Source organism: Geodermatophilus maliterrae (genome assembly GCF_041018925.1).
GTDB classification, from domain to species: domain Bacteria; phylum Actinomycetota; class Actinomycetes; order Mycobacteriales; family Geodermatophilaceae; genus Geodermatophilus; species Geodermatophilus maliterrae.
Map to the genome: position 1 here is coordinate 57,672 of NZ_JBFNXQ010000002.1, position 56,118 is coordinate 113,789.

Sequence of the window (56,118 nt, forward strand, 5' to 3'; positions counted from 1 at the left end):
GACGGCGGTGACGACGCCGCCGGCGTACTCGTCCAGGCCCCACTCGGACTGCTCCCTGGTCGGGTTGCGCCAACTGATCATGAAGACCTGCAGGCCCCGGCTGACCGCGTACTCGACGAGACTGCGTCCCGGCCGGAGGTCGAGGAAGTAGAAGCGGCCGATGGGCGGCGGCACGATCACCAGGGGCCGTTGCCGGACGCGAGGTGTCGACGGCGCGTACTGGATGACCTCGACGACCTCGTCCCGGTGGACGACGGCTCCCGGTGTGATGCCGAGGTCCTCGCCTACGGTGAAGGCGCTGCGGTCCACCTGGCGGGGCAGCCCGCCGTTGCGCACGAGGTCGTGCAGCGCGTTCCGGAGCCCCCGGACGACGCTGACCCCGGCGGTGTCGAACGCCCGCTTGAGCGCAGCCGGGTTGCCCAGCAGGGTGTTGGTGGGCGCCATGGCGCTGGTCAGCGCGTTGAGCACGAACCGCACCTGCTCGACCTCGCGCCAGTCGGCACCGCCGGCCTCGAACTCGTCGACCAGGCGGCCCAGGGACGCCGCCGACGCGAGGTAGGACTGGGCGAGGCGGCGGTACCCGGGGTGCAGCGACCAGGCCGGGTCGGCGAACCGCTTGTCCTTCGGCGAGGGCGCGATCTCGTCGGTGCCCCGGAGGATGCGCAGCGTCTCCCGCCCGAGCCGGACGGCCTCCCGGGCAACGGGCCGGGGCCGGGCGAAGGTCGCGACCAGGCCCTTCGCCATGCCCCGCGGTGAGGGCAGGCCGACGGGCTCCCCGCCCTCGATCGGGGCCGGCGCCGCGGCGTCGTCCGGCGCTGGACGCGGGCGGGGAGTCGTGCGCGGGCGCAGCGGTGTCGTCGTGTCGGTCATGGGGTCCCCCTCTGTGAGGCACGTCACACGGGCGCGACCCTAGCCCGGGCGGACACCGGGTGTCTCCTGTCGCGCCGGCGCGAGCAGGTGGGAACGGTGGAGCCCACGCCGCCCGGGCAGGCGCTCATCGGCACGTCGCGGGCACGTCGACGGCCGAGACGGGTGCGTGGGCGCTCCGGGGTCGGCACGGGGACTAGGGTCGGCTGCGTGCAGCTGCCCGACGGGCTGGTCGCCGTCGTCAAGCGGGACTGCCCGACCTGCGTCCTGGTGGAGCCGGTGCTGCGACGGCTCGGCGCCGCGGTGTGGTGCCAGGACGACGCGGGCTGGTTCGACCACGACGACACCGGCCTCGAGGTCTCCTACCGGCTGGACGTCGAGACGGTCCCCACGCTCCTGCGGGTCGAGGACGGCGCGGAGACGGCGCGGGTGGTGGGCTGGAGCCGGGAGCAGTGGGAGGCACTGACCGGGGTCGCCGGGCTGGGCCCGGGCCTGCCCGAGCACCGGCCCGGCTGCGGGTCGCTGTCGGTGGACCCGTCCCGGGTCGACGCGCTCGAGGCCCGGTACGGGAGCACGCGGCTGGCCAGCCGCCGGGTCGAGCTGGCCGACCTCGAGGACGAGCACGAGGCGCTGTTCGACCGCGGCTGGACCGACGGGCTGCCCGTCGTCCCGCCGACCCCCGAGCGGGTGCTGCGCGTGCTGCGCGGGACGACCCGCGACCCCGGTGAGGTGGTCGCCGTCGTCCCGCCGGACCTCGTGGAGTGCACCGTCGAGAAGGTCGCGGTCAACGCGGTGATGGCCGGCTGCCTGCCCGAGCACCTGCCGGTCGTCCTCGCGGCGCTCGAGGCGGCGTGCGCGGAGGAGTTCGCGCTGCACGGCCTGCTGGCGACCACCTACTTCGCCGGACCGGTCGTCGTCGTCAACGGGCCGGTCGCCGCGCGGATCGGGATGAACAGCGGGGTCAACGCCCTCGGGCAGGGCAACCGCGCCAACGCCACCATCGGCCGGGCCCTGCAGCTCGTCGTGCGCAACGTCGGTGGCGGCCGTCCCGGCGAGGTCGATCGGGCCACCCTGGGCAACCCGGGCAAGTACACCTTCTGCTTCGCCGAGCGCGAGCAGGACAGCCCGTTCCCGCCGCTGGCGGCCGACCGTGGGGTGCCCGGGGACGCGGTGACCGTCTTCGGCGGGTCCGGGGTGCAGCCGGTGGTCGACCAGCTCAGCCGGGATCCCGGGTCGCTGGCCCGGTCGTTCGCCGCCTGCCTGCGCGTCAACGCCCACCCCAAACTGCCGATGGCCTTCGACGCGATGCTCGTCGTCTCCCCGGAGCACGGCCGGGTGTTCCGGGAGGCCGGCTGGGACCGCGCCCGCCTGCTGGCCGAGCTCGACGGCCTGCTCACCCTGCCGGGCGCCGAGCTGGTGCGCGGGGCCGGCGGGATGGCCGAGGGGGTGCCGGCGGCCCCGGCGGGCGCCGGGCTGCCGAAGTTCCGGCCGGGCGGGCTGCTGGTCGTCTCCGCCGGCGGCGACGCCGGGCTGTTCAGTGCCGTCGTCGGTGGTTGGGTGGGCGGCGAGACGGGCAGCGTCCCGGTGACACGGGAGGTGCGCACGTGAGGACGGTCCTCGACCCCACCGGCGAGCGGCAGGCGCCGACCCGGGCGCCGCTGCCGCGCCCGCCGTCGCTGCGGGACCGCACCGTGGGGCTGCTCGACATCAGCAAGGCCCGGGGAGACGTCGTCCTGGACCGGCTCGAGGAGCTGCTCCGCGCGGACGGCGTGACGGTCCGCCGCTACCGCAAGCCGACGTTCGCGCGGGTCGCCCCGGTCGACCTGCGGCACGAGATCACCGAGCAGTGCGAGGTGGTCATCGAGGCACTGGCCGACTAGGGCTCGTGCACGTCGTGCAGTGTGCACGACATCGCCGACCTCGACCGCCGCGGCGTGGTGGGGGTCTTCCTCGCCAGCGAGGCGTTCGCCGACGCCGCCCGGCTGCAGGGTGCGGCGCTCGGCTTCCCGGCGCCGCACGTGCTGGTCCCGCACCCGGTGCAGGACCGCACGGACGCCGAGCTGCGGGTGGTCGCGGAGGAGGCCTACCCGCTCGTGGTGGCCGCGGTGACCGCCACGGCGTAGCGGTCCGTCCGCCGACGTCCGGCGCGGCGCCGGTCCGCCGTGGGGCGCCACCCCCTTGTCACGGGTCCGGAGCCGCTCGACGATGTCCGCCCAGGCAGCGGCCGGATCGAGGACGTCCATGGACCTCCACCACACCGCCGTCCACGGGAGACACCGCCGGAGGAGGGCGCGCCGGCCGCTCCTCGCCGGCCTCACCGTGGCGCTGCTCGCGGTGCTCGCCGTCGTCGCCGTCCTGTGGCAGCGCGAAGCCGGTTCTCCCGTCGACCACGAGGGCCACGAGCCGCTCCCGGCCGCCCGGGGTGGGGCGGAGCCCTCCCCGGAGCCCTCCCCGGAGCCCTCCCCGGAGCCCGCCCCGGCTCCCGCGTCCGCCTCCGCGCCGGCCCCCGCCGCGGCCCCCGGTCCGGGGACGGCGGCGGCCCGGCCGGCGCCGGCGGCCAGCGCGGCGAGTCCGGGGACCGGTCCGGCACTCGCCGTCGGCGCGGCCCCGCACCACGTGGCGGTCGCACCCGACGGCCGGTACGGCTACGTCGCGGACCCCGCCGCCGGTGCGGTGGTGCGCGTGGACACCGCGTCGGGCGAGGTCACGGCGACCATCCCGATCCCGGCGGGACCGCCCAAGATGGTGACGTTCTCCCCGGACGGGAGCCGCGCCCACGTCTCGGCCTACACGGAGGACTACGGCGCCAACGCCGTCGTCACCCTGGACACCGCGACCGACACCGTGACCGGGACCGTCGAGGTGGGCAGGGGCCCGTACGCGGCGGCCACCAGCCCCGACGGGAGGTTCCTCTACCTGCCGTACTACGACGAGGACCACCTCGACGTGCTCGACACGGCCAGCGGGGCGGTGGTGGCCCGGATCCCCGTGGCGCCCTGCCCGCACTGGGTCGCCGTCACCCCCGACGGGCGGTACGCCTACACGACCAACCACTTCTCCGACGTGGTGACGCTGCTGGACCTGGAGACGAACACCGTCGCGACGACCATCCCGGTCGGGGACGGCCCGCACAGCCTCGAGCTGTCCCCCGACGGGACCCGCGTGGCCGTGGTCGACTACATCGGCGGCGACCTCGAGTTCATCGACACGGCGACCAACACGGTGGTCGCCACCGTGCCGGACGTCGGGGACGGGCCGCAGGACGTCACCTACGCCCCCGACGGCCGGCACGTCTACACGGCCAACGTCGACGACGGCACCGTGTCGGTGATGGACGTGGCGTCCGGCGCGGTCACCGCCCGCATCCCGGCCGGCGACAGCCCGACCAGCGTCGCGGTGACCCCGGACGGACGGCGTGCCCTCGTCACCGTCTTCGAGGGCGGCACGGTGCTGGTGCTGGACACCGCCGCGGCATAGTCCCCGGCGTCCCCGCCGCCGCCCTCGTGCGCGGCGTGCGGGTGCCGGTCACCAGCGCAGCGGCTCGATCCGCCGGGAGTGCGCGGTGCGGCAGGCCCGGCAGTTCCCCCAGCTGACCAGGGCCAGCGGCGTCGTGGGGGAGCCGCACTCCGGGCACTCGACGGACTCCTGCGACCGGGTGCGGGCCTCGGTGATCTCGCGGGACCGTTCCTCGTGGATGGTCTCGTCGCCCCTGCAGGGGCACCCGAGATGGACTTCGGCGCAGCGTCCACGGTGTGTGGTGATGGGGCCTCCTCGTGCCGGTGCCGACGTTACCGTCCCCGGTCCCCGTCGACGGCCAGGTCAGGCAGGTATCTGCGGTCAGCGGCCGCGGCGGCTGACCCGGAGGACCATCCCGTCGGCGCCGGCGAGGACGACCAGCGGGCCGCGCCGGAACCAGGTCCGCGTCGGGTCGTCCGGGTGCGGCGACACGTCGTCGGGCGCGTCGAGACAGCGCTGGACGTCGGCGTCGGCGATGCCCGCGCCGGTCGCGGCCTCCCGGGCTCCGCGGGTCATCCGCAGCGCCGGGCCGGCCTGCCGGCCCCGGGACGGGGGCCCGGCCCGGCGGGTGGGGGAGGTGGTGGGCCGGACGTCGGTGGCGGTGTCCTCGTGCTCGTCACCCGTGGACGGGGGCGCGAGGAAGGTCAGAGCGGGTGCGCTCATGCGGGGGTCCAGACTCGAACGGGCGGGAGACCGGGGGCCTCTCCGCGGTGGGGGCGCCTGGTGGCGCCGTCGCCCGGTCGCGCGCGCGTCGCGCTGCCGTCGGGCGGTGGTCGATGGAGCGGGCACCGAGGGGCTCCGCGACCACGACGCTACGCCGTCGTGGTCGCGTCGGCGCGGGAGGCCTCCTCGGCACCAGGAGGCGCGGGAGTCCCGGACCGCGGCCGGTCGACCGTCAGCGGGAGCGTCATCCGTGCGCCGGTGGTCGCGGTGGCGACCGTCGTGACGGGCCCGTGACGACCGGGTGACGCCGCCGCCCGACGCTGGCCCGGACGGCGCCGTCGCGGGGGATCCCGAGGGGACCCGCGCGGCCCAGGGCCTCCGGGCCGGGTCCTCCGGGTCCCGCTGTCCTGGGGCACGGCGACGAGACCGCAGCGAGGAGGACGTGATGTCGGCACCCCGGCGCGACGCCGAGGAGGTGCGGGCGGCCCGGGCCGGCCTGCGCGACACCCTCGGCAGCCGCTTCGCCGAGAAGGCCAGTGACGAGTACTGCCTGGCGGTGGCCCGGGGCACGCGGACCGCCGGTGCCGAGGCGCTCGGTCCCGGTCCCGGACCCGCCGCCGCGGCGACCGTCGTGGAGTTCCGCGACGACGCGCCGGTCCCGTCGCTGCCGCGGCTGACCGAGCGCCCGGGCTGGGCGGAGGAGCGGGCCGCGTTCACGACCCTCGTGGCGGGGGACCCGGCCGGGGCGCCGGTCCGGCTGCGGACGGCCGTGCGGCAGAAGCTCGTGGAGGACGCCCGGGCCGCCGGCTACCGGGGGATGGGCGAGGTGTACCAGGAGATCGAGCGGCTCTCCGGCGGCATGCTGCGCCCGTCGCGCGAGGTGCTGGGCGACCCGCAGATCCCGACCGCGGTCAACCAGGTGTGCTGGCTGAACCGCACCGTGCGCACGTTCGCCCCGCCGGAGGCGCTGGCCGAGGTGGCCGCCGCGGACACCGTGGCGGCCCTCGACGTCCCGCGGCGGCTCCGTGCGGACGCCGACGTCCCCAACCACCGCTGCATCGGCCTGCCCGGCTTCCAGCAGCAGCACCCCGGCCTGACCGGTCGCGGGGTGACGGTCGCCGTCATCGACGGCGAGGTGGCGCTCACGCACCCGGCGCTGGCGCAGCGGGTCGTGCAGCGGCGCAACTACACGCCCGAGCAGTGGGGCAACCCCTCGCCGCACGGGACGGCGGTGGCCGGCATCGTCGGGGCGGCCGACCCGGCGGACGCGGGGATCGCCCCGGAGGTGCTGATCACCAGCTACAAGGTCCTGGCCACCGCCCCCGTCGGCAACGCCGACGACTTCGGCGGCGCGATCGCCATCCAGCAGGCGCTGGAGGACGGCGCGGACGTGGCGAACTGCTCGTGGGGCGCCGGACCGGCCGGGGACGGCACCGGCCGTGAGGCGCGCGCCGCCGACGCCGCCTGGCGGCTGGGCCTCGTCGTGGTCAAGAGCGCCGGCAACCGCGGCCCGGGTGCGGCCACCATGACGACCCCGGCCGACGCCCCCGGCATCCTGGTCGTCGGTGCCACGGCCCTCGACGGCGGCCGGGTCGAGGACTACAGCAGCCGCGGCCCGGCGGGGAGCAAGTCCGGCCCCGACGTGGTCGCACCCGGCGGCGGCGACACCGCGCGGATCCGCTGCTGCCTCCCCGGCGGCGGGTTCGGGGACGCCGGAGCCGGGACGAGCTACGCGGCGCCGCACGTCGCGGGCATCGTCGCGCTCCTCCTGCAGGACGACCCCGACCTGGTCCCCGACCAGGTCCGCGAGCGACTGCGGGCAGACGCCCGACCGCTGCGGGACGCGCCGGTGTCCGCCCAGGGCGCGGGGCTGGTGTGCCTGACCTGACGCCCGGGACGGCGTTCCCCGTCAGTCCGGGAGGCCGGCGTCGGGCTCCAGCGGCCGCGGGAGGTCGATCGCGGCGACCGCGTCGTCCTCCGCCACCCGGACGAGCTCTGCCGCGGGGATGCTGCTGCGCACCGTCTGGTTGATCCACGCGGTCTCGAGCACCTGGCCCCCGACGGCGGCGATCCGCTCGGCCACCCCGGCCAGCTCCCGCTCGAAGCCGGCCTTGACGGCCTCGACGCGGCTGGCCCGGGACCCGGTGGAGGGGACGGCGACCGGCTGCATCTCGACGACGACCTCGAGCGGGCTGCGCCCGTCCACGGCGGCCAGGCGCTCCACCACCCGGGGGCTCAGCTTGCCGGCCGGGTCCGGCGAGGTCGCTTCCGCGACGTCCTCGTCCACGGCGTCCTCCACTCCGCTGCGGAGCACCCGACGCTACCCCGCGGGTCGACCCGGCCGGCCCGGCTCAGCGAGGTCGTCCCCGTGGTCGGCGTGACGACGAGGTCGCGGTGACGTCCGTGTGACGCCGCGGTGACGGTGCCCCACCGAGCCTGGCCCCGGACCACCCGAGCACGACGGAGGGGGAGGCATGCCCGGACCAGCGGGACCGCGCGCCGGAACGGTGGCGGACACGACGGCCGACCCCGTGGGCGGTACCGGCGGGCACCGGGCCGGTGCGCGGTGACCGGGTCGATCGGGCCCAGGCCCGCCCGGCCGCAGGACCGGCCGTTCATCCGCAACAGCATGGTCGCCGACGCCCTCATCGACCCCGAGGAACGGGCGCGCATCGGCTTTCCCGGGAGCGACCAGGAGCCGTTGCCCGTCGTCGTCGAGCTCAACCTCGAACACGCCGGTGGCCTGACCAAGGCCAGCGAGGTGTTCGAGGAGGAGTGGCGCAGTGTCACGGACGCCACCGCGGTGCGGATCGCGGACACGTACTACCGCGGGATGATGTCGGTCGACGACGTCCGTGAGCTCTGCCGGATCGACCTCGAGCACGCGGAGCCCAAGCGGCGGGCGATCTACCGGATCTGGCCGGACTTCCCGGTGGAGCCGCTCATCGACCGCTCGGTCACGACCGTCAAGGGGGACGCGGCGAGCCGGGCCTACGACGCGGCCGGACGCGGCATCACCTGGGCCGTCATCGACTCGGGGATCGACGAGGAGCACCCCCACTTCAGGGACGTCCTGGACGGCGACGTCGCCGAGCTGCACCGGGACTTCACCAAGGAGGTGCCCGACGTCGCCGGCGCCCTGGTCGACGACTTCGGCCACGGCACCCACGTCGCCGGGATCATCTCCGGGGGGCTGCCCCCGGACACCGCCCACGTCGTGGGGGAGTACCAGTTCGACCCCGCGCACCCCCGGACCGGACGGCTGCAGCAGCGCGCGGTGGAGTCGCCGCGGCTGCTGCACGGCGTCGCCCCGCTCACCAAGCTGGTGAGCCTGAAGGTCCTCGACGGCGAGGGGCGCGGCAGCTCGATGAACATCGTGCGGGCGCTGGAGTACGTCCGCAAGGAGCTCAACGGCCAGAGCAAGCTGATGCGGGTCCAGGGGGTGAACCTCAGCGTCGGCTACGAGTTCGACGCCGCCTGGTTCGCCTGCGGGCAGAGCCCGCTGTGCGTCGAGGTCGACCGGCTGGTCCGGTCGGGCGTCGTCGTCGTGGTGGCCGCGGGCAACACCGGCTACGCGGTGCTGAACTCGACCCAGCGCCAGACGAAGGTCGGCGTCCCCATGACGATCAACGACCCCGGCAACGCCCGCCTGGCGATCACCGTCGGCGCCACCCACCGCTACATGCCGCACACCTACGGGGTCTCCTACTTCTCCTCCAAGGGCCCCACCGGCGACGGCCGGTCCAAGCCGGACCTGGTCGCGCCGGGCGAACGGATCACGTCCTGCGCGGCCGGTCGCAACAAGAAGCCGCTGCTCGAGCTCCTCGGTGCACCCCCGGGAGACGCGGCGGCGGGGCGGTGCGCGCTCTACGTCGAGGACAGCGGCACGAGCATGGCCGCGCCGCACGTCTCCGGCGCCATCGCCGCCTTCCTGTCGATCCGCCAGGAGTTCATCGGGCAGCCGGAGGAGGTCAAGCGGATCTTCTGCCAGTCCGCCACGTCCCTGGACCGGGAGACCTACTTCCAGGGCCGGGGGCTGGTCGACATCATGCGCGCGATCCAGTCCGTCTGACCGAAGAGGGGACCGTCATGGCCGACATCGAGGGACTGCCGTACTGGACCGTGCGGTTCGACGCGGACGGCGACCCCGACGGCCGGCTCCGGCAGGAGCTGCTGACCGAGCTGCCCTCCCGCGGGGTGCAGGACCTGTTCGTCTTCTCGCACGGCTGGAACAACTCTCCGCAGGTCGCCGACCTCCTCTACCGCCGGTTCTTCGCGCTGGTGGCCGCCGAGCTGGGGGAGCTGTCCGCACCACGGCCGCGGGTGGGGGTGCTGGGCGTGGTCTGGCCCTCGATGCGCTGGCTCGACGAGGCGATCCCCGACTTCGCGGCAGCGGAGTCCGGTGGCGCCGCATCGGCCGCGCCGGCCGCCGAGGAGGACCCGGTCACGGCGCTGAAGGCGGTGTTCCCCGCCCCGGCGCAGCAGGACGCGCTGGAGCGGATGGCGCACCTGCTCCGCGAGCAGCCGGAGGACACGGCGGCGCTGGTGGAGTTCCAGCGGCTCATGGCGGTCCTCGGCGGCACCGACGCGGACGCCGAGGACGCCGGCGAGGCGGGCCTGGTGCAGGCCGACCCCCTCGACGTCAGCGACGGGATGGCGCGCGCGGTCGAGGCGGTCCCGTCGGCGCAGAGCGAGGGCGGGGCGGCCTCGGTCGGCCTGGCCGGGGCGGCCCTCCCGGACGACGAGGCCGGTGCGGCGGGCCTCCGGGACCTGGTGTCCCGCCGGTGGGAGGGCGCCAAGCAGGCGCTGCGGCAGTTCACCTACTTCCAGATGAAGCGGCGCGCCGGCGTCGTCGGCGAGCGCGGACTCGGCCCGCTGTGCACCGCCGTCCGTGCAGCGGCTCCCGGCGTCCGGCTGCACCTGGTCGGGCACAGCTTCGGGGCCCGGCTGGTCTCCTTCGCGCTCAAGGGGCTCCCCGGCGGGCCGGAGCCGGCGATCGCGTCCCTGACCATGCTGCAGGGGGCGTTCTCGCACTTCGCGTTCGCCGACCGCCTGCCCTTCCGGGACGAGGGCGGGGCGCTCGCCGGCCACGCCGACCGCGTGGCGGGGCCGATCGTCGTCGTCCACTCGGTGCACGACACGGCCGTGGGCGCCCTCTACCCGGCCGCGTCCCTCGCGTCCCGCGACGACGCCGCGGGGATCGAGGACCTGCTCTACCGGTGGGGCGCGATGGGTCACGACGGTGCCCAGGCGGTGGACGCCGCCTCGTCCACGCTCGAGCCCGGAGACCGGCCGGTCGTGGCGGACGGCGCCCGGTTCCTCAACGTCGACGCCGGTGCGGTGGTGCGCCACGGGCCCCCTCCCTCCGGGGCGCACAGCGACGTCTTCCACCGGGAGCTCGCGCGCCTGGTGCTGAGCGCGGCGCGGATCGGCGGGCCACCCGGGGCCGCCGAACCCGTCCGCGTGGAGGCGGGCGAGGCCTGAGCGCCGCTGACGGTGACGAAGCGGTGACGGCGGACGCCGAGCATGACCACCGGGCGTCGTCGACCTCGCCCACTGACGCGGAGCACGGCCCCGGAGGGCAACCGTTGAAGATCGTCATCTCCTACGCCCGCGAGGACCGCGCGGTCGTGGACGAGCTCGTCGAGACACTGCGCCTGCTGGGACACGACCCCTGGACCGATGCCGGCGCGCACTCCGGGGGCCGGTGGTGGGACGAGATCGTCGAACGCATCCAGCAGTGCGACCTGCTGCTCGCCGTGACCTCGCCGGCGTCGCTGGCGTCGAAGGCGTGCACGCTCGAGCGCCAGTACGCGCTCGCGTCGGACAGACTGTTCCTGCCGGTCCTGGTGGCGCAGGTGAACATGCAGGGTCTGCCGTCGGAGTTCGCGCAGATCCACTTCTTCGACTACACGGTCCGGAACTCCTCGTCGACCGGACGGCTCTTCCGGGCGCTCGGCCAGCTGCCGCCACCGCGGCCGCTGCCCCACCCGCCACCACCGCCCCCGCCGCCACCGCTGTCCTACCTGAACCTGATCGCGGACAGGGTCGGCGCGCTGGTCCCGGACCCCTACCTGCAGGACCGCATCGTCACGGACCTGACGACGGGTCTCCGGTCGGCCGACCCGGAGGAGAAGGCGACGGCGGCCGACCTCCTGCGCAGGTTCGTCGAGCACCCGCAGAGCCTGCAGGGCCCGGCCGAGCGCGCGCGCCAGGCGCTGTCGGCAGCTCCCCGGTCGCGGCCGGCACGGCAGGGGTGGCAGGCCGCGCCCTCCCTGCCCGGACCGGTCGCGCGGTCCAGGGTCACCAAGGTCCTCGCGTGGATCGGGGGGGTCACCGTGGTGCTCGTCGGCCTCGGCGCCTGGGGTGCGCTCCGGATGGACGACGCGCCCACCCTGTCGACGGACGTCGTCTCGCAGCGGGTCTACGACGAGCTCGCGGCGCTGGGGTACTTCCCGTCGGCCGTGCAGTGCGGGAGCCTCAGGATGGAGGTCGGCGCGACCACGTACTGCCAGACCGCCGGCGTCACGTTCGCCGGGGTCACGGCGAGGGTCACCGGTGTCCAGGGATCGGACTACGCGTTGGCCCTGGAGTGACCGGCGCCCGCCGGGTCCCGGAGCCCGGGGGAGCGCGCTGGTGCGGGCGGTCGGCTCATGGGTCGGGCGCTGCGGTGTCGCGCCGGGCGCCCACCGCGGGTCCGCTCGCCCCTCGACGACGACCGGGAGTGGGGTCGATGACCCGCATCCTCGGGTCGGAGGTGTCCAGCCCGAGCAGCCGCACCATGTCGGCCGTCCCGCCGGACCCGTCACCACGCCGCCCGTTCCACACGACGATGGCGTGCAGGTGGGGGTCGATCGACCGGGCCACGTCCACCATCCAGGCGTTCGCCCGGGCGAACACGTCGTCGGGCCGGCCGCCGTCGTCACCACCGAGCACGCGCACCTCGGCCGGTCCCGCCACGCGCTCGAATCGGGCCGCCCAGTCCGTCCCCGGGACGTCGACCGACCGCCGGATGAACTCCTCCCGCGGCAGCGCCAGGAAGAGCACGACCCGCGCACCACGGGCCTGCCCCTCCTCGGCGACGATCAGGTCGGCTCCGCGGGCTCCGCCACAGATCACCGTGCTGTCCGGGCCGACCTGCCAGGTCGCCAGGGCGTCCCGCACCTCCGCCGCGACGCGGGGGACCTGGTCGGCGGGGAACCGTGGGCAGGGTCGATCGGGGAGGTCCACCATGTGCCCGGTGGCCAGCACGACACGGGTGGCGGTCATGGCACGAGCGTGGGGCACCGGCCGCTGCAGTGGAAGGACGCTGCTCGGCGTCGGGCCACAGCGCGGTCGACGGGCGCGGTGACGCGGCGGTGACGGCCGTGTGCTGCCATCTGCGCCCAGCGGTGCGACGCGTCCCGTGGCATCGACGACGAGGACGTCCAGACCTCGAGGGGGAGCCGTGCGCGCCTTCGTGATCCGTGGCTTCGGCGTGAAGGCCGGCGTGGACTTCGACCGGGTCCACGAGGACCTGATCGGGCCCGCGGTCGAGGCCGTGGGGCTCGAGGGCGGCACCACCGGCGTGATCGTGGAGGCCGGCAACGTGCGGGACGACGTCATCCACGAGCTGCTCATGGCCGACCTCGTCGTCGCGGACGTCTCCGTCCACAACGCCAACGTCTTCTACGAGCTGGGTGTCCGTCATGCGGTGCGCCACCGCGCCACGGTGCTCATCCGCGCCAGGATCGACGAGATGCCCTTCGACCTCCGGGGCGAGCGCTACCTCTCCTACGACCAGTCGGCCCCCGCGGAGGCGGTACCGCGGCTGGTCCAGGCGCTCCGGGAGACGCTGGCGAACGAGCGCGTCGACAGCCCGGTGTTCGCGTACGTGCCCGGCCTGGCGACCGGTGGCCGCGCCGCCCTGCTCGAGGTGCCCCGGGACCTGGCCGAGGACATCGAGCAGGCGCGTGAGCAGAAGTGGGCCGGTGACCTGCGGCTGATCGCCGAGGAGGTGACCGGGCTCCGCTTCGAGGAGGCGGCCCTGCGTGCCGTCGCCCGGGCCAGCGCGGACGTCGGCGACGACTCGGGGGCCAGGGACGCCTGGGAGCGGATCCGCGCCGCCCACCCGGACGACTTCCAGGTCAACCAGGCGCTCTCCGACACCTACCGCAGACTCGGGGACCTCGTCGCCTCCGACCAGGCGATCGAGCGGGCGCTGGGGGGCGCGGCGCTGGGTACCCGGGACCGGGCCGAGCTGTTCGCGCTGCGCGCCAGCAACAGCAAACGGCGCTGGACCAAGCAGTGGCGGAGTGCGGACGACCCGTCCGCACGCGTGCGGCTGGCCCTCCGGTCCCGGGAGCTGGAGGGCGCGCTGAGGTCCTACATCCGTGGCTTCGAGGAGGACCTGAACCACTCGTACTCCGGCATCAACGCCCTCGCCATGGGGCGGATCGCGCTCGAGCTCGCCGTCCGCGACCGCTCCACCTGGCAGACGCGCTTCGACACCGACGAGGAGGCCGACATCGTCATGCGGAGACTGGGGTCCCAGGTCGCGTCCCTGACCTCCACCGTCCGTGCCTCGTTGGACACCGCACGGGCACGCTGCCACCGCGCGGGGACCACCGACCCCTGGCTGGACATCAGCTTCGCCGACCTCCGGTTCCTCACCAACGACGACCCCGAGCGCGTCAGCGCCGCCTACGAGGCGGCCATGAGCCCGCTCCTGAGCCGCGCCACCGTCCGGTCGATCAAGGAGCAGGCGGAGATCTACCGCGACCTCGGGATCCTCGTCGAGAACGCCGAGGCCACCCTGGCCGTGCTGCCGGAGGCCGGCGTGCAGGAGACCGCGAGGATCCACCCGCTGGTCTTCTCCGGCCACATGATCGACGCTCCCGGTCGCGAGCAGCCGCGCTTCCCGCCGGACGCCGAGGAGGTCGCGGCGCGGGCGATCCGGGAGCAGGTCAGCGAGATCAAGGCCGCCGCCGAGGCCGACCCCGGAGTGGAGCTCCTCGGTGTCGCCGGCGCCTCGGACGGGGGCGACCTGCTCTTCCACGAGGCCTGTCACGAGCTCGGGGTGACGACGCACGTCGTGCTGCCGGTGCCGGAGCTCGTCTACCGCGCCACGGCCCTGTCCCGGCAGGCGTCCCGATGGGCCGAGCGGTACCACACCGCTCTCCGGCGAGCCGCGGAGGTCCGCACCCTCGCCCGGAGTCACACCATGCCCGGCTGGCTCGCGACGCGACCGGACTACGACACCTGGCAGCGGAGCAACCGCTGGGTCCTCCACTACGCCTGGGCGACGACGACGACCGGGCGGGTCACCGTGCTGGCGCTCTGGAACGGCCTGATGGGCGACGGCAAGGGCGGCGTCGCGGACATGGTCGCCACCGGGCTGCAGCGGGGCGCGGAGGTCGTCACGGTGGACACCGTGGGGCTGTTCGGGTTGACAGAGGCCCTCGGGAACCAGCCCGCAGGCGTCGCCGTGGGATCGGGCGCCGCGCCGGACCCCACGCGGGCACGTGTGCCGGAGGGACCCGGCGCCGTCCCCGCTGCGGCCGACCGGGTCGGCCCACTGGGCGGTGCCGTCGGCATCCTGCCGACGGCCGTCGAGGCGAGTCCCCTGCAACCGGACACCGCCGGTGACACCGGTGTCCTGGACGGTTAGGGGCACGCAGGTGGGTGCAGAGACCGGACGCCCCTCCCCGACCGCTGCGGCCGGCCCCACGCCGTCAGCGGATCGTGTCCTCGACCTCGCCTGGCGCCGTCATCGGCAGTGGTCCGTGGCGGCGGACGCGGGGAGGAGGCGGTTGGAGAGGTGGCGGCTGTGCAACCTGGTGCTCCTCGTGCTCGGTGCACTGACAGGGGCACTGGCGTCGCAGACCTGGGCGGCCGGGCTCCTCGCCACGGGGTCGGCGGTGGCCGCGGCCGTCGCCCTGGGCCTCGCGGGACTCCTCCAGGCGCACGCCCTCACCACGGAGCAGACCGCTCGCTGGACCCGTGCCCGGGCCGCGTCGGAGGCCCTGAAGGCGGAGGTCCACCGCTACCTCGTGGGGGTGGCACCCTACGCGCGGGCGGATCGGGCCCAGGTGCTCCAGGCGCACGTGGACGAGGTCCGGACCCGTGCTGCCGCGCTCCTGGTCGACCAGCAGCACGCGCCCGTCGACGACCGCCCGCTGCCCGCGCTGCGCACCGTCCAGGAGTACGTGACCGTCCGCGCCCAGGGGCAGGCGGCCTGGCACCGGGACAGGAGCGCCGAGCACGCCCGGCGGGCCAGGCGCCTGCGCGCCTGGCAGCTGGCCGCGACCGCGGTGGGCGTGGTCCTCGCGGCCGTCACCGGGTTCCTCCCCTCGTGGCGGCTGTCCACCTGGACGGCGGCGGCCACGACCGTCGCCGCCGCTCTCGGCGCGCACCTGGCCGCCACCCGGCACCAGGGCATCGCCGCGGACTACGCCGCCACCGCCGACCAGCTCGAGACACTCGTCGCCGGCTTCGACCAGGCGTCCGCGACACCCGACCAGCAGGCGCAGTTCGTCGCGGACGTCGAGCGGGTCCTCGCGGCACAGAACCACGGCTGGCTGGACCTGCTGAGCCACGAGCCGGCCACGGGCCAGGCGGCGCCCGGGACCTGAGGGTCCGCTCGCCCCCTGCGCTGCCGCACACGGGCCGGGGACGATCCGTGCCCGGCCTCACTCCCGGCGCCTCGTCACCGCCCGCGCGACGAGGAAGGCGACCAGTCCGCCGATCAGCGCGACGGCGAACGCCGACCCGGGATCGGTGGGGACGACGAGGATGAACAGCAGCAGGGCGGTCACCGCCGCGGCGACCGCGGCGGCCGGCACCCTCCTGGGAGGGACCGGGGCAGGGGTCGCCGGGGAGGCCGGGGTGGGCGCGGGCGGGGTGGGAGCCGTGGCGGACCCGGTCGTCGGTGCCCCGCCGACGGGGCCGGGCGACGCCGACACGCCGGTGAACAGCGGGCCGTCCTCGTCCGCCGCGGCCCACCCCTGGGACGTCCCGCTGCCCGGCGGTGGCACGCGCGGGGGCGGAGTCCACCACTCGTCCCGCGCGCCGCCGGGCGACAGCCGGAAGACGGGTGGCGGAGGCGGTTCCGCCCGGCCCCCGCCGACGACCCGTTCGCGGTCGAGCAACGCCTCCAGGGGACCGTCGGCGTCCCAGTCCGGAGCACAGCACCACCGCAGCCGCCCGACGACGTGGGCCACCTCCGGGTCCTCGATGCTGCGGAGCAGGTGCCAGGCCGCCGTCCCGTCGACGCGCGCGAAGTCGTCGGAGGACAGCAGGAGGTTCTCGCCGGTGTGCAGGGTGCGCCAGGCGTCCGGGCGGCGCGACAGCGCGAGCAGGCTCGTGTACACGACCAGGCCCGGGAACGTGTCCATCCAGCGACCCCAGGTGCGGCCGGTGCGCTGGTAGTTCGGCTGGCCGGTCTCCGCCGGGGCGGGCCAGCCGGCGAACGGCGTGATCCAGGATCCGTCGAAGTCCACCAGGCGCAGGGTCGACGACGGCTGGACGAGGACGTTGCCGTGCTGCAGGTCGCCGTGCGCGAAGTCGGCCTCCTGCAGGCGACGCAGCTGCTCGCGCCACCTGCCGGCCAGGGCGTGCAGCGCCCCGACGTCGCCGTTCCGGGCGAGGTCGCCGACGTGCACCTCCAGGGTGCGGCCCTCTATCCACTCCATCTGGACCATGGGCCAGGTCCGCCCTCCGACCTCCACGGCGTCGTCGATCCAGTGCACGCCGGCGACGCAGTCGAGCAGCCCGTGCTCGGCGAAGTGGCGGGCGAGGGCCCCGTAGCGCAGACCGTCCGACGCGTCCTCCCTGATGAAGAAGCGCAACGCCTGGTCCACGCCGTCCACCGTCGCCTTGAACACCACCGCCGCGTTGCCCGAGGCCGGTGAGGGGATCCCCCACACCGGGTGCAGGGCGAACACCGCCCGGCGCAGCGAGGGCGTCCGGAAGGCGTTCTCCGGGTCCTGCACCGCAGCGACGTAGTCCTCGATCGTGGGGTGGGAGCTCATCGGCAGATCACCAGCACTCCGGCTTCGGCAGGGGTGACGTGCGCCCGCAGCAGCGTCACGTCGTCGTTTCTCACGTCGTCGGCTCCGCGCAGCCGGTCGACCAGGTCCCGGAAGACCTGCGGGTGGTCGATCGAGGTGAGTTCCCGCCACCGCGCGTCCCCGTCCCGCGAGGCCCGCACCACCCACTCGGCGAGGGCGTCCGTCGCGAGCAGGAGGTGGTCACCGACCTGCAGTGCGCCGTCCTGCGTCCGGAGGGCGCTGCGCATCCGGGTGCGCTGCGTGGGCTGGGTGGACACCCCCTCCGGCGTCACGCCGAAGTCCTCGACGCCGAGGCCGGGGAACTGGGCGACGATCCGTCCGTCCCGCTCCTGGAACAGCACCGCATCACCGATCGCGGCGGCCACCCAGCGCGGGTCGGGGCCACCGAGGCCGCGCAGCTCGCACCCGAGGAAGGTCGCGAAGGAGCCGGACTCGTGGAACTTGTGCTCCTCGAAGACGCTGGCGAACGCGCGGGGAGCGCCGGCCCAGAGCTGCTGCTGCCGCCCGAACCACGCGTCGAGGCCGGCCGGGTCCAGCGTGGGGGCCCGGCCGTCGGGCGCGAGGAACGAGTCGACGAGCTGCCCCGCCCAGTGGATCGCGTCGTAGGCCTCGGTGGCGCCGTCGACCACCACGAGCCGGGCGGGCCGGCCGGTGCGGGGGTCCCCGGGGTCGTACCCGGTGCAGTCCTCCCACTCCGAGTCCGCCGAGCCGGCCTTGGCGACGGCGAAGGCGACGAGTTCGACCGCCGTGGCGCCGTCAGCCATCGCGCACCTCGTACCGGGTGCCGATCTCGAGGAACTTCACCAGCATCGCGAGGTCGGCGTTGAAGACGAACCCCCGGGCGCCCGGCTCGAGCTCGATGCGCTCCGCCCGGGCGTTGCGGACCATCGTCTCGGGCAGCTCGCTGCTGATCGCGAACAGTTCCGGGGCCGGCTCGGGGAGGTCCCGGACGCGCGCGGGGAAGGCCGTGATCGGCGCCGGGCTGGCGGAGAGGAAGACGTTGAGCAGGACCGTCTGCCCGAGGTCGGTCCGGATCGACGTCAGGCGCGCCGCCCAGCCCGCGAGGTCGACGCCCTGGTACGGGCTGTCGGTGACCAGCCCGTCGGTCATGTTGATGACGATGGGCGGCAGGGACCGCGGGAACGCGCGCGCCCACTCGGCGACGTGCGACCCGGCGAGGGCCATCGCGGCACACATCGGCGTGCGGAAGCCGTGAGCCGGCTCGTACCAGACGGGCATGCGGGAACGCCGGGGCATCACGTCCGCGGACGGGTCCGACCGGACGTCGATCGGGCTGTCGGCCAGCTCGGGCAACGGCACGATGGCCCGCTGTGCGAGCGCTCCCGGGAGCGCGGACTCGACGCCCTCGAGACCCGTCCGCGGGCACAGCCCGTAGCCGTAGACGCCGATGTAGAAGTACGGGCGCAGGGGCTTGCCCGCCTCCTTCGTGGACTTGACGCACAGCTGGAAGAGGACCTTGTTGATGGCCCGGGCTGCGCCCTGCGCCAGGGTCAGGCCCTCGGCGCCCGCCCACGGCTGTCCCATGGAGTCCGACCGGTCGACCAGCAGGACGATGCAGCCCGGTGTCTGGCGGGAGAACACCGGGGCCTGGTTGTACGAGGGGTGCGTGTTGTACGAGGGGTTCACGGGGACCTCCTGCGGGGGACCGGACCGGGGCCGAGCCCGCGCTCGACCTCCGGCGGGCGGACGACGGTCGCCGGCCACGGTGACCCGCGGCTCCACTGCCACGTGTGCGCGCACCGGCGACAGGTGAAGGCGAACACCGCGGCCTGCCGGCGCAGGTCGACGCCGAAGTCGCCGCAGCCGGGGCACTGGACGACCCGGCGGACCGCGCCGGCGGCGCGTGCGGCGCCGGGGACGGGGTGGGTCTCGTAGGCGGGGGGCGACACCGTCCTCGCCGGGGCCGGCTCCGGTGGCGTGAACACCGGCAGCCCGCTCGGCAGGGCCGGGGCGGGTCCCGGTCGTGCGTGCTCCCTCCCCGTCGGGTCGTACCGCCTGTCGGACAGGGGGGCAGACGCGGCAGGGAGCGCCGGGAAGGGACCGACCGGTCGTGGCACGGGCCGGGCTGGGCTGCCGCCCCGTCGGCCGGGGGCACCGCGGTCGGACACCAGCGCTGCGGAGGCCAGCACGCTGAGAACCGTCACCAGCAGGACGAGCAGCAGGAGCAGTCTCGGCCGGGCGAGGTCTCCGTCGAGCACCCGGAGCGCGACGACGGCGGTCAGGCCGCCGGCCAGGCTGGCGCCGGCGACGCGCAGCAGCAGGAGCCAGTCCGCGGCCGTCCGGCCCCCCGTGGTGCTCACGACGGCACCAGCACGAGCTCGAGGGACTGCCCGCGGGTGGCGGTCCGGCAGTGGATCGGCCCGACCGCGGACTCCCAGTCGTCGCCCCTGACCTCGAAGCCCTCGAGCACCTGGACGCACAAGTGCACCTGGTCCTCGCCGTCGTGCCACACCCTCGGGTGCAGTTCGGCGAGGTCCTCGTCGTCCTCCCCGGCAGGGCCCACCACCAGCAGCGACGTCAGGTCGTAGGAGCGCGACGCGGCGGTCGCCGGCGTGTCGGTGCCCGCGGACGTCCGTGACGGCTCGTCGCCCGTCGGCGACGCCGATCCGCCGGGGGAGGTCGGCCCAGCCGGGGACGTCGGTCCGCTGGAGGACTGCGGGGTCCCGCTCGCGGGACGGGGCTGCCCACCCATGGGCGATGACAGGAACTGGCCGAGCGCGAGCACCACGGCGAACGCCAGCCCGAAGGCGACGACCGGTGCGGCGACGAGCCGCTTGCTGGTGGCCATGGGGGTGTCAGCCTCGGGCGTAGTCGACGGCGGCGAGCACGACGATCCCCACCACGGCCGCGACCAGGGTGAGCGCCACCGCCGCCCACACCATCGCGGTGTGAGAGGCGCTGCGGGCCCCGTCGAGGTCGTGGGCGGCGACGCGGCGGCCGACCGTGGCCGAGAAGCGGAGGGCGACCGCCGCGGTCACGGCGGAGACGACGAAGGGCACGACGAAGTAGGTCCCCACGACGACGGTGGCGAGGGCACCGAAGCCGACGGACAGCAGCAACCCGGTGATCCCCAGGGCGCGACGGGTCGGAGGCGCCGTGAGGACGGGGCCGCCGGCCACGGTCGTGGTCGTTCCAGCCGGTCCACCTCGCGCGGTGCCGCCCAGGGGCTGGCCGTGGCCGCCGGGGTCGGCGGGTGCGTCGTGTTCCCCGGGCCGGGTGTGTCCACCAGGCGCATCCGTGGCCGCCGTCTTCGGGGACGGCTGCTCGGCGTGCGAGACCCCGGGGAAGGTGGGCGGCGGGTCGTCCGTCCCGCCGCCCGGTGCGGACTCCCGAGCCTGCCGGGCGGCGGTCCCCGTGCGCAGCTGGCCGAAGACCTCCTCGGTCCGGCGGGTGAAGACGTCCTCCGCCGTCTCGGCCGGGTCGGGTGCGGCGGTGCGGTGGGTCCCAGGTCCCCAGCGGTGGGCGTTGATCTCGGTCACCCGGGTCAGGAAGAGGTCCTCGGGATCCGGACCGCTCCCCGGGTCCGCGTTCAACGGCCGGGCCGCCTCGGACGCGCCGGGCGCCCCGGGCGCCGGACCCGGGCCGGGAGGAGGTTCGGGGCCCGGTCGCGTCCCCGCACCCTCCTGCGCCCCGTGGTCGGGTGCGGGCGCCGGCTCCTCGGCCGACGGGGCTGGGGGATCAGCGTCGGGATGGGGACCTGGTGCCTGCTCGGTCCCCGTGATCAGCGCGGTCTCCTCCTCCACCAGGCGGAGGGCCTCGAGCGTGGCCTGGATCTCGAGGCCTGCCGCCTTCGTCCGCCAGGGCTTGTCGAACAGGAGGCGCAGGATGGCCACGATGTCCTGCCGCACCGACTGCTCGGTCTCCTCGGCGAGTGACCTCCGCAGTTCGGTGATGACGTCCAGCTGGGCCGGTGGGAGCAGCGGACCGGCCTCGATCTGGTGGGTGATCTGGCGGAGGTAGGCGAACGGGATGGGCGGCTCCGGGGGGAGCTGCACCGGCAGGGGTGGGCACCGCTCGGCGGAGCGGTCGGCCGCGGCCAGCACCTCGAACGCCGTCACGGCGTCGTCGACGAGGAACTGCACGAACTGCCTCGTGGCGAGCGGGTTGGCGTGCGGTGTGCTCACCGGCCCCACGAGCACCGGGAGGATCGGCCGGTCGAGCTTCTCCGCGTAGTCCAGTTCCGACAGGCACGCCCGCGACTCGAGGGACCTGTCCGACAGCGCGAACACGAAGACGCTGCACGAGCGGATGCGGTCGAGGATCGTGGGCCACCAGATGTCGCCGCCGTCGAGGTCGTGGTCGTACCAGATCTCCCGCCGGGCGGCCTCGAACGCCCGGGCCATCGTCTTGACGACGTCCTCGTCCCCTCGCGCATAACTCAGGAAGATCGTCATCTGCCCGACCGCCTCGAGCTCCGGTCGTGGACCCCGGCAGTCCGCCGCCTCTGCTCGTGCGGTGGAGCGTCGGGACGGGCCGGGTGATACGCACCGCCGGCACGGACGGCGGTGGGCTCCCTGACCACCCGGTCGGGGAGGGCGCCCCGCCCGGCGCGGCGGTGGGACGTGGCGACCCCCGGCTGCGGGGTGGCGCGCACCGTCCGGGTGGGGCGGGGCACGGCCGCCGCGCGACCCGTGGAGCCTGACCCCGCCATGCCTGACTCCGCCATGTCCGTCCCCTCCCACGCCGCTCCGGCGGACATCGGTGCACGCGGCGGTGAGCCCACCGGTCACCTGCCGATGCCGCGATGGGACCCGACGCCGCATCACGAGACCGTCACCGCCGCGTCACCACCACCCTCGGCGGGGCGACCTCTCGGGTCGGAGGAGGCAGGCACCGGGGGGCCACCGCACCGGGGACGCCGTGCAGGGACGCCTGCGGGGGACGCCGTCCGCCGCCGTGACGAGCAGGTGACGGCCCGGTGATGGCGGCTGCCGACCCTCGTGCCCGGGTCCGCCGTCCGGCCCCGATCCCGCCGGCGGCCGACCACCGACACACCGATCTCCTCGAGAGGGAGCAGCATGCGCACCTACACCGTCCTGCGGGACCTGACCGACGCCAACACGGGCGAGCCCTTCGGGGGAGCGGCGACGCTGGGCACGCCGGACCTCGGCTCCGTGGGGCTGCGGGTCGACGTCGAGCGGCTGGACAAGTCCGACGTCCGGTCGCTCAGCCGCGACCCGGAGGTGCGGGCCATCGCACCGGTCATGCCGACGACGCTCATCCACCCCGTCGGCGAGCCGGAGGACGGGCCCACCGAGGCCGCCGGGACGGCCTGGGGCGTGACCGCCGTCGGCGCGGACCGGTCCGCGCGCACCGGGGCGGGAGTGGTCGTGGCCGTCCTCGACACGGGCATCGACGCGGCACACCCGGCCTTCACCGGCGTGACGTTGACCCAGATGGACTTCTCGGGATCCGGCAACGGCGACAAGCAGGGGCACGGGACGCACTGCGCCGGCACCGTCCTCGGCCGCGACGTGGACGGCACCCGGATCGGCGTCGCCCCGGGCATCGAGCACGCACTCATCGGCAAGGTGCTCGGCGACAACGGCGGCGGCGACTCGGAGATGATCTTCCGCGGCATCCAGTGGGCGCTGGACAACCACGCCCAGGTCATCTCCATGTCCCTGGGCTTCGACTTCCCCGGCCTGGTGAAGGACCTCGTCGGCCGGGGCTGGCCGGCGGACCTGGCCACCTCCGTCGCGCTGGAGGCCTACCGCGCCAACCTGCGCATGTTCGACGCGCTCATGGGCGTGGCCCGGGGCAGGGAGCCGTTCGGCGGCGGGTGCGTGCTCGTCGCGGCCGCGGGCAACGAGAGCCGCCGCGACGTCGACCCCGACTACGAGATCGCCGTGTCCATCCCCGCCGCGGCCGACGGCGTGGTGTCCGTCGGCGCCCTGGGCGAGAGCGCCGGCGGCCTGCGGGTGGCGCCCTTCTCCAACACCTTCCCGCAGGTCAGCGGTCCGGGTGTCGCAGTCCTGTCGGCCAAGCTCGGCGGCGGCCTGACCGCCCTGAGCGGCACGAGCATGGCCACGCCGCACGTGGCGGGCGTGGCCGCGCTGTGGTGGGAGGAGCTGACCCGGTCCGACGTCCCGCTGTCGGCCCGCGCGACCCTCGCCAAGGTCCTGGCCACCGCGACGACCGCCGGCCTGGCTGCGGACGCCGACCCGGCCGACCGCGGCCTGGGCCTCGTCCAGGCTCCCTGACCCACCCGGGGAGACGCCACCACCCGGGTCCGGGAACGGACTCGCCCCGGGGACCCCGCCCGCCGGGGCCCCGGGGCGACCGGGTCGCGCTCAGTGCCGCGGGCGCCGCCCGATCTTCGACCCCAGCCAGGTGAGCGGGTCGTACCTGCGGTCCGCCACCCGCTCCTTGAGCGGGATGATGCCGTTGTCGGTGAGGTGGATGCCCTCCGGGCACACCTCGGTGCAGCACTTGGTGATGTTGCAGTAGCCGAGCCCGAAGTCGTCCTGGGCAGCACCTCGCCGGTCCCGGGAGTCCAGCGGGTGCATGTCGAGCTCGGCCAGCCGGATGAGGAAGCGGGGTCCGGCGAAGACCTCCTTGTTGTCCTCGTGGTCACGGATGACGTGGCAGGTGTCCTGGCAGAGGAAGCACTCGATGCACTTGCGGAACTCCTGCGACCGCTCGACGTCGACCTGCTGCATCCGGTGGTTGCCGTCCTCGTCCCGCGGTCGCGGCGTGAACGCCGGGATCTGTGCGGCCTTCGCGTAGTTGAAGGACACGTCGGTGACCAGGTCGCGGATGACGGGGAACGTCCGCATCGGGGTGACCGTCACCGTCTCGTCCTCGCCGAACGTGCTCATCCGCGTCATGCACATCAGCCGCGGGCGCCCGTTGATCTCCGCGCTGCAGGACCCGCACTTGCCGGCCTTGCAGTTCCAGCGGACGGCGAGGTCCCCGGCCTGGGTGGCCTGCAGCCGGTGGATGACGTCGAGCACCACCTCGCCCTCGTTGACCGCCACGGTGAAGGTCTGCAGGTCGCCCCCGCCGGCGTCCCCGCGCCAGACCCGGAACGTGGCGTCGTACGTCATGCCGGGACCTCCTCGAAGATCTCGGCCAGCTCCTGTGGCATCTGCGGGAGCGGTTGTCGGGTCAGCGCCACCGAGCCGTCAGGCGCGCGTGAGCAGACGAGGTTCGTCCGGGCCCACTCGGCGTCGGTGGCCGGGAAGTCGTCGCGGGTGTGCCCGCCCCGGCTCTCCTCCCGCTCGAGGGCCGCGCGGGCGATGCACTCGCTGACGACCAGCATGTGCGGCAGGTCGAGCGCCAGGTGCCAGCCGGGGTTGTACTGCCGGTGGCCCTCGACCGACAGCCTCGCCACCCGCTCCTTGAGCGCGGCGATCCGCTCGAGGGCCTGCTCCATCTCCGGCGCGGTGCGGATGATGCCGACGAGGTCGTGCATCGTCTGCTGCAGGTCGTGCTGCACGGTGTAGGGGTTCTCGCCGCCCTCCCGCTCGAACGGCGCCAGCGCCGCCCGCCCGGCGTCGGCCAGCGCGTCGTCGTCCAGGGCGATCCGGCCCGTGCGCTCCCGGGCGTGCTCCGCGGCGGCCAGCCCCGCCCGCCGTCCGAACACCAGCAGGTCGGACAGGGAGTTGCCGCCGAGCCGGTTGGACCCGTGCATGCCGCCGGCGACCTCACCCGCCGCGAACAGGCCCGGGACGCGGGCCGCCTCGGTGTCGGGGTCGACCTCCACCCCGCCCATCACGTAGTGGCAGGTGGGCCCGACCTCCATCGCCTCGGCCGTGATGTCGACCTCGGCCAGCTCCCGGAACTGGTGGTACATCGAGGGCAGCCGCTTGCGGATGTACTCCGCCGAGCGGCGCGAGGCGATGTCGAGGAAGACGCCACCGTGCGGGGTGCCGCGCCCGGCCTTCACCTCGCTGTTGATCGCGCGGGCGACCTCGTCGCGGGGCAGCAGCTCGGGCGGACGCCGGTTGTTCCTCTTGTCGTCGTACCAGCGATCGGCTTCCTCCTCGGTCTCCGCGGTCTCCTTGCGGAAGAAGTCGGGGATGTAGTCGAACATGAAGCGGTTGCCCGCGGAGTTCCTCAGGACGCCGCCGTCGCCGCGCACGCTCTCCGTCACGAGGATCCCGCGCACCGACGGCGGCCACACCATCCCGGTCGGGTGGAACTGCACGAACTCCATGTTCACGAGCGTGGCGCCGGCCTGGAGGGCGAGGGAGTGCCCGTCGCCGGTGTACTCCCAGGAGTTCGAGGTGACCTTGTAGGACTTGCCGATGCCGCCGGTCGCCAGCACGACCGACGGCGCCTGCCAGGCCACGAAGCGCCCGGACTCGCGCCAGTACCCGAAGGCGCCCGTGATCCCGTCGGCGTCGGTGAGCAGCCGGGTGACCGTGCACTCCATGTACACGTCGACGCCGAGGGCCACGGTGCGCTGCTGCAGCGTCCGGATCAGCTCGAGGCCGGTGCGGTCGCCGACGTGGGCGAGGCGGGCGTAGCGGTGTCCGCCGAAGTCACGCTGGCTGATCAGGCCGTCCGGGGTGCGGTCGAACAGGGCGCCCCAGTCCTCCAGCTCGCGGACCCGGTCCGGCGCCTCCTGGGCGTGCAGCTGCGCCATCCGCCAGTGGTTGAGCATCTTCCCGCCGCGCATGGTGTCGCGGAAGTGCACCCGCCAGTTGTCCTCGGGGTAGAGGTTGGCCATCGCCGCCGCGATGCCGCCCTCCGCCATGACCGTGTGCGCCTTGCCGAGCAGGGACTTGCACACCACGGCGGTGCGCGCCCCCGACTCGTGGGCCTCGATCGCCGCCCGCAGCCCGGCACCGCCCGCGCCGACGACGACGACGTCGTACTCGTGCCTCTCGAGATCCATCAGAAGAACCTCAGATCGGAGATGGTGTCGGTGGCGAGCAGCAGCACGTAGAAGTCGGCGAACGCGACGCCGAAGAGCGACACCCACGCGTACCTCATGTGGTGGGCGTTCAGCCGCGACGCGAGCGTCCAGAACCGGTAGCGCAGCGGGTGGCGGGAGAAGGAGTTGAGCCGGCCGCCGACGATGTGCCGGCAGGAGTGGCACGACAGCGAGTACAGCCACAGCAGGGCCGCGTTGGCCAGGAGCACCAGCGTGCCCAGACCCATGTGGCCCCAGGCGCCGGTCTCGTCGCGGAAGGCGAGGACGGCGTCGTAGGTGAGGACGACGTTGAAGACCAGGCCCAGGTAGAAGAAGTAGCGGTGCAGGTTCTGCCCGAGCAGCGGCAGCCGTGTCTCACCGGTGTACCGCCGGTGCGGCTCGGCGACCGCACACGCCGGGGGCGAGAGCCAGAACGAGCGGTAGTAGGCCTTCCGGTAGTAGTAGCAGGTCAGCCGGAAGCCGAGCGGCACGACGAGGATGTAGATCGCCGGGGAGATGAAGGCCGGCCCGGTGAACAGCTCCGGGAAGGTGTCGCCCTCGCACGCCGTCGTGATGCACGGCGAGTAGAACGGCGAGATGTAGGGCTCGGCGAAGTAGTGCGCGTCCTGGAACGCCCGGAACGCCGAGTAGACGATGAAGGCCACCAGCGCCACGACGGTCAGCAGTGGCTGGACCCACCAGCGGTCGGTGCGCAGCGTCCGAGCGCCGATGGCCGCACGGCCCGAGGTGTCCGTCCCCGTCCGGCGTCCGGGAGCGGCCGCCCCGGCTCCGCGTGGCGCGGTGGTGGTCACCGCCGCGTGCGGCCCGACCCGCCCAACCCGTCGTCGTCGCCGTCGCCGTAGACGGCCGCGAAGGGCTCGTGCGGTGTGCGGGAGTGTGCGCCGCACAGCAGGTTGAGGTCGTCGCGCAGCCGCCCGACGTCGACCCGCAGCCGGCGCGCGTCGATGGTGTCGCCGAAGTGCCTCGTCACCGGTCCGCACGCCTGCTCGAGGGCATCGACCGCCTCGCGGGCCGCCGCTACGTCCTGTTCCAGGGACATCGCTGCCTCCAGATAGCCACTGACGCCGCCGGGACGGCGAGAAGCGAAGTCGACCACGGACGTGGGGCTGAGGAAAGGGGCTCGGTCCCGGTGTCTGCGGCCGTCCCGGGAGGTTGGGTCAGCCGGGCCGGCCGGGCGGGCGGACACCGGGGGAGGGCGGGGCCGGGGGCCGACGGGGGGCGCCGGGCGCACGACGGGCGGATCCGATCGCCCGGGTGCGTGTCGGCCGCGCCCGGGCCGGGCATGTCCGGCTCGCCCCGATCGTCGATCACCGGCACCGCCGGGGGACACGGAGGTCCGGCCATGCAGTACGAGCCACGTCCGGGAGAGGACGACGTCGAGCGAGACGACGCGCAGGCGCTGTCACGTGCCACGGGTGGCGGTCCCGGCGAGGGGCCGGACGCGGACGGCACGACGGGGACGGGTGACTCCGAGACCTTCGTGGGGCGCGTGGCCGGCCAGGACGTCGGCTACGCGGAGGAGACGGGCGCGGAACGACGGGCGGCCGCGCAGGAGGACTGAACGACCCCCGGTCCCGCCGGCGCCGTCGGGCCGAGGAGACGGATCCGCTCCGACGAGGTCGTCAGACGTCGCTGGACGCCGGGGGAGCCTGGCTCGGCCGGGCGTCCTTGACGAACACGATCCCGTCGGTGCGGGCCACGTGGGCCGGGTCGAGCGGGGCGTACCCGAACCACGGGGACACCCGGGGGGCGGGCCGCACGTCGGCGAGCACGGTGGCCAGCCGGCGGGCGTCGAGGAGGCAACGCTCCTGCGGGAGCGCGTACAGGAGCCCCTCGAGGGTGTCCGGGGGCGGGGCGTCGACACCCTGGTGGCCGATCGTGCCGAGGGCCGTGGCCAGGAAGGCGTACTCCGCTCCCAGTCGGGCGCTGACGATCGCGCCGGCGCTCCACCACTGCACCGGCAGGCCGCCCATCCGCATCGAGCTCTCGTCCCGCTGTAGGTGGGCGTTGTGGGCGTGCACCAGCGTCGGACCCCGTTCGGCGAGGGCGAGCAGGGTGGCGGCCATCATCGAGTCCCGCACGCCGAGCAACCTCGCCAGGCGGCCCGGGGACGAGTCGGCCATCCAGGAGTGGTAGCGCAGCAGGCCGGTGGCGGTGCGCCCGTACGCGCGTGCCCGGTCCCGCTCCTCGCGCGACGAGGAGGCGACCAGGCCGGGCGCCTGCTCGTCGAGCAGCGCCACCAGGTCGTCGGCGATCAGCCGCAGCCGCCCGGCCTCCGGCGTCCGGCCCACGGACCGGGACGGGTCCCGCATGGCGGCGGGCTCGGTCCACCGGTCGTCGGCGCCGAGCAGGCGGTCGAGCGTCTCGGCGGTGCAGGGGAGCAGGTCGGCGTCCACCCGGGCGGCGAGGTGGGCGTGCAGTGCGGTGAGCGCCTGCCGCGGGCTCGCGGCGCCGGTGATCTCCAGCGGGCCGTCGAAGCCGGCGAAGCGCACCCGCTCCGACTCGGGCCGGCCCTCGTTGTACGTGCGCATCCAGCGAACCAGCTCCCGGTTGCCCGGGAGCGCGCCCCACCCGTGGCTGAAGCCGCGCGCCACGACGTCGTCGAGCGTGCCGGTGCCGGAGGTGACGTGCTCGTCCACGACCAGGCCCGCCAGGCAGTCGCTCTCGACCGCGATGGTCCGGTAGCCCTCCTGCTCGACGAGGTGCCGGAAGAGGTCGTTGCGCAGCTCGAGCAGGACCTCCTCGCCGTGGGTCGGCTCGCCCAGGGCGAGCAGCCGCGGCCTGGTCGGGAGCAACCCCATGAGGGCAGCAGCGTCGACGACGGAGGCGGCCTCCGTGATCCCAGCAGTCATGACCTCGACGGTATCGTTGAACCTGCGGTGAAGACTTCGCAGTGGAAAAGGCGGGACAGTGCCGCGAGACCTTCAAGGCGGCCGACAGCTCAGGCCGGTCGACCTGGCCCGAGCGCACGGCCTGTCCACGCAGGCGGTGAGGAACTACGAGGCGGCCGGCATCCTCCCGGCGGCTGACCGGAGCCCGCACGGCTACCGGACCTACACGCCGCGGCACGCGCAGGCCCTGCGCGCGTTCCTCGCCCTCGTGGCCGGACACGGCCACCGGACGGCCACGGCGATCATGCAGGCGGTCAACCGGGACGCCACCGAGGACGCGCTCCGGCTCGTCGACGAGAGCCACGCCCAGCTGCTCGACGACCGCCGCACCCTCCAGGCCGTCGAAGCCGCGCTCCGCGACCTCGAGCCGGTACCGCAGGAACGCGGCGAGGTGTTCGTCGGCCCCCTGGCGAGGAGGCTCGGCGTCCGCCCGGCCACGCTGCGCAAGTGGGAACGCGCCGGCCTGCTCCAGCCGCGTCGGGACCCGCAGACGGGCTACCGGGTCTACACCGCGGCCGACGTGCGCGACGCCCTGCTCGCCCACCAGCTCAGACGGGGCGGCCACCTGCTGGAGCAGGTCGCCCCCGTGATCGCCCAGGTCCGATCCGCCGGGGGCGTCGCACCGCTGGAGTCCCTGCTCCGCGACTGGCGGGCCCGCCTCTCGGCCAGGAGCCGCGCCATGCTCGGTGGCGCCGCCGCACTGGATGCCTACCTCGACTGCCGACCGGGCCCGTCCGGGGACGAGCCGGGCACCTGCGCCGGCGCGTCGACCACCGGCACGCCGGCGACGTCGTCGGGACGAGCCCGGGCACGGCACGACCCCGGGGCCTAGAGGTACTCCGACCTCCGGAGCCAGGTGAAGGCCACCCAACCGGGGAGCACCGGGAGCCAGAACGTCGCGATGCGGTACAGGAAGACGGCCGGGACGGCGATCGTGTGGTCCATCCCGGCGGCGACCAGACCCGCGATGACGGCCGCCTCCAGCGCGCCGAGGCCGCCGGGCGTGGGGGCAGCGGCCGCGACGGCGGCGCCGGCGAGGTAGACCGCGCCGACGGTCGCGAAGCCCAGGGCACCGTCCAGGGCGCGCGTGGAGAGGTAGAGGGAGACGAGGTAGCCGAGCGTGACCAGGGCGGAGCCGCCGAGCAGCAGCGCGAGCTTCCCGGGGCTGCGGAGGGCACGGGCGACGCCGCCGACCGACCGGCGCAGCAGGGGGACCGCCCTGCTGACGACGAGCCGGCGGACGGTCGGGACGGCGAGCGCGGCGGCGGTCAGGGTGAGCACTGCCAGGGCGCCCCAGACGACGACCTCCGGGTTCGGCAACCGGATGGAGCCGAGCACCGACTCGCCGGCCCAGACGGCGAACACCAGCAGCAGGACGACGTGGACGACGAAGCCACTCACGAAGCCGAGCCCGACGCCCGAGGTGGCCACCGCCAGGTCGACGCCGCTCTTCTGCAGGTAGCGGACGTTCAGGGCCATCCCACCGAGGCCGGCCGGCGCCAGCTTCGTGGCGAACGAGGAGGCGAGCTGGGCGACGAACGTGGGCAGCAGGCGCAGCCGGGCGGGAACGGCGCCCACGATGCACAGGGTCGCGCCCACGTAGGTCAGCGCCGACGTCGCCAGGATGAGCGGCGACCAGGCCCAGTCGGCCTCCCGGACGCGGTCGACCATGCCGGGCACGTCACCGAGCTGGGGCAGGAGGAGGTAGGTCACGACGACCAGCACGACGATCGTCAGGAGCGTCCTGGGGCTGATGCGCTCCAGGGCCTCCAGCCTCGGCTCGGGGACCCCGCACCGGGTCGACACCGCAGCGCGGAGCTGCGCGACCAGGTCCTCGCGCCCCTTCAGCGCGTCCCTGGTGGCGCCGCTGAACGTGTTGGGCTGCAGTCGGGGCAGGGAGGCGGCCACCGCCTGGGGTCCGAGCTCGGCGATCGCGGCGTCGACGACGGGGTCGACACCGACCTGCAGTGCCAGCGCGACGAGGAGCTGGGCGACGTCGGCGTCCAGGAGTGCGTCTCCCGCGGCGACCTCGCTGAAGCCGAAGTCGATGAGCCAGGGAGAGCCCGCGCGGTCGAGGAGGACGTTGGCCCGGCGCAGGTCGCGGTGGGCGACGCGGTGCCGGCGCAGGACGGCCACCTGCTGCCAGATGCCGTGCAGCACCGGCGCCGTGATCGCCCCGTCGGGCACCCGGTCGAGGGTGGTGCCGTCGACGAGGTCGTGGGACAGCAGGAAGGAGTCCTTCCCGACCGGGGCGATGGCCCGCAGCCGCGGGGTCCGCGCGCCGACGTCCCGGACCAGGAGCGACACCAGCGCCTCGTGCTCGACGGTGCGGCGCAGCGAGGAGAACGGGCGCTCGTCCCCGACGTTCTTCAGCCGGAGGAACCGGTAGGCGCGGAACAGCAGGTCCGCGGCGCGGTTCTCGGCGCCGACGACCTTGGCGAACACCCGGCTGCCGTCGTCCAGTGTCGCGACGTAGGGGACGGAGCCACGGGCGTCGACCGCTGCCGGCTCCAGGCCGACCGGTGTGAGGCCGCCGCCGGTCAGTGCGGCGGCGACAGCGGCTCGCGTCGGCCGGCTGTCGGGACGGCCGAGCAGCAGGAGCGTGCCGGAACCCGCGGCGGCGCCGAGGACGAGCGCCGCCGCCAGGGTCGCCGGGTAGGCGATCGGCACCAGCAGCCGCAGCGACGTGACCAGCGCCAGCAGCAGGGACCCCGCGCGCCGCCACCGGCGGGACACGAACGGCGCGAGGACCACGAACGAGGCCGCGGCCACGGCGAGGCCGTCCACCGTGAGCGTGCTGTCGACCCCGCCGCGCCGGTCGACCTCCCGCACGAGGACGTCCGTGTCCCTCCCCCGGTCGAGGGACCACGCCACCCCTCGCAGCAGCACCGTCACGAGGACGCCGCTGACGAGCAGGTGACCGAACAGCCGGTAGCGCCGCGTCAGCAGGGGCGTGACCCACGCCGCGGTGATCGACGCGATCACCAGCAGGGTCGACACCCCGGCCAGGATCCGGCCCACGGCCGGGGTCGTGAACGACGACCGCTCGAGGAGGTCCTCGTCCAGCGACAGGACGGCGTCGCGCGACCACTGGGCGAGGACGACCAGCAGGAGGGCGGCGAGCGTGGAGACGACGGTGCGGAGGGCGTCGCTGGGGGAGCGGACGTAGCCGGTGATCTCCTCCTGGGAGTGGTCACCCGGCTGCGGAGCGGCCGCGCCGTCCGCCGTGGCGGTCGTGGTCGGCTCGGTCGCCGCGGCGCCGGACGCGGCCGGGGAGCGGTCACCCGGAGGCGCTGCTCGCACCGTCTCCTCCATGCGGGTCGCCCTCCTCAGGGCCCGGACCTCTCCGGCGACGGGTGGAGCGCGTCCCCGGTGGCCGGAGCCGACCGCGCCCGGACGGTCGGGTGCGCGACCCGACCCACGGACCCCACCACCCCGGGTGCCTCGCTGGGCTGCGCGGGGCGGGAGACCCCGGCAGCGAGGAGGACGTCATCGGCGCCGGCGACCGTCGGCCACCGCCGGAGGAGCTCCGCCTCGTCCGTCGGCCCGCTGCTCGGCCACGCCCCGAGGAGGGGACGAGTGTGGCACCCCGCCGCCGGTCGTGGGACCGACGCGGACGCACGAGGACGTCGGCCACGCCGCTGGGTCCGGGCGGCGACCCCGCCGGCGCCCGGGGGAGCGGGAGTCCCCCGCCGGGACCCCCGCCGGGAGCCACGCCTGTTCGGGCGATCGGTGCGGTCGGTCAGGTGTCCTCGCGCCGGTGCGACGCGGTGCTGCCACCCAGCGGCGGGTTGGCCACCACCGGGTGGTCGCCGGTGGAGCCGACCCGCTCGCGGGCCACGGCGGGCACCCAGGGCCGACATGTTGAGCACGATCTCGAAGGCCTGGCCGGGGTTGAACGCGTTCAGCGCGACGCCGAACAGCGTGACGAGGGCGGTCAGCAGGATGCCGCCGTAGGGCACGCCGTTGCCCGACATCCGCCGGTGAACCGGGGGGCGCTGCCGTTCATCGACATCGAGCGCGGGAGTGCAGGTCAGGGAGTAGACGTCGGTGGCGGGCGTGAGCCGGTGCGCCCGCAGGACCTCGGGCGAGGCGTACGGGACCGAGCCCGCGACGCGGCCGCGCGGAGCCAGGGGAGCGGCCTCGTCGAGGAACTGGGCGATCCCGAAGTCGCCCAGGGCCGCGTCGACGGGGTCGGCGGTCCGCAGCAGCACGTTGGCGGGCTTGACGTCCCGGTGGACGACGTCGAGGCGGTGGGCGTGGTCGAGCGCCTGGGCCACCTGCGTCAGCACGGCGAGGACGCGGGGCAGGTCGGGCTCGCCGTCGTCGGGAGGGCCAGGTCGGTGGCGGTGCCGGCCTCCAGCAGGTCCATCGTCAGCCACAGCGCACCTGCCCGGCCCGGTGCTGCCGGGAGCGTCCCGTGCTCGTGCACCGGGACGACGTGCGGGTGGGCGAGCGTCCGGGCGAGCTCGAACTCCCGGACGAAGCGCCGGGCCGCCTCGGCGCGGCCGGGGCGGGGAGGACCTTCAGCGCGACCTCGGGACCGGTCGTCACGTCCCGCGCCCGGTGGACGGTGCTCAGCCGGCCCCGCCCGAGCACCGCCCCGACCTCGAGCCCGGCGACGTGCGCGCCCGGACCCACGGTCGTGCCCGGCGCCCGGTCGGCGATCCGTGGCTCCTCCACCCGACGCATCCACTCGTCGGTCGACGTCGGACAGCCGTGCCGTTCCCGCCGGCGTCAGGCGGTGCCGTCCGCCTCGGCGGAGTCGACGGCCGCGTCGCGGCTGGGGAAGGGCCCTGCGGTGCGGCCGTCGGCGCGGCAGGTCCACCGGTAGCCCTCGGGGACCTCCTCGATGAGGTAGCCGTCGGGGTCGGCCGGGCCGTGGCCCGGGAGTTCGCGGGGGTCGGTCATGCGAGCACCAGGTTCCTGAAGCGGACCCCTGCGGACGCGCTGCCGAGGTGGACGACGGGCACGGGTCGGTGGGTGGCGTCCGGAACGGTCACGGTCACGCCGTCGGTGTCCGCGCGGGCGAACAGGAGGCTCGAGGGGGTGACGCGGACCCGGAGCGGGACGTAGGCGCCCGCCCGCAGCACCGGTCCCCCCGTCGAGGACGCCAGCGTGGTGGCCACCCCCTCGGTCACCCGACGGACCTCGAGGTCGCCGTCTGCCCGCAGGAGGAGGAGGTAGCCGTGGGCGCCGGGCGACGGGCGGGACGGCCGGTACGGGTGGTCGTCGGTGCTCAGGAGGACCCACCCGCAGCTCGAGCGGCTGTCGGCGCGGACCTCGTCCACGCGGATGTCCAGGTGCAGGGTGAACGCCGCCGGGTCCGGCGGTGCCAGGAAGCCCATGAGCGTGGAGGTGGCGGCGTCGGAGGCGTCGCAGCCCCACGAGGAGTCGTCCGGGTGGAACCGGCCGCGGCCGGTGTCGGGCAGCATCCCGGGCAGCCAGACCTGCCGGGCGAACAGGTCCGACGTGCGCCGCCCCGCGTCCCCCGCGACGTAAACCGGGTCGTCGGAGAAGACCGCGTCCACGCCGTCGGCGAGGAGGGCGTCGCGCTGGTGCCGTCGGTTGACCGTGTGGCAGGCCACCTCGATCCCGGCCGCGTGCGCCCGCGTGCAGACCGCCTCGGTGACGCTGCCCGCCTCCGGGCCGATCCAGCCGATGCCCTCGGCGGCGGCCCGGGCGACGTCGGTGCTGCCCAGCCAGACGACGTCCCACCCCCGGGAGCGCGCCAGCCGGCAGTCGGCGAGCGCGTAGGACTGCAGCAGCACCGACGCCGGGCTGATGCCGCGCCGGTCGAGCGCGTCGATCATCGGGCCCATCGCGTCGCGGCTCTTGGCCTCGGCGCAGAGGAGGACGCGGTTGCCGAACTCGGTGAGCACTTCCTCGAACAGCGGGGGGCGCAGCCCGTCGGGCCAGCCTCCGCCGAGGGTGACCGAGGCGTCGATGTCCAGCTGCTTCCAGGACACCGACGTGTGGTCGGCGACGTTGCCGGTGGAGGTCGTCGTGCGGTCCACGGTCCCGTCGTGCATGACCCCGAGGCCGCCGTCGGCGAGCACGGACACGTCCTGCTCGATGACCGGCAGGCCCTGGCCCACCGCGACCCGGTAGCCCTCCAGCGTGTGCTCGGGGACCTGCAGGGCCCCGCCGCGGTGGGCGATCACGAACGGCCGGCCCAGGTCGGCGAAGGCGACCGCTGCCCCCGGGGTCGGCGTCCGGGCCGGTGCCCCGCCGCGGTGGGCGGTCACCCGCCGGCCCGGGACGGCCCGCGCGGCACCGGGCGGACCGGGCCGGTCAGCCGCGACGGGCGTCCTCGACGACCTCGAACCACTCCGTCCGGCTCGGCTCCTCCTCGAGCCGCTCGAGCGTCGACCGCTGCTCGAGGAACGCGGGGTCGTGGTGCCAGGCCTCCCAGTCCTCCCGGCTCTGCCAGGTGCCGACGAGGACCCGGCTGCGGGGTTCCTCCGTCGGGGTGAGCAGTTGTCCCGAGACCCAGCCCGGCCGGTCGCGCGCCGACTCGAACCGGGCCCGTACCGCCGCGTCCCATTCGTCCTCCCCGCCCGGCCGCAGCCGGGTGGTCGTCACCACGGTCATCATCGACAGCTCCCACGCCGGCCGGTCACCTGATGAGCCAGTCTCGCCCGTCCGCCGTCCCCCTGCACTGCCCGGCAGGATGCCGTCCCATGGCGACCAACCCCCGGATCGGCCCGGTCGAGCGGGCCACCGGCCGCACGTGGGACGACTGGCTGCGGTTCATGGACCACATCGGCGCCGAGCGCCTCGACCACCGGGCGATCGCCCTGCGGGTGTACCAGGAACTGGACGGCACCCTCGAGCAGGTCGGCTGGTGGGCCCAGTCGGTGACGGTGGCCTACGAGCAGCACATCGGCCGCCGGATCCCGGGGCAGCGGCCGGACGGGACCTTCCAGACCAGCGTGAGCCGGGCGACGGGGCTCGGCACGGCCGAGCTCATGGAGCGGTGGCAGGAGTTCGCCGGCCGGGACGAGACCGTACAGGGGGTCGTCGACGACGCCGGCCTGCGGATCAGCGGTACCGACCGGCGGATCACCTGGCGGACGAGGGCCCGGGACGGCTCCTCCGTCGTCGTCACCAGTGAGCCGAAGCGGAACGGGACGGCGACGCTGGTCGTGACCCAGATCGGCCTGGCGACCCTCGAGCGCAACGAGCAGGCGAGGGAGCGGTGGGTGTCGGTCGTCGCCCGCTTCCTGGCCGACGCCCGGGCGCCCTGACCCGGGGCACGTCGTCCAGAGGACGACCGGGCACGTCGGAGGGCGCGGACACGACGGACCGGGCACTGTGGTCCCCGGACGGCGATGGTCGATCATCGGACCACCGCACGGCCGGCGAGCGTGCCGCCCCGTCGACCGACTGCCGGCGACCCGGGGACCACCTCGTGCGGCCGGTCGCCCCGCTCACGAGGAGGACGTCGTTGGACCGGCCCCGAGCCCTGCTGCTGGAGAACATCGACCCGGTGGCGGCCGACCTCCTCCGCTCGGCCGGCTACGAGACCGAGTCGCTGCGCGGAGCCCTGGACGAGGCGGACCTCGTCGCCGCCCTGGACGGCGTCGACCTGCTGGGCATCCGGTCGAAGACCCTGGTGACCGCGGAGGTGCTGCGCCGCAGTCCCGGCCTGGCGGCGGTCGGCGCCTTCTGCATCGGCACCAACCAGATCGACCTCGCCGCCGCCGCCGCGGCCGGCGTCGCGGTGTTCAACGCCCCCTACTCCAACACCCGCAGCGTCGTGGAGATGGCGATCGCGGAGATCATCTGCCTGGCCCGGCGGCTGGTCGACCGGGACCGCGCGCTGCACGCCGGGACCTGGGACAAGTCCGCGGCCGGCAGTCACGAGATACGCGGGCGGACGCTGGGCATCGTCGGCTACGGCAACATCGGCAGCCAGCTGTCCGTGCTGGCCGAGGCACTGGGCATGCGGGTGCTGTTCTACGACCTGGAGGACAAGCTCGCGCTGGGCAACGCGCAGGCCTGCGGCAGCCTCGAGGAGCTGCTCGAGCGCTCGGAGACGGTGACCCTGCACGTCGACGGACGGGCCGGCAACGCCGGGCTCTTCGGCCGCGAGCAGTTCGCCCGCATGCCGCGGCGCAGCCTGTTCCTCAACCTGTCCCGGGGTTTCGTCGTCGACCACGAGGCGCTGCGCGACCACGTGCTGAGCGGCCACGTCGCGGGCGCGGCCGTCGACGTGTTCCCCGACGAGCCGAGGGAGCAGGGGGACGAGTTCGCCTCCGTGCTGCGGGGGCTGCCGAACGTCATCCTCACGCCGCACGTCGGGGGCTCGACCCAGGAGGCCCAGCACGACATCGGGCGGTTCGTGGCCGGCAAGCTCGTCGACTTCACCAGCTCCGGGACGACGACGCTGAGCGTCAACCTGCCCACGGTGGCCCTGCACGGGTCCTCGGCGGCCCGCTTCGCGTTGCTGCACCGCAACGTGCCCGGCGTCCTCGCGCGCGCCGATGCGCTGGTCGGCGAGCACGGCCTCAACGTGGACGGCCAGGTGCTCGCCACCCGCGGCGAGCTGGGGTACGCGGTGACCGACGTCAGCGCGACGCCGCCCCCGGAGCTGCTGGCCGCGCTGGGGGAGCTCCCGGAGACGGTCCGCCTGACGCTGCTGCCGTGCTCGGCCGGCTGACCGCGGGGGAGAGTGGTCCTCGATGACGACCAGCGAGGTCGACCTGCGGGAGCGGTGGTCGGCCGGGCAGCCGTGCCACGGTCTGTGGAGCCTGCTGCCCGGTGCGGTGACCGGCGAGGTCCTGGCCCGCACCGGCGCGGACTTCGTGGTCGTCGACCTGCAGCACGGCGCCACGGCCGAGGCCGAGCTGCCGGGCACCGCGGCGGCGATCACCGCGGCGGGCTCGGTGCCGCTCGTGCGGACGCGCAGCCCGTCCTTCGCCGACGTCGGGCGCCCGCTCGACCTGGGCGCCCGCGGCGTGATCGTGCCCAACGTGCGCGACGCCGACCACGCCCGGGAGGTCGTCACCGCCTGCCGCTACGCCCCGGCCGGGAGCCGGTCGATCGGGCGGCTCTCCGGCGGGGCCGAGCAGCCGCTGGTGGTCGTGATGGTGGAGGCCGCGACCGCGCTCGCCGACCTCGACGCCGTCCTCGCCGTCGAGGGGCTGGACGGGGTCTACGTCGGTCCCGGCGACCTCTCGCTGTCCCTGGAGCTGACCGGCGCGGACCGCCGGGCCGAGCTGCGCGGCGTCCTCTCCTCGATCGTCGCCCGGGCCGGCGCGGCCGGGATGCCGGTCGGTGTGCACGCCTACACCGGCGAGGAGGCCGCCGGCTACGCCGCCGAGGGCGCGACGATCGTCACGGTCGCCGTCGACGCCGTGTCCCTGGGTGAGGTCGTGGCGCACCACCTCGCCGTCGCCCGCGGCCGGTCGGGGCAGGACGGGACCTGACCGGCCGGGTCCGGGCGCGGTGGCCGCGCGCGAAACGGCCGGACGGACCACCATCACTCTGACGGCACACGGGTGCCGACCGATCGAGAGGACGTCACGTGGCGGGTGGACTCGTAGCACTGTTCGACGACGTGGCGTTGCTGGCGCGCGCAGCAGCCGCCTCCATCGACGACGTCGGGGCCGCGGCCGGCCGGGCCGGCGTGAAGGCCGCCGGCGTCGTCGTCGACGACACGGCCGTCACGCCGCAGTACGTGCGCGGCCTGTCCGCCGACCGCGAGCTGCCGATCATCCGGCGCATCGCGATCGGGTCGCTGCGCAACAAGCTGCTCGTCATCCTGCCCGCGATCCTGCTGCTCAGTCAGTTCCTGCCCTGGCTGCTCACCCCGATCCTCATGATCGGCGGCGCCTACCTCTGCTACGAGGGCGCGGAGAAGGTGTGGCACCGGCTGAGCGGCCACCACGACGACCACGCTGCGGGCGAGGAGGCGATGCCGGACGAGAAGACCATCGTGTCCGGAGCCGTCCGCACCGACTTCATCCTGTCGGCGGAGATCATGGTGATCTCGCTGAACGAGGTGGCCAGCGAGCGGTTCTGGTCCCGGGCGATCATCCTCGCGGTCGTCGGGCTGCTCATCACCATCCTGGTGTACGGCGTCGTCGCGCTCATCGTGAAGATGGACGACGCCGGGCTGCGGCTGTCCCAGTCGTCGAAGAAGGGCGTGGCCGCGTTCGGCCGTGGACTGGTCAAGGGCATGCCGCGGCTGCTGACCGCCCTCACCGTGGTCGGGACCGCCGCGATGCTGTGGGTCGGCGGGCACATCCTGCTGGTCGGCAGTGACGAGCTCGGCCTGCACGCCGTGTACGGCGTCGTGCACCACCTGGAGGAGCTGGCGCACGAGGCCACCGGAGCCCTCGGCGGGGTCGTGGGGTGGCTGGTGAACACGTTCGCCAGCGCGCTCGTCGGGCTCGCCGTCGGCGCGCTGATCGTGCTCGTCGTGAACCTCACGGTGCACCGGCGCAAGGCCCACGCCGCGGGCGGGACCGGGTCGCACTAGCCGGCCCGGCACGCGGTGGTGGACGGCGTGCACCTCCCGCAGGACGAGGGCCGGTGAGCACGTTCGACCTCGCCGTCCCGCGGCGGGTGCTGTTCGGCCCGGGCCGCGCGGACGAGCTCGCGGGGCTGCTGCCCGCCCTGGGCCGCAGGGTCGTGCTGTGCACGGGGAGGGACCCGTCGCGCCACCGCTCCCTCCTGGGCGGGGTCGACCCGGTCGCCGTCGTGGCCGTCGCGCACGAGCCGACGGTGGACGAGGTGCGGGCGGCGACCGACACGGCGCGGGCGGCCGGCGCCGACGTCGTCGTCGCGATCGGCGGCGGCAGCGTCCTGGACCTCGGCAAGGCGGTCGCGGTCCTGCTCGGCAACGGCACGGATCCGCTGGACCACCTGGAGGTCGTCGGCCGCGGTGTGCCCGTCGAGCGGCCGGCCGTGCCGTGCGTCGCGGTGCCCACGACGGCGGGCACCGGTGCGGAGGCGACCGCCAACGCCGTGCTCGGCTCACCGGAGCACGGCATCAAGGCCAGCATCCGCAGCCCGCACCTGCTGGCGGCGGTCGCGCTGGTGGACCCGCTGCTCACCCTGACCTGCCCGCCCGCGGTGACGGCGAGCAGCGGTCTCGACGCCCTGACCCAGTGCCTGGAACCGTACGTCTCGCCCCGGGCCAACCCGGCGACCGACGCCGTCGCGGCCGAGGGGCTGCGGCGTGGTGCGCGGGCGCTGCGGCCCGCCTACGAGCACGGCGACGACCGCGTCGCCCGCGAGGAGATGGCGCTGTGCAGCCTGTTCGGCGGCATCGCGCTGGCCAACGCGAAGCTCGGGGCGGTGCACGGCGTCGCCGGCGTCGTCGGCGGGATGGTCGACGCTCCGCACGGCGCGGTGTGCGCGGCGCTGCTGGCGCCGGTGGTCGAGGCGAACCTCCGGGCGCTGCGCGAGCGCGAGCCGGCCTCGCCGGGGCTGCGCCGCTACGCCGACGTCGCCCGGCTGCTGACCGGACGAGAGGACGCCACCGTCGAGGACGCGCCGGTCTGGCTGCGCGAGACGGTCGCCGCGCTCGACGTGCCGTCCCTGGCGGCGGTGGGCCTGCAGCCGGCGCAGTACGCCGAGGTCGCCGGGAAGGCCGCGCGCTCCAGCAGCATGCAGGGCAACCCGGTGCGGCTCACCGAGGAGGAGCTCGTGGCGGTGCTGCACGCGGCATCGTGACCGCGGTGACGCCCGAGCGCGCCGGGCACGAGCGGGCACGAGCGGCCCCCCGTGAGGTGCCTTTGTAGCCCTATTGGCACCCCGGGAGGACGTCAGTCCACCGTCACCTCGTCGCGCACCCGCGCGAAGGCACCCGACGACATCAGGGTGCCCACCGGCGACCCCAGCTGCGGCAGGGCGGCGTAGCGGCCGCGCTGGTCGGGCGGGGCGTGCTCGACGGCGAGGGTGACCGCACCGCCCCACTCCCCGCCTACGGCCACGCCCTGGGCCAGGCGCAGCAGCACCAGCAGGGCCGGCGCGGCGACGCCGATGGCCGCGAAGTCGGGCAGCAGGCCGATCAGCCCGGTTGCCACGCCGATCATGACCACGGTGATCAGCAGGGCGGGACGGCGGCCGATGCGGTCGCCCACCGCGCCGAAGACGACCGCGCCGACCGGGCGGGCGACGAAGCCGACGCCGAAGGTGGCGAAAGCCGCGAGCGTCGCCGCCGCGGGGTCCAGCGTGCTGAAGTAGAGCCGGTTGAAGACCAGGGCGGCGGCGGTGCCGAACAGGAAGTAGTCGTACCACTCCAGGGCCGTGCCGACGAAGGCCGCGAAGGCGACGCGGCGGGCGTCCTGGCCGCTCACGTGCACGGGTGCGTGCGCGAGGGGGGACCTCGTCCCCGCTCCGGGCGACGGGGCGGTGGGTTCGCTCATGCGTGCGCTCCTCGGGGCTGGTCGGGGGCGGGGGAGAGGTCACGGCCCGCGAACAGGCCGGTGTCGTGCACGGGCGTCCCGGCGAGCAGCGTCGCCACGACCCCGATGGCGCCGATCCGGTCGGCGTCGACGCGCAGCGGGTCGTCGGTCAGCACCGCCAGGTCGGCGACCTTGCCCGGGCTGACGCTCCCGCGGGTCCGCTCGTCATGGCTGGCCCATGCCTCGTCGAGGGTGTAGGCGCGCAGCGCCTGGTGGGCGCTCACGCGCTTGTCCGCGCCGATCACCGAGCCGCCGGAGGACAGGCGCTCGACCATCGACTGCATGCCGAGCAGCGGGGCACCGGGGGCGACCGGCCGGTCGGAGCTGCCGGGCACGCGGAGCCCGGCGTCGAGGAAGGACCGGTGGCGGTACAGCCAGTCGGCCCGCCGGGGGCCCACCGCGGCGGCCATCGTGTCGCCGACCGCGTGCAGGAAGCGGGGCTGTGGGACCGGCACCACGCCCAGTTCGGCGAAGCGCGCCAGCTGGTCGGGACGGACCAGGCCGGCGTGCTCGACGCGGTGGCGGACGTCGTGGCGTGGGTGCAGCCGGGCTGCCTCGGCGAACGTGTCCAGCGCCAGCTCGACGGCGTCGTCGCCGATGGCGTGCGCGGCCACCCGCCACCCGGCGCGGTGCGCGTCGACCACGCGGCGGCGCATCTGGTCCGGGTCGTCCTGGAACACCGCCGTCCCGTGGTCGCAGAAGGGCTCGGAGAGGGCGGCCGTCCGGCCGATGAGGGAGCCGTCGAGCCAGATCTTCATGGGGCCCAGCCGCAGCCGGTCGTCCCCGAAGCCGGTGCGCAGCCCGAGGTCCAGCCCCACGTCGATGCCGTCGCGGGGGTGCGCCCGGAGGGGGTGCAGGCTGTCGCTGGCCACCATCAGCTCGACGCGGGTGAGCAGCAGACCCCGCTCCCGGGCGAGGAGGTAGGCGGCGGCCTCGACCGGACTGCGGCCGAGCAGGCCCAGGCCGATGCCGGCCTCGACGACGTGGGTCAGCCCCTCCGCGGCGTACACCGCGCTCGCCCGGCCGAGCGCGGTCGCGACCTCGTCCACCGGATAGGGCTTCACGAGGGTGTCGACGAGCTGCTGCGCGCGCTCCTGCAGCAGGCCGGTGGGCTGCCCGGACCCGTCGCGGACGACGACGCCGCCGTCCGGAGCGTCGGCGCGGCCGTCCAGGACGCCGCAGCGCCGCAGCACCTCGCTGCTGACGACGCTCATGTGGCCCGAGCGGTGCTTGAGCCACACCGACCGTCCCCCGGCCGCCCGGTCCAGCAGGTGCCGGTCGGGGTGGCTGCCGAGGACCGTGTCGTCGTAGCCGGAGCCGACGACCCAGGCGTCGGGGGGCAGGGCGGCCGACCCCGCGGCCACGGCCTCCCCGACCGCGGTCAGGGTGGCCGCGGCGGACAGGTCGATCTCGCCCAGCGACTGCCCGAACCACGCCATGTGGTTGTGCGCGTCCCCGAACCCGGGGACGACGACGGCGCCGTCACCGTCGACGACCGTGCGCGCCGGCAGGTCCGCCACGTCCTCGTCGAGGCCCACGATGCGGCCGCCGAGGACGCCGACGGCGGATGCCGTGGGGCGGGCGTCGTCGACGGTGATCACGCGCACGTCGCGCAGCAGCAGGTCGAGCACGGTCGCTCCCCTCAGGCCAGGTGGTGCAGGCGGGTCAGCGGCAGCTCCGCCGCGCGGTGCACGGGCACCGGACGCCCGTCGACGAGGACGGGCCCGGGTTCCGTCGGCACGGCCACCGCGGGCAGGGCGGTGTTGGCGACCATGTCCGCGCTGGTCAGCCCGCGACTGGCCCGGACGGCGGCATAGCGCACGCCGGCGGGCAGCGACCTGCGGGCGCCGGTGTCGGCGAGGCACTGCTCGGAGACGAAGACCCGCGACAGCCGGCGCGGGGCGGACCCGAGGCCGCCGAAGTAGGGCCGCACCACGCGCGGCTGGGTCAGCCGCGTGGAGCCCGAGCCCGAGCCCGAGGTGCCCCAGGCGACGAAACCGGACTTCAGGACGAGCTCCGGTGCGGTGCCGAAGGTGGCCGGGTGCCACAGCACGACGTCCGCGAGCCGCCCGGCGGCGAGGGAGCCCACCTCGTGGGCCATGCCGTGCGCGATGGCGGGGTTGACCGTGATCTTCGCCAGGTAGCGCAGCACGCGCTCGTTGTTGACGTGACCCGGCCCGGCCTGGCCGGCCAGGTGCGCCTGCACGTGGGCCAGCTGCCAGGTGCGCCGTGCGGTCTCGGCGATCCGGCCCATGCCCATCGAGTCGGAGTTCACGATGCTGATCGCTCCCAGGTCGTGCAGGGCGTTCTCGGCGGCGATGCCGTGCTCGCGCACGCGGCTGCCGGCGATGGAGACGTCGCTGTCGAGTGCCGCGTGGCCGCGGTGGACCGTCAGGGTCATGGGCAGCAGCTCGTCGACGGAGGCGCCGGTCAGCGGCAGCGTCGGGGTGGTCGACGAGGTGAGGACGTGTGGCTCGCTCACCACCTGCAGCAGGTCGGGGTGCCCACCGCCGCCCTCGACGTGGTAGGCGTGCACGGTGCGGCCCCGGGTGGCGTCCAGGGTGTCGGCCAGGGCGCCGGACTCGTTGAGCGTGTCCGTGTGCAGGGCCACGGGCAGGTCGGCGTCCTCGGCCACGGCCAGGCAGGTGTCGACGATGCGCGGGGTCGCTCCCCAGTCCTCGTGGATCTTGAAGCCGCCGGACCCGGCCAGTACGGCTCGTTCGAGCAGCTCGGTGGACGAGGTGGAGCCCCGGGCGAGGAACGCCACGTTCAGCGGGGTGTCCCGCCAGCCCTCGATCAGGGTGTGCAGGTTCGCCGCGGGGTTGGCGCCGACGTCCCAGACGCCGCCGATGCCCATGCCCACCAGCGAGGTCACCCCGGCGGCCAGGGCCGCGGGGGCGACCTCGGGGCTGGACAGGTGCACGTGGGAGTCGACGATGCCGGGGGTGGCGATGAGGCCCTCCCCGGTGATCATCGCCGTGTGGGAGTCCACGACCAGCTCGACGCCGTCGGTGGTGTCGGGGTTGCCGGCCCGGCCGGTGCCGACGACGCGACCGTCCTTGATGCCGATGCTGGTCTTGCGCACCCCGAGCAGGGGGTCGAGGACCACGACGCCGAGGACCACCATGTCCAGCGCGCTGTCCCGGGGCGCGCGGTCGGTCACGAGCAGCCCGTCGCGGGCGGTCTTGCCGCAGCCCCCGAGCAGCTCGTCGCCGGGCTCGGTGTCGTCAGCGTCGATGCGCACCCACAGGTCGGTGTCGCCCAGGCGGAGCAGGTCGCCGGTCGTGGGGCCGTAGAGGCGGGCGTACCGCGCGCGCGGGATGCGGTTCACCGCCGACCCCCTCGGGCCACCACGGGGACTGTGCGAGTGGTGCCCGGGGTGAACTCCAGGCTGACGCCGGCGGGCAGGTCCAGCCGGAAACCCCGGACCGCCTCGCGGTCGAGCTGCAGCGCCGCGTTGACGTCCTCGAGCGGGAAGTGGGAGGAGACCCAGACCGGGCGCTCGCCGCGGTTGGTCACCTCGACCTCGTGCCGCGGACGTCCGGGAGCCAGCTCGACGTCGCCGTCCTGCGCGAGGACGGCGCCCGGCCCGGTCGGGTCGGCGGGGCCGAACGGCTCGTCGACGTGCACCAGGGACGTGCCGTGGGGGAAGAGGGCCTCGACCTGCAGGCTGGGCACGGTGTTCGGCACGCCGGGCAGCACCTGATCGGCCGCCACCACGCTCCGGGCGCGCCGGACGACCTCCTCGAAGGGGACGCCGTCCCACGCCATCTCCAGCACCTCGTCGCAGACCAGTGCGATCGCCTCGGTCGCCCCCAGGCGGGCGCCCCGGGCGAGGCGACGGCGGGCGAGCTCGGCGGCCGTGAACAGCAACAGGCGCTCCTGCTCGCGGGGGGTGACGTGCACCGGCGCCTCCGGAGTCCGTGCGGTCGCTGTGTGTCCGACACCACGCTGCTCCCGTGCCCGCCGCCGGACAATCGCCGAAGTGCAGCGACCTGGGCCCTCCGGATGGGCAGTTGCACAATGAGCGGGTGCCCACGCCCGGCTCGGACCCGGCCGATCGGCTCCCGATGCTGGCCCGGGAGTGCCTGGAGGACGTCGACGAGCTGGCCGAGGCCTACGCCGCGGAGGTCGCCGGCTTCGAGGGGTACGCGGGCCGGGTGGAGCCGCAGGACCTGGCCGAGACGGCCCGCGCCTCGTTCGAGCTGCTCCTGCGGCTGGTCGGGGGCCTGGTGGTGCCCGACCGGCTGCACCGGCTCTCCGCCGAGCTGGGGCGCCGGCGGGCACGCAGCGGTGTGCCGCTGGAGGAGCTGCTGCGCGCGGTGCGGATGGACTTCACGGTGCTGTGGGCCGCCCTGCTCGCCCGGGCCGGCGATGCGGACCTGCCGGCGCTGACGGCCGGGGCCGTGCGGGTGTGGGAGGCCGTGGAGCAGCACACCGTGCAGGCGCACATCGGCTACCTGGACGAGCTGGCGGTCCTGGCGCGGGCCCACGAGCGCGAGCGGTCCCTCCTCGTCGCCCGGCTGCTGTCCTCCGACGGCGCCGACCGGCAGCTCGTGGCGCACGTGGCGACGTCGCTGAGCGTCGATGCCGACTCCGCCTTCGGGGTGGCGGTGGCGCGCCACGAGGCCGAGCACGCGCTCGTGGCCGCCGTGGCGTCGCGCCACGGCGCAGGGGCCCACCACGTCCAGCACCACGACGGCGCGATCGTGCTCGTCGCGGAACTGCCCCGGGGCAGCAGCGGGGAGGTCCCCGAGTGGCTGGGTGGTGTCCCGTGTGCCGTCGGGCCGGTCGCGCGCGGTCTGGCCCGGGTCCCCGCCGTGGTGCGGCTGACCTGCCAGCTGGCCGCCGCGATGGACCCGGCGACCGACCACGCCGTCACGCTGCGGCAGGTGTGGCCGCGCCTGGTGGCGCGCCGGCTGGGGGACGAGGCGGTGCCGCTGGTCGGCGACGCCGTCCTGGGGGGCTTGGACGTCATCGGTGAGTACGAGCGCGAGCGGCTGGTGGAGACCGTGCTGACCCACGCCGCCGGCGGTTCGGTGGCCGCGACCGCGCGGCGCCTGTACTGCCACCGCAACACCGTGCTGAACCGCCTGAACCGGTTCCGCGAGCTCACCGGGTACGACCCGACGCTCCCGGACGACTCCGCGGTGGTCCTGGTGGCGCTCGCCTGCCGCCGCTGACGCCCGCCCCGCCGCTGGCGCCGGCTCCGCCGGTGGTCGCGCCGCTCCCCGCGCGCCGACACAGGGCCACCTGACCGCTGGCGTGGACGCTCCCGGTGGTGGACCGCCGCCGTGACGCTCCTGGGGACGGGAGCGGGGGTGTGGAGCGACGTCGGCGACGACGGGCAGGAGCCGGTCAGGTGCGGTCGAGCTCCGCGATGCTCGCCGTGGACGGACCCCGCCGGGCGGACGAGGACCGCGACACGGCCTCGGCCTCACGCAGCACGCGCAGGACGTTCCCGCTGACCAGCCGCACGCACTCGTCCTGGCTCCAGCCCCGGTCGAGGAGCTCGGCGATCAGCGCGGGGTAGCAGGCGACGTCCTCCAGCCCGTCGGGGACGTCGTCCGACCCGTCGAAGTCCCCGCCGATGCCGACGTGGTCGATGCCGGCCACCCGCCGCACGTGCTCGACGTGGTCGGCGACCTCGGCGAGCACCGCTCGCGGGCGGGGGTGGTCGGCGACGTGCTCCGCCGCCGTCGCGGCCCGCAGGCCGGCGTCCTTCGGGTCCAGCCCACGGCGCTCCATCTCGGCCCGGAGCCCGAGCGTCCACGCGCGGCACCGCGGCGACACGAAGTCGGGCACGAACGTCACCATGCAGACGCCTCCGTTGGCAGCCAGCCGGCGGAGCAGGTCGTCGGGGACGTTACGCGGGTGATCGCAGACCGCACGAGCCCCCGAGTGGGAGAAGACGACCGGGGCCTCGGCGATCCCCAGGACGTCGCGCGCCGTGGTGGCCGCCACGTGCGACAGGTCGACCAGCATCCCGAGCCGCTGCATCTCGCGCACCACCTCGCGGCCGAACGCGCTCAGTCCCCCGACCACGGGATCGTCCGTCGCCGAGTCGGCCCAGGGGACGTTCACGTTGTGCGTGAGCGTCATGTACCGGACGCCGAGCCGGTGGAGCATCCGGAGCACACCGGTCGAGTTCGCGATGGCATGGCCACCCTCGGCGCCCAGCAGCGAGGCGATCCTGCCGCGGGAGAACGCGTGCTCGACGTCGTCGGCACCCAGCGCGAGCTCCAGGTCGTCCGCGTAGCGGTGGACCATCCGGTGGACGAGGTCGATCTGTTCCAGGGTGGTCGCCACCGCTGCGTCACCCTGCAGCGTGCCGGGCGCGTAGACCGACCAGAACTGGGCGCCGACCCCACCGCGCCGCAGCCTCGGCAGGTCGGTGTGCGTCTGGGACACGGGAGCCGCGAGGTCCACCCGACGCAGGTCCCGGCCGAACTGCTGGCGGATCTCCCACGGCAGGTCGTTGTGACCGTCCACCAGCGGGTGGTGGCGCAACAGGTCACGTGCCGTGGCGAGTGCCGCGGCGGGACCACTCCCCATCACGGACCTCCCCAGGTGTCCTACAGACCGAGCGTCTGACGGACGGACGGCGCGTGCCGGCGGGAGACCGGGACGGTCTCGCGGAACCGGGTGTCCGTGGCGAGGAAGAGCGTCCCCTTGAAGCCCTGCTCGATCTCCCGCACGCGGCCGAGGTTGACGAGGAACCGGCGGTGGACGCGCAGGAACCCCTTGTCCACGAGCTCCTGCTCGAGGCGGTCGAGGCCGCGCGCGGCGGCCAGGAGCCGTCCCTGGTCACTGGTGAGCCAGACGTTGTTGTGGTCGGCCTCGGCGAAACGGATCTCGCGCGGGTCGAGCAGCACCCACCGGTCCTCCCGCAGGGCGACGACCCGGTGGGGCGAGGGACGGGGACACGGGACGGAAGGGCCAGGACGGACGGGTGGCGGTTCGACGTCCGACGAGTCGGCGTCGGACCCGTCGGCGGACCCGAGGGCCAGCAGCGCGCCGATCACCTGGGTGCCGTTGAGGACCGGGCGGACGGCGACGGGGATGGCGGTGCCGAGGAAGGGCACGTGGACCCGTGTCGTCCCGCTCCAGCAACGGTCCTGCTGGGCGCGCTCGGTGACCCTGCGGGCCAGCTCGGGCATCCCGGGGACCTGCGGGGCCCACCGCTGCGCCGGCGCGTACGCCGGGGTGTCCGCGGGCGTACCGATCAGGACGGCGGCCCCGCTGTTGGCGAGCACGACCTTGCCGGCGGTGTCCACGGCGGCCAGCGGCGTCGCGCACGGCACCCGGGCATCGGCGAAGGCGGCGGCCAGGAGCGTGCCGGTGTGCCGCGCCCGCTGCCGCAGCTTGGCCTCGGTGGCCGCGGCGGCCCTGCTCAGCCACGGCAGCACGGCGTCGGACAGCGGCGTCCTCCAGCAGGACATGTTGAGGACGGCGAGCGGCTCGTGCGTGACGACGTCGCGGACCGCGACGCCGGCACACGTCCACCCGTCGAAGGTGCGGCACCAGTGCTCCGGACCCCTGACCAGGACGGGACGCTGGTTCTCCAGGGAGGTGCCCATGCCGTTGGTGCCGCTGGTCCGTTCCGCCCAGGCGGACCAGGCGGCGAGGTTGCTCCCCGCAGCGAGGCGGAGCATCCGTCTGCTCCCCCAGCAGGCCAGCACGCGGCCGTCGGAGTCGGCCACGGTGACCACACCGTCCACGCCGTCCACGTCCGCGGCGGCGCAGGCCGCCGAGCCGCCCAGCTCGGCGAACACCACGTGGTGCTCCATCGAGTGGGTCCCGCCCTCGGCCGCGACGGGTGCCCGTTCCAGGTCGGGGTCGACCTCGTACTCCGAGCGGCACCGGTACCAGGACATGAGGATCTCGGGGCGGACCCCGTGGACGGTGTCCGCCCCCGCGGTGAAGCGTTCCCGGGCCGCAGCGATCCGCTTGAGGTTCTCCTCGGAGAGCGCCGCCCCACTCGTCGCGGGTGGTGCGCCGTTCGTCCGACCTTTCGCGCCGTTCATCCCGTTCCCCTTGGACTGTGCGGGGGAGCGTCCCAGGCTCGGGGCGCGGTCGAGGAGCAGCACGCTAGCCGCCGGGAGCCGGTGTTCCAAGGGCGGCAGCGAGCCGGGCCGAGGGGGGAGGGCATGCGCGCGGTGGTCTACCAGGAGCCCTTCCAGGTCGCTGTGCAGGAGGTGCCCGACCCCCACATCGAGCAGCCGAACGACGTGATCGTGCGGATCACGTCGACCTGCATCTGCGGAACCGACCTGTACGTGTACGGAGGTCGGACGGCCGCCCAGCCGGGCACCGTGTTCGGCCACGAGAACCTCGGCATCGTCGAGGAGGTCGGGGCCGGCGTCATCACCGTGGAGCAGGGCGACCGCGTCGTGGTGCCGTTCACCGTGGCCTGCGGCTTCTGCCGGAACTGCCGGGCCGGCTCCACCGGTTCCTGCCTCACGGTCCACCCGTCGGGCCGTGCGGGTGGCGCGTACGGCTCCGTCACCACGGGGCCGGGTGCCGGGGGCCAGGCGGAGTACCTGCGGGTCCCGTACGCGGACGTCAACTGCCTGCCACTGCCGCCGGGCACCCAGCACGAGTCCGACTACGTGCTGCTCGCCGACGTCTTCCCCAGCGGCTACCACGGCTGCGAGCTCGCGGGCGTCTCGCCGGGGGAGACCGTGGCGGTCTACGGTGCCGGGCCGGTCGGCCTGATGGCCGCGTACTGCGCTCTGCTCTGCGGCGCGTCGCGCGTCTTCGTGGTCGACCGCGTCCCCGAGCGACTGGCCACGGCGCGCGACATCGGGGCCGTCGCCGTGGACTCCTCCACCGGGGACCCGGCCCAGCAGATCAAGGACCTGACCGGCGGTGAGGGCACCGACAAGGGCGTGGGCGCCGTCGGCTTCCCGATCACCGCCGGGACCGGCGAGGGGGAGGAGCCCGTGACGGTGCTCAACCAGCTCGTGCAGACGGTGCGGCCGACCGGCGGGCTCGGTGTCCCCGCCCCGTGCGTGCGCTGCGAGCCGGTCGGGGTCGTCGCGGACGCCGAGCCCGGCACGCTGCTCGTTGCTGTCGACACCCTGTTCGAGAAGGGCCTGAGGGTGGGCACCGGGCGGGCGGACGTCAAGCGCTACGACCGGCAGCTGCGCGACCTGATCACCGAGGGCCGGGCCACGCCCAGCTTCGTGGTGTCGCACGAGCTGCCACTCGACGAGGCGCCGGTGGCCTACCAGAAGGCCGACCAGCGCGTCGACGGCTACACCAAGGTCGTTCTCAAGCCCGACGCCGGCTGATCGCCGCGCGGCTCCGACAGCCGGAGGGGAGGAGGTGCCATGGCCACCCAGGTCCCGACCGAGCGAGGTGCGGCGGGCCGCCGTCCGGGGGCCTGGCCGTGACCGTGGGGGGCACCGGCAGGCAATTCCGTCAGTCCGCTTCGACAGGAGAACCGAACTAGGAGGTGAGGTCGATGACGAGCACCGCACCGGAGCGCTCCACGGCGCTGAGCGAGCTCGGGTTGGACGGGCAGAACCAGGCGACCATCGGTCGGCTGCTGGCCACCGGGAACATCGGACACGCCGAGGAGGGCGACGACGGCCGGATGCGCGCCCGGATCCGGATCGTGCCCGACCAGCTGATCTGGGACCCCTCGGTCCTGGTCCTGCCCCATGGGGGGCACCTCGACATCGAGTTCGTCAACGACGACCAGAACACGCACTGCGCGCTCGTGCCGAGCAACGGTGACAGCAAGTGGATGTGGCTGCCGAACTACTCGCGCGGAACCATGTCCGTCACCCTCGACGGCCCCGGTTACTACTGGTTCAGCTCCAACATCGGCAACGACGAGGGCCGCGGCCTGATCGGGGCGATCGTCGTGAGGGGCGACGTCCCGGAGTCCGCCCGCCTCGACCGCCCGCAGCAGCCCCGACCGTAGACAGGACTGGATCGATGACAGACATCCAGGACAGGACCGACATCGAGTACGGAGAGGCCCCACCGGCAGTCGACTTCGGCTCTCTCACCACCGCCGCCGGCACTGCGCCGCCGGTGGTCCGGGACGTCACGTACGAACGCATACTCGACGCCCGCTCGGAGCCGCAGAACTGGCTCACCTACTACGGCGCCTACGACGGACAGCGGTACAGCCCGCTGGACGAGATCACCACGGAGAACGTCGTCCGCCTCACCCCGGCCTGGGTGTTCAGCTTCTCGCCCCACGGGCTGCACGCGGGCCAGTCGACGTACGCCTTCGAGACCTCCCCGATCGTCGTCGAGGGCGTCATGTACGTCTCCGGGTGGGACGGCTGGGTCTGGGCGCTCGACGCCAAGACCGGGCAGCTGCTGTGGCAGTACAAGCACGCGATCCCGTTCGACGTCTCGCTGTGCTGCGGGAACGTCAACCGTGGGGTCGCGGTGGCCAACGGCAAGGTCTTCGTCTGCACCCTCAACGCCCACGTGATCGCGCTCGACGCCACCGACGGCTCGTGCGTCTGGGACGTGACCAGCGGTGACGTGCGCGCCGGGGAGAGCCTCACGGTCGCCCCGCTGGTCGTGAAGGACCGGGTCGTCGTCGGCAGCTCCGGCGGGGAGTTCGGGGTCCGCGGCCACCTCGACGCCTACGACATGGAGACCGGGGAGCGGGTCTGGCGGTGCTACACGGTCCCGAAGCCCGGCGAGCCGGGCTCCGAGACCTGGCCCGCCGAGGGCGAGGCCTGGGCGCGGGGCGGGGGCAACGGCTGGATCACCGGCACCTTCGACCCGGAGACCAACCTCCTGTACTGGGGGACCGGCAACCCGGCGCCCGACTTCGACGGGGAGGTCCGGCCGGGCGACAACCTCTACACCGACAGCGTGATCGCGGTGGACGCCGACACCGGTGAGATCCGCTGGCACTACCAGTGCACCCCGCACGACCTGTGGGACTACGACAGCAACATGGAGTGCATCCTGTTCGAGCAGGACGGGCGCAAGCTCCTGGCCCACTTCGACAAGAACGGGTACTGCTTCGTCCTGGACCGCACCAACGGTGAGCGGGTGCGGATCTTCCCGTTCGTCGACCGGATCACCTGGGGGGAGATCACCCCCGACGGTCAGGTGACACCTCGGATCTACCCCGACAAGGAGGGGGAGGAGGTCCACTTCCACCCCGGGCCGGCCGGGGCCAAGGAGTGGACCCACGCGGCGTACAGCCCGAGGACGGGACTGTTCTACGTCCCGGTGCAGGACACCGGCGCGAAGGTCGCCCGCCGGCGCCGGGAGTTCAAGGAGAGCATCCCCTACTGGGGCGCGGCGGTCACCGTGGACGCCGAGGACATGGCCGGGTCGGTGTCGGCCTTCGACCCGTCCACCGGTGAGGAGGTCTGGCGCTGGCGCAACGACCTGCCGATGTGCGCCTCGGTGCTGACCACGGCCGGCGACCTCGTGTTCGCCGGGACGCCGTCCGGGACGTTCGTGGCCCTCGACGCCCGCAGCGGCGAGTTCCTGTGGCAGTTCAACTGCGGCAGCGGCCACCACAGCAGCCCGATGACCTACAGCGTCGACGGCAAGCAGTACATCGCCGTCCCGGTCGGCTGGGGCGCCTGGGTCGAGGGGTTCCTGCCCGGGATGATGGGCGGCCCGCACGGACAGGCGATGTTCGTCTTCGCGCTGCCCGAGGGCCAGGACTCGTCCGGAGGGAGGTGACGGCGATGGACCAGGAGCAGCACGTCCCCCCGCTCTGCGCAGACGAGTGGGAGACCCCCTCCTTCGAGGAGATCCGGGTGTCCGCTGAGGCGACCGCCTACATGGGCGTCCAGGAGGACTGGGACTAGACGGACACGTCCGGGACCGGGCGGGGAGGCGTCGGGCGGTGCGGTCCGGCGCCTCTCCGTCGACGCGGCGCCGCTCCGCGGCGCACGGCCGGGAGGACCACCGATCGACGTGTGGGTGCGGGTGCTGGGCTCGGCCGCGGGAGGCGGGTTCCCGCAGTGGAACTGCGCCTGCCCCCCGTGCCGCGCGGTGCGCGACGGGTCCCGGCCGGCCCGCCCACGCACCCAGTCCTCGATCGCGGTGAGCGCGGACTCCCGGCGGTGGTTCCTGCTCAACGCCTCACCCGACATCCGCGCCCAGATCGAGTCCTTCCCCGCCCTGCACCCCTCGAGCGGCCCCGATGGCGCCCGGGTGGTGCCCCTGCAGGCCGTGCTGCTCACCGACGCCGAGCTGGACCACACGCTCGGGCTGCTGCTGCTCCGCGAGGGAGGAGGCCTCGTCCTGCACGCCACCGAGGCGACCCGCGACACGCTGTGCGACGGGACGTCGCTGCTCCGGACGCTCGAGGCCTACTGCCCGGTCGAGTGGCAGCCGGTCGTGCCGGGGGCGGACGTGCCGCTCGCGGACGGGCTGTCGTACCGGGCCTTCGACGTCCCGACGACGAAGCGGGCGCGGTTCGGCTCCGGCGGGGGGAGCGGGCGGGTCGTCGGCTACCGCCTGACCGACGAGCGCAGCGGCCGGGCGCTGGTCCACCTGCCGGTGGTGCAGGAGCTGACCGCGGCGGTGCTGGACGAGCTCCACGACTGCTCCTGCCTGCTCGTCGACGGGACCTGCTGGTCCGACGACGAGCTGATCCGGCTCGGCCTGGCGGGCAGGACGGCACGCGAGATGGGGCACCTACCGATCAGCGGACCCGGCGGCAGCCTCGAGCAGCTCTCGCCCCTGCCCGTCGAGCGCAGGATCTACGTCCACGTCAACAACACCAACCCGATCCTGCTCGAGGACGCGCCGGAGCGGCGCACCGTGGAGCAGCACGGCATGGAGGTCGCCGTGGACGGGCTGGAACTACGGCTGTGAGGCCCATGGTGACCCTGACGGACACGGCGACCGACAGCTTCGTGGCAGCACTGCGCGCGCAGTCGCGGCGCTACCACGACCGGCACCCCTTCCACGAGCGGATGAACGCGGGGGAACTGGGCCCCGCGGAGATCCGGACGTGGGTGGCCAACCGCTTCTACTACCAGGAGAACATCCCCCGCAAGGACGCCGCCATCCTCGCCAACTGCCCCGACCGCGCGGTCCGCCGCCGCTGGCTGCGGCGCATCGTCGACCACGACGGCACGGCCGAGGGCGAGGGCGGCATCGAGGCGTGGCTGCGGCTGGGCGACGCGGTCGGGCTCGGCAGGGAGGAGATGGAGGACGAGCGGCACGTCGTCCCCGGGGTGCGCTTCGCCGTCGACGCCTACGTCACCTTCGCCCGCATCCGGCCCTGGGTGGAGGCGGTGGCCTCCTCCCTGACCGAGCTGTTCGCGCCGGACCTGATGGCCGAACGGCTGGCCGCCTTCGAACGCCACTACACCTGGATCGACCGTCAGGGTCTGGCCTACTTCCGGGCCCGCCTGACCCAGGCGCCCCGCGACTCCGAGCACGCCCTCGAGGTGGTGACGGAGCACTGCCGGACCCCCGAGCAGCAAGCAGCCGCCGCGGCGGCACTGTCCTTCAAGTGCGACGTCCTGTGGAGCGTGCTCGATGCCATCGACCGGGCCTGTGCGGATCGGTAGCGGGGCCGACCGCCCCCGTCTGGCCCGCCACGTCCGGCTGACGTTCGACCCGGCACGCGGGCAGCACGTGCTGCTGACGCCCGAGGCGGTCACCGTCCTGAACGGCACGGGCGCGGCCGTCCTGGGCCTGTGCGACGGGCACCGGACGGTGGCCGGGATCGCGGCGGAGCTGCACGGGCGGTACGACCGCGTGGTCGACGACGAGGTGCGGCTCTTCCTCGACCGCCTCGCCGCCAAGCGGTGCGTCGAGATCGACCACGCAGAGGTGAGCCGTGACTGACGCAGGCGTGGACAGGCCGTTCGGACTGCTCGCCGAGCTCACCTACGGCTGCCCGCTGCAGTGTTCGTACTGCTCCAACCCGCTCGACCTGGCCGCGTACGCCGACGAGCTGACCACGACGGAGTGGCAACGGGTGCTGGCCGAGGCCCGGGAGCTGGGCGTGCTGCAGCTGCACCTCTCCGGCGGCGAGCCGCTCCTGCGCCGCGACCTCCCCGAGATCGTGCACAGCGCCTGCGAGCTGGGCCTCTACACGAACCTCATCACGAGCGCGCTCGGCCTCTCCTCCCGCCGCGCGGAGCAGCTGCGCGCCGCGGGCCTCGACCACGTGCAGATCAGCGTCCAGGCCGACGAGGCGGCCCTGTCCGACCGCCTCGCCGGGACGCCGTCGTTCCAGCGCAAGGTGGTGGCCTGCCGGCTGGTGAAGGAGCTGGGGTGGCCCCTCACGCTGAACGTCGTCCTCCACCGGCACAACATCGACCGGATCGCCGGCGTCCTCGCGCTGGCCGAGGAGCTGGGGGCCGACCGGATCGAGCTGGCCAACACGCAGTACTACGGCTGGGGGCTGCTCAACCGCGACGGGCTCCTGCCGAACAGAGCCCAGCTCGAGCGCGCCGAGGTGGTGGTGCGGGCGGCGCACCGACGACTGGAGGGACGGATGGAGGTCGTCTACGTCCTCCCGGACCACTACAGCCGGTACCCCAAGCCCTGCATGGGCGGCTGGGGGCGGCGTCAGCTCACCGTGGCGCCGAACGGCGACGTCCTCCCGTGCCCGACCGCGCAGACCCTCCCCCTTCCCCGGGCCAGCGTGCGGGCGCACTCCCTGGGGTGGATCTGGGAGCGGTCACCCCTGTTCCGGAGCTTCCGCGGAACGGCGTGGATGCCCGATCCCTGCCGCAGCTGCGACCGCCGCGAGCTCGACTTCGGCGGCTGCCGCTGTCAGGCGTTCCAGCTCACCGGCGACGCCGCCCGCACGGATCCGGTCTGCCACCTGTCTC

The 56,118-nt window shown here is 74.7% G+C and carries 52 protein-coding genes and 1 pseudogene (2 of these 53 running past the window's edge); 26 read left to right on the forward strand and 27 right to left on the reverse strand.

The annotated features are described in order from the left end of the window. Positions 1-870: the 5' portion of a PHA/PHB synthase family protein gene (locus ABQ292_RS01065; RefSeq protein ID WP_369202346.1), read on the reverse strand. It extends 861 nt beyond the left edge of the window; 870 of the gene's 1,731 nt are visible here — the first part of the coding sequence; its start codon is at positions 868-870; its stop codon lies off the left edge, out of view. Between the two features lie 207 nt (positions 871-1,077). Between ABQ292_RS01065 and ABQ292_RS01070 the strand changes: the two genes are divergently transcribed. The 3 genes and pseudogenes from ABQ292_RS01070 (at position 1,078) to ABQ292_RS01080 (ending at position 4,344) form a co-directional block, all read left to right on the forward strand. Then, complete coding sequence (locus ABQ292_RS01070; RefSeq protein WP_369202348.1) at positions 1,078-2,475, forward strand: thioredoxin family protein; 1,398 nt, start codon at positions 1,078-1,080, stop codon at positions 2,473-2,475. After that, positions 2,472-2,990, forward strand: a pseudogene (locus ABQ292_RS01075) (UGSC family (seleno)protein). Before ABQ292_RS01070 ends, ABQ292_RS01075 begins: the two are co-directional and overlap by 4 nt. Before the next feature lie 118 nt (positions 2,991-3,108). Then, positions 3,109-4,344, forward strand: coding sequence for a YncE family protein (locus ABQ292_RS01080; protein ID WP_369202350.1), 1,236 nt, complete (start codon positions 3,109-3,111; stop codon positions 4,342-4,344). 48 nt (positions 4,345-4,392) lie between these two features. Here ABQ292_RS01080 and ABQ292_RS26725 read toward each other — a convergent pair whose 3' ends face one another. Together ABQ292_RS26725 and ABQ292_RS01085 are read right to left on the reverse strand one after the other, a co-directional pair. Continuing rightward, the gene (locus ABQ292_RS26725; RefSeq protein WP_499802586.1) at positions 4,393-4,629 is read right to left on the reverse strand and encodes a hypothetical protein; all 237 of its coding nucleotides are present in this window, start codon (positions 4,627-4,629) and stop codon (positions 4,393-4,395) included. Between the two features lie 75 nt (positions 4,630-4,704). Next, on the reverse strand, positions 4,705-5,046 hold the full coding sequence (locus tag ABQ292_RS01085; RefSeq protein WP_369202352.1) for a hypothetical protein: 342 nt from the start codon (positions 5,044-5,046) through the stop codon (positions 4,705-4,707). A gap of 445 nt (positions 5,047-5,491) precedes the next feature. Between ABQ292_RS01085 and ABQ292_RS01090 the strand changes: the two genes are divergently transcribed. After that, positions 5,492-6,934, forward strand: a complete 1,443-nt coding sequence (locus ABQ292_RS01090) for a S8 family peptidase (RefSeq protein WP_369202353.1) — start codon at positions 5,492-5,494, stop codon at positions 6,932-6,934. 21 nt (positions 6,935-6,955) lie between these two features. Here ABQ292_RS01090 and ABQ292_RS01095 read toward each other — a convergent pair whose 3' ends face one another. Further along, positions 6,956-7,333 (reverse strand): hypothetical protein, encoded by a 378-nt coding sequence (locus ABQ292_RS01095; protein ID WP_369202355.1) that lies wholly within the window; start codon positions 7,331-7,333, stop codon positions 6,956-6,958. A gap of 279 nt (positions 7,334-7,612) precedes the next feature. Here ABQ292_RS01095 and ABQ292_RS01100 point away from each other — a divergent pair, with 279 nt between their 5' ends. The 3 genes from ABQ292_RS01100 to ABQ292_RS01110 all read left to right on the forward strand — a co-directional run bounded on the left by ABQ292_RS01100 (position 7,613) and on the right by ABQ292_RS01110 (position 11,642). Further along, positions 7,613-9,118, forward strand: a complete 1,506-nt coding sequence (locus tag ABQ292_RS01100; RefSeq protein ID WP_369202357.1) for a S8 family peptidase — start codon at positions 7,613-7,615, stop codon at positions 9,116-9,118. 17 nt (positions 9,119-9,135) lie between these two features. After that, the gene (locus ABQ292_RS01105; protein ID WP_369202359.1) at positions 9,136-10,530 is read left to right on the forward strand and encodes a hypothetical protein; all 1,395 of its coding nucleotides are present in this window, start codon (positions 9,136-9,138) and stop codon (positions 10,528-10,530) included. 104 nt (positions 10,531-10,634) lie between these two features. After that, positions 10,635-11,642: a TIR domain-containing protein gene (locus ABQ292_RS01110; protein ID WP_369202361.1), complete on the forward strand. Its 1,008-nt coding sequence runs from the start codon at positions 10,635-10,637 to the stop codon at positions 11,640-11,642. A gap of 55 nt (positions 11,643-11,697) precedes the next feature. Here ABQ292_RS01110 and ABQ292_RS01115 read toward each other — a convergent pair whose 3' ends face one another. Further along, on the reverse strand, positions 11,698-12,315 hold the full coding sequence (locus ABQ292_RS01115) for a hypothetical protein (RefSeq protein ID WP_369202363.1): 618 nt from the start codon (positions 12,313-12,315) through the stop codon (positions 11,698-11,700). Positions 12,316-12,493: 178 nt separating this feature from the next. Between ABQ292_RS01115 and ABQ292_RS01120 the strand changes: the two genes are divergently transcribed. Both ABQ292_RS01120 and ABQ292_RS01125 read left to right on the forward strand, forming a co-directional pair. Continuing rightward, entirely contained in the window at positions 12,494-14,695 is a 2,202-nt protein-coding gene (locus tag ABQ292_RS01120; RefSeq protein WP_369202365.1) for a tetratricopeptide repeat-containing protein, read from the forward strand. Between the two features lie 115 nt (positions 14,696-14,810). Next, on the forward strand, positions 14,811-15,659 hold the full coding sequence (locus tag ABQ292_RS01125) for a DUF4231 domain-containing protein (RefSeq protein WP_369202367.1): 849 nt from the start codon (positions 14,811-14,813) through the stop codon (positions 15,657-15,659). Between the two features lie 57 nt (positions 15,660-15,716). Here the strand turns inward: ABQ292_RS01125 and ABQ292_RS01130 are convergent, their stop codons facing one another. From ABQ292_RS01130 to ABQ292_RS01155, 6 genes are read right to left on the reverse strand one after another with little or no spacing between them, the layout of a single operon-like run. Further along, complete coding sequence (locus ABQ292_RS01130) at positions 15,717-17,057, reverse strand: hypothetical protein (RefSeq protein WP_369202369.1); 1,341 nt, start codon at positions 17,055-17,057, stop codon at positions 15,717-15,719. Next, positions 17,054-17,860, reverse strand: a complete 807-nt coding sequence (locus ABQ292_RS01135; protein ID WP_369202371.1) for a hypothetical protein — start codon at positions 17,858-17,860, stop codon at positions 17,054-17,056. Before ABQ292_RS01135 ends, ABQ292_RS01130 begins: the two co-directional genes overlap by 4 nt. Next, complete coding sequence (locus ABQ292_RS01140; protein WP_369202373.1) at positions 17,853-18,743, reverse strand: hypothetical protein; 891 nt, start codon at positions 18,741-18,743, stop codon at positions 17,853-17,855. Before ABQ292_RS01140 ends, ABQ292_RS01135 begins: the two co-directional genes overlap by 8 nt. After that, positions 18,740-19,417, reverse strand: coding sequence for a hypothetical protein (locus tag ABQ292_RS01145; protein WP_369202375.1), 678 nt, complete (start codon positions 19,415-19,417; stop codon positions 18,740-18,742). The genes ABQ292_RS01140 and ABQ292_RS01145 overlap by 4 nt, the downstream gene beginning before the upstream one ends. Further along, positions 19,414-19,905, reverse strand: a complete 492-nt coding sequence (locus ABQ292_RS01150) for a hypothetical protein (RefSeq protein ID WP_369202377.1) — start codon at positions 19,903-19,905, stop codon at positions 19,414-19,416. The genes ABQ292_RS01145 and ABQ292_RS01150 overlap by 4 nt, the downstream gene beginning before the upstream one ends. Positions 19,906-19,912: 7 nt before the next feature. Beyond that, a complete protein-coding gene (locus ABQ292_RS01155; RefSeq protein ID WP_369202379.1) occupies positions 19,913-21,511 on the reverse strand; it encodes a toll/interleukin-1 receptor domain-containing protein in 1,599 nt (532 codons plus the stop codon). 624 nt (positions 21,512-22,135) lie between these two features. On the opposite strand from ABQ292_RS01155, the gene ABQ292_RS01160 reads away from it, so the two are divergent. After that, a complete protein-coding gene (locus tag ABQ292_RS01160; protein WP_369202381.1) occupies positions 22,136-23,320 on the forward strand; it encodes a S8 family peptidase in 1,185 nt (394 codons plus the stop codon). Positions 23,321-23,410: 90 nt separating this feature from the next. Here the strand turns inward: ABQ292_RS01160 and ABQ292_RS01165 are convergent, their stop codons facing one another. From ABQ292_RS01165 to ABQ292_RS01180, 4 genes are read right to left on the reverse strand one after another with little or no spacing between them, the layout of a single operon-like run. After that, positions 23,411-24,166 (reverse strand): succinate dehydrogenase/fumarate reductase iron-sulfur subunit, encoded by a 756-nt coding sequence (locus ABQ292_RS01165; protein ID WP_369202383.1) that lies wholly within the window; start codon positions 24,164-24,166, stop codon positions 23,411-23,413. Next, positions 24,163-25,962, reverse strand: a complete 1,800-nt coding sequence (locus ABQ292_RS01170) for a fumarate reductase/succinate dehydrogenase flavoprotein subunit (RefSeq protein ID WP_369202385.1) — start codon at positions 25,960-25,962, stop codon at positions 24,163-24,165. The genes ABQ292_RS01165 and ABQ292_RS01170 overlap by 4 nt, the downstream gene beginning before the upstream one ends. Continuing rightward, positions 25,962-26,792: a succinate dehydrogenase subunit SdhC gene (sdhC, locus tag ABQ292_RS01175; RefSeq protein ID WP_369202387.1), complete on the reverse strand. Its 831-nt coding sequence runs from the start codon at positions 26,790-26,792 to the stop codon at positions 25,962-25,964. Before sdhC ends, ABQ292_RS01170 begins: the two co-directional genes overlap by 1 nt. Continuing rightward, entirely contained in the window at positions 26,789-27,040 is a 252-nt protein-coding gene (locus ABQ292_RS01180; RefSeq protein WP_369202389.1) for an Rv0250c family protein, read from the reverse strand. Before ABQ292_RS01180 ends, sdhC begins: the two co-directional genes overlap by 4 nt. 303 nt (positions 27,041-27,343) lie before the next feature. On the opposite strand from ABQ292_RS01180, the gene ABQ292_RS01185 reads away from it, so the two are divergent. Next, positions 27,344-27,562 carry a hypothetical protein gene (locus ABQ292_RS01185; RefSeq protein WP_369202391.1) on the forward strand — a complete coding sequence of 73 codons (219 nt, stop codon included), beginning with the start codon at positions 27,344-27,346 and terminating at the stop codon, positions 27,560-27,562. A gap of 61 nt (positions 27,563-27,623) precedes the next feature. On the opposite strand, the gene ABQ292_RS01190 is transcribed toward ABQ292_RS01185, so the two are convergent. Then, positions 27,624-28,853, reverse strand: a complete 1,230-nt coding sequence (locus tag ABQ292_RS01190; RefSeq protein WP_369202393.1) for an erythromycin esterase family protein — start codon at positions 28,851-28,853, stop codon at positions 27,624-27,626. Positions 28,854-28,911: 58 nt separating this feature from the next. On the opposite strand from ABQ292_RS01190, the gene ABQ292_RS01195 reads away from it, so the two are divergent. Continuing rightward, positions 28,912-29,724, forward strand: a complete 813-nt coding sequence (locus ABQ292_RS01195) for a TioE family transcriptional regulator (RefSeq protein WP_369202395.1) — start codon at positions 28,912-28,914, stop codon at positions 29,722-29,724. Here ABQ292_RS01195 and ABQ292_RS01200 read toward each other — a convergent pair. From ABQ292_RS01200 to ABQ292_RS01220, 5 genes are all read right to left on the reverse strand, one after another. Beyond that, complete coding sequence (locus tag ABQ292_RS01200; protein ID WP_369202397.1) at positions 29,721-32,207, reverse strand: lysylphosphatidylglycerol synthase domain-containing protein; 2,487 nt, start codon at positions 32,205-32,207, stop codon at positions 29,721-29,723. The two genes, ABQ292_RS01195 and ABQ292_RS01200, sit on opposite strands and share 4 nt — an antisense overlap. A gap of 14 nt (positions 32,208-32,221) precedes the next feature. Then, positions 32,222-33,274 (reverse strand): protein kinase domain-containing protein, encoded by a 1,053-nt coding sequence (locus tag ABQ292_RS01205; protein ID WP_369202399.1) that lies wholly within the window; start codon positions 33,272-33,274, stop codon positions 32,222-32,224. 355 nt (positions 33,275-33,629) lie between these two features. Continuing rightward, a complete protein-coding gene (locus ABQ292_RS01210; RefSeq protein ID WP_369202401.1) occupies positions 33,630-33,803 on the reverse strand; it encodes a hypothetical protein in 174 nt (57 codons plus the stop codon). Next, a complete protein-coding gene (locus ABQ292_RS01215) occupies positions 33,800-35,140 on the reverse strand; it encodes a glycerophosphodiester phosphodiesterase (protein ID WP_369202403.1) in 1,341 nt (446 codons plus the stop codon). Before ABQ292_RS01215 ends, ABQ292_RS01210 begins: the two co-directional genes overlap by 4 nt. Before the next feature lie 46 nt (positions 35,141-35,186). Beyond that, positions 35,187-35,489: an antibiotic biosynthesis monooxygenase family protein gene (locus ABQ292_RS01220; protein ID WP_369202405.1), complete on the reverse strand. Its 303-nt coding sequence runs from the start codon at positions 35,487-35,489 to the stop codon at positions 35,187-35,189. Between the two features lie 86 nt (positions 35,490-35,575). On the opposite strand from ABQ292_RS01220, the gene ABQ292_RS01225 reads away from it, so the two are divergent. The 5 genes from ABQ292_RS01225 to ABQ292_RS01245 all read left to right on the forward strand — a co-directional run bounded on the left by ABQ292_RS01225 (position 35,576) and on the right by ABQ292_RS01245 (position 40,580). Further along, positions 35,576-36,142 (forward strand): hypothetical protein, encoded by a 567-nt coding sequence (locus ABQ292_RS01225; RefSeq protein WP_369202407.1) that lies wholly within the window; start codon positions 35,576-35,578, stop codon positions 36,140-36,142. A gap of 200 nt (positions 36,143-36,342) precedes the next feature. After that, complete coding sequence (gene serA, locus ABQ292_RS01230; RefSeq protein WP_369202409.1) at positions 36,343-37,557, forward strand: phosphoglycerate dehydrogenase; 1,215 nt, start codon at positions 36,343-36,345, stop codon at positions 37,555-37,557. Between the two features lie 22 nt (positions 37,558-37,579). After that, positions 37,580-38,326, forward strand: coding sequence for an HpcH/HpaI aldolase family protein (locus ABQ292_RS01235; RefSeq protein WP_369202411.1), 747 nt, complete (start codon positions 37,580-37,582; stop codon positions 38,324-38,326). A 98-nt stretch (positions 38,327-38,424) separates the two neighbouring features. After that, on the forward strand, positions 38,425-39,381 hold the full coding sequence (locus ABQ292_RS01240; RefSeq protein ID WP_369202413.1) for a DUF808 domain-containing protein: 957 nt from the start codon (positions 38,425-38,427) through the stop codon (positions 39,379-39,381). 53 nt (positions 39,382-39,434) lie between these two features. Continuing rightward, on the forward strand, positions 39,435-40,580 hold the full coding sequence (locus ABQ292_RS01245; RefSeq protein WP_369202415.1) for an iron-containing alcohol dehydrogenase: 1,146 nt from the start codon (positions 39,435-39,437) through the stop codon (positions 40,578-40,580). Between the two features lie 92 nt (positions 40,581-40,672). Here ABQ292_RS01245 and ABQ292_RS01250 read toward each other — a convergent pair whose 3' ends face one another. From ABQ292_RS01250 to ureA, 4 genes are read right to left on the reverse strand one after another with little or no spacing between them, the layout of a single operon-like run. Beyond that, a complete protein-coding gene (locus tag ABQ292_RS01250; protein WP_369202417.1) occupies positions 40,673-41,275 on the reverse strand; it encodes an MFS transporter in 603 nt (200 codons plus the stop codon). Next, positions 41,272-42,945 carry an amidohydrolase gene (locus ABQ292_RS01255; RefSeq protein WP_369202419.1) on the reverse strand — a complete coding sequence of 558 codons (1,674 nt, stop codon included), beginning with the start codon at positions 42,943-42,945 and terminating at the stop codon, positions 41,272-41,274. Before ABQ292_RS01255 ends, ABQ292_RS01250 begins: the two co-directional genes overlap by 4 nt. Before the next feature lie 11 nt (positions 42,946-42,956). Continuing rightward, positions 42,957-44,645 (reverse strand): urease subunit alpha, encoded by a 1,689-nt coding sequence (locus ABQ292_RS01260; protein ID WP_369202421.1) that lies wholly within the window; start codon positions 44,643-44,645, stop codon positions 42,957-42,959. Beyond that, the gene (ureA, locus tag ABQ292_RS01265) at positions 44,642-45,220 is read right to left on the reverse strand and encodes an urease subunit gamma (RefSeq protein WP_369202423.1); all 579 of its coding nucleotides are present in this window, start codon (positions 45,218-45,220) and stop codon (positions 44,642-44,644) included. Before ureA ends, ABQ292_RS01260 begins: the two co-directional genes overlap by 4 nt. Before the next feature lie 125 nt (positions 45,221-45,345). Between ureA and ABQ292_RS01270 the strand changes: the two genes are divergently transcribed. Further along, a complete protein-coding gene (locus ABQ292_RS01270; protein WP_369202425.1) occupies positions 45,346-46,497 on the forward strand; it encodes a PucR family transcriptional regulator in 1,152 nt (383 codons plus the stop codon). A gap of 175 nt (positions 46,498-46,672) precedes the next feature. On the opposite strand, the gene ABQ292_RS01275 is transcribed toward ABQ292_RS01270, so the two are convergent. Together ABQ292_RS01275 and ABQ292_RS01280 are read right to left on the reverse strand one after the other, a co-directional pair. Next, the gene (locus ABQ292_RS01275; RefSeq protein ID WP_369202427.1) at positions 46,673-47,869 is read right to left on the reverse strand and encodes a dipeptidase; all 1,197 of its coding nucleotides are present in this window, start codon (positions 47,867-47,869) and stop codon (positions 46,673-46,675) included. 20 nt (positions 47,870-47,889) lie between these two features. Then, positions 47,890-49,341, reverse strand: a complete 1,452-nt coding sequence (locus ABQ292_RS01280; protein WP_369202429.1) for a DNA-binding protein — start codon at positions 49,339-49,341, stop codon at positions 47,890-47,892. Positions 49,342-49,464: 123 nt separating this feature from the next. On the opposite strand from ABQ292_RS01280, the gene ABQ292_RS01285 reads away from it, so the two are divergent. The 8 genes from ABQ292_RS01285 to pqqE all read left to right on the forward strand — a co-directional run. After that, positions 49,465-50,610, forward strand: coding sequence for a glutathione-independent formaldehyde dehydrogenase (locus tag ABQ292_RS01285; RefSeq protein ID WP_369202431.1), 1,146 nt, complete (start codon positions 49,465-49,467; stop codon positions 50,608-50,610). Positions 50,611-50,783: 173 nt separating this feature from the next. Next, positions 50,784-51,248 (forward strand): MSMEG_3727 family PQQ-associated protein, encoded by a 465-nt coding sequence (locus tag ABQ292_RS01290; RefSeq protein WP_369202433.1) that lies wholly within the window; start codon positions 50,784-50,786, stop codon positions 51,246-51,248. Positions 51,249-51,262: 14 nt separating this feature from the next. Further along, the gene (locus tag ABQ292_RS01295; RefSeq protein WP_369202435.1) at positions 51,263-52,996 is read left to right on the forward strand and encodes a PQQ-dependent dehydrogenase, methanol/ethanol family; all 1,734 of its coding nucleotides are present in this window, start codon (positions 51,263-51,265) and stop codon (positions 52,994-52,996) included. 5 nt (positions 52,997-53,001) lie between these two features. Continuing rightward, entirely contained in the window at positions 53,002-53,124 is a 123-nt protein-coding gene (gene pqqA / locus ABQ292_RS01300) for a pyrroloquinoline quinone precursor peptide PqqA (protein ID WP_369202437.1), read from the forward strand. Between the two features lie 109 nt (positions 53,125-53,233). Beyond that, complete coding sequence (gene pqqB, locus ABQ292_RS01305) at positions 53,234-54,139, forward strand: pyrroloquinoline quinone biosynthesis protein PqqB (RefSeq protein WP_369202439.1); 906 nt, start codon at positions 53,234-53,236, stop codon at positions 54,137-54,139. A gap of 5 nt (positions 54,140-54,144) precedes the next feature. After that, on the forward strand, positions 54,145-54,843 hold the full coding sequence (pqqC, locus tag ABQ292_RS01310) for a pyrroloquinoline-quinone synthase PqqC (protein ID WP_369202441.1): 699 nt from the start codon (positions 54,145-54,147) through the stop codon (positions 54,841-54,843). Next, complete coding sequence (gene pqqD, locus ABQ292_RS01315) at positions 54,830-55,123, forward strand: pyrroloquinoline quinone biosynthesis peptide chaperone PqqD (protein ID WP_369202443.1); 294 nt, start codon at positions 54,830-54,832, stop codon at positions 55,121-55,123. The genes pqqC and pqqD overlap by 14 nt, the downstream gene beginning before the upstream one ends. Continuing rightward, a protein-coding gene (pqqE, locus tag ABQ292_RS01320; protein ID WP_369202445.1) for a pyrroloquinoline quinone biosynthesis protein PqqE crosses the window boundary here: on the forward strand, positions 55,116-56,118 show its 5' portion. The gene runs 110 nt beyond the window's last position; only the first 1,003 of its 1,113 coding nucleotides appear in the window; its start codon is at positions 55,116-55,118; its stop codon lies off the right edge, out of view. Before pqqD ends, pqqE begins: the two co-directional genes overlap by 8 nt.

Bases quoted from the DNA above. Each gene is read 5' to 3' on its own strand.
- ABQ292_RS01080 (WP_369202350.1), top strand. From the start codon at position 3,109: ATGGACCTCCACCACACCGCCGTCCACGGGAGACACCGCCGGAGGAGG.
- ABQ292_RS01085 (WP_369202352.1), bottom strand. From the start codon at position 5,046: ATGAGCGCACCCGCTCTGACCTTCCTCGCGCCCCCGTCCACGGGTGAC.
- ABQ292_RS01090 (WP_369202353.1), top strand. From the start codon at position 5,492: ATGTCGGCACCCCGGCGCGACGCCGAGGAGGTGCGGGCGGCCCGGGCC.
- ABQ292_RS01105 (WP_369202359.1), top strand. From the start codon at position 9,136: ATGGCCGACATCGAGGGACTGCCGTACTGGACCGTGCGGTTCGACGCG.
- ABQ292_RS01115 (WP_369202363.1), bottom strand. From the start codon at position 12,315: ATGACCGCCACCCGTGTCGTGCTGGCCACCGGGCACATGGTGGACCTC.
- ABQ292_RS01130 (WP_369202369.1), bottom strand. From the start codon at position 17,057: ATGAGCTCCCACCCCACGATCGAGGACTACGTCGCTGCGGTGCAGGAC.
- ABQ292_RS01135 (WP_369202371.1), bottom strand. From the start codon at position 17,860: ATGGCTGACGGCGCCACGGCGGTCGAACTCGTCGCCTTCGCCGTCGCC.
- ABQ292_RS01150 (WP_369202377.1), bottom strand. From the start codon at position 19,905: ATGGCCACCAGCAAGCGGCTCGTCGCCGCACCGGTCGTCGCCTTCGGG.
- ABQ292_RS01155 (WP_369202379.1), bottom strand. From the start codon at position 21,511: ATGACGATCTTCCTGAGTTATGCGCGAGGGGACGAGGACGTCGTCAAG.
- ABQ292_RS01160 (WP_369202381.1), top strand. From the start codon at position 22,136: ATGCGCACCTACACCGTCCTGCGGGACCTGACCGACGCCAACACGGGC.
- ABQ292_RS01165 (WP_369202383.1), bottom strand. From the start codon at position 24,166: ATGACGTACGACGCCACGTTCCGGGTCTGGCGCGGGGACGCCGGCGGG.
- ABQ292_RS01170 (WP_369202385.1), bottom strand. From the start codon at position 25,962: ATGGATCTCGAGAGGCACGAGTACGACGTCGTCGTCGTCGGCGCGGGC.
- ABQ292_RS01180 (WP_369202389.1), bottom strand. From the start codon at position 27,040: ATGTCCCTGGAACAGGACGTAGCGGCGGCCCGCGAGGCGGTCGATGCC.
- ABQ292_RS01185 (WP_369202391.1), top strand. From the start codon at position 27,344: ATGCAGTACGAGCCACGTCCGGGAGAGGACGACGTCGAGCGAGACGAC.
- ABQ292_RS01190 (WP_369202393.1), bottom strand. From the start codon at position 28,853: ATGACTGCTGGGATCACGGAGGCCGCCTCCGTCGTCGACGCTGCTGCC.
- ABQ292_RS01200 (WP_369202397.1), bottom strand. From the start codon at position 32,207: ATGGAGGAGACGGTGCGAGCAGCGCCTCCGGGTGACCGCTCCCCGGCC.
- ABQ292_RS01210 (WP_369202401.1), bottom strand. From the start codon at position 33,803: ATGACCGACCCCCGCGAACTCCCGGGCCACGGCCCGGCCGACCCCGAC.
- ABQ292_RS01220 (WP_369202405.1), bottom strand. From the start codon at position 35,489: ATGATGACCGTGGTGACGACCACCCGGCTGCGGCCGGGCGGGGAGGAC.
- ABQ292_RS01225 (WP_369202407.1), top strand. From the start codon at position 35,576: ATGGCGACCAACCCCCGGATCGGCCCGGTCGAGCGGGCCACCGGCCGC.
- ABQ292_RS01235 (WP_369202411.1), top strand. From the start codon at position 37,580: ATGACGACCAGCGAGGTCGACCTGCGGGAGCGGTGGTCGGCCGGGCAG.
- ABQ292_RS01250 (WP_369202417.1), bottom strand. From the start codon at position 41,275: ATGAGCGAACCCACCGCCCCGTCGCCCGGAGCGGGGACGAGGTCCCCC.
- ABQ292_RS01275 (WP_369202427.1), bottom strand. From the start codon at position 47,869: ATGGGGAGTGGTCCCGCCGCGGCACTCGCCACGGCACGTGACCTGTTG.
- ABQ292_RS01280 (WP_369202429.1), bottom strand. From the start codon at position 49,341: ATGAACGGCGCGAAAGGTCGGACGAACGGCGCACCACCCGCGACGAGT.
- ABQ292_RS01285 (WP_369202431.1), top strand. From the start codon at position 49,465: ATGCGCGCGGTGGTCTACCAGGAGCCCTTCCAGGTCGCTGTGCAGGAG.
- ABQ292_RS01290 (WP_369202433.1), top strand. From the start codon at position 50,784: ATGACGAGCACCGCACCGGAGCGCTCCACGGCGCTGAGCGAGCTCGGG.
- ABQ292_RS01295 (WP_369202435.1), top strand. From the start codon at position 51,263: ATGACAGACATCCAGGACAGGACCGACATCGAGTACGGAGAGGCCCCA.
- pqqA (WP_369202437.1), top strand. From the start codon at position 53,002: ATGGACCAGGAGCAGCACGTCCCCCCGCTCTGCGCAGACGAGTGGGAG.
- pqqC (WP_369202441.1), top strand. From the start codon at position 54,145: ATGGTGACCCTGACGGACACGGCGACCGACAGCTTCGTGGCAGCACTG.